Origin of the sequence: Roseospira visakhapatnamensis (assembly GCF_014197915.1) — a bacterium.
Classification (GTDB): Bacteria; Pseudomonadota; Alphaproteobacteria; order Rhodospirillales; family Rhodospirillaceae; genus Rhodospira; species Rhodospira visakhapatnamensis.
Map to the genome: position 1 here is coordinate 1 of NZ_JACIGK010000016.1, position 57671 is coordinate 57671.

46 protein-coding genes and 1 tRNA gene (1 of these 47 running past the window's edge) are annotated in these 57671 nt (G+C 68.6%); 31 read left to right on the forward strand and 16 right to left on the reverse strand.

Annotated elements, in window-relative coordinates:
• Positions 1–315 precede the first annotated feature (315 nt).
• From cas10 to GGD89_RS11460, 7 genes are all read left to right on the forward strand, one after another.
• The gene (cas10, locus tag GGD89_RS11430) at positions 316–2559 is read left to right on the forward strand and encodes a type III-B CRISPR-associated protein Cas10/Cmr2 (protein ID WP_184045334.1); all 2244 of its coding nucleotides are present in this window, start codon (positions 316–318) and stop codon (positions 2557–2559) included.
• A gap of 14 nt (positions 2560–2573) precedes the next feature.
• Positions 2574–3695, forward strand: a complete 1122-nt coding sequence (gene cmr3 / locus GGD89_RS11435; RefSeq protein WP_184045336.1) for a type III-B CRISPR module-associated protein Cmr3 — start codon at positions 2574–2576, stop codon at positions 3693–3695.
• On the forward strand, positions 3688–4605 hold the full coding sequence (cmr4, locus tag GGD89_RS11440) for a type III-B CRISPR module RAMP protein Cmr4 (RefSeq protein ID WP_184045338.1): 918 nt from the start codon (positions 3688–3690) through the stop codon (positions 4603–4605). Before cmr3 ends, cmr4 begins: the two co-directional genes overlap by 8 nt.
• Positions 4606–4817: 212 nt before the next feature.
• A complete protein-coding gene (cmr5, locus tag GGD89_RS11445; protein WP_184045340.1) occupies positions 4818–5258 on the forward strand; it encodes a type III-B CRISPR module-associated protein Cmr5 in 441 nt (146 codons plus the stop codon).
• Positions 5233–7281 (forward strand): type III-B CRISPR module RAMP protein Cmr6, encoded by a 2049-nt coding sequence (cmr6, locus tag GGD89_RS11450; RefSeq protein ID WP_184045342.1) that lies wholly within the window; start codon positions 5233–5235, stop codon positions 7279–7281. Before cmr5 ends, cmr6 begins: the two co-directional genes overlap by 26 nt.
• Before the next feature lie 42 nt (positions 7282–7323).
• The gene (locus GGD89_RS11455) at positions 7324–8937 is read left to right on the forward strand and encodes a CRISPR-associated DxTHG motif protein (protein ID WP_184045343.1); all 1614 of its coding nucleotides are present in this window, start codon (positions 7324–7326) and stop codon (positions 8935–8937) included.
• Positions 8938–9459: 522 nt separating this feature from the next.
• Complete coding sequence (locus GGD89_RS11460; RefSeq protein WP_184045344.1) at positions 9460–10686, forward strand: tyrosine-type recombinase/integrase; 1227 nt, start codon at positions 9460–9462, stop codon at positions 10684–10686.
• Positions 10687–11196: 510 nt separating this feature from the next.
• Here the strand turns inward: GGD89_RS11460 and GGD89_RS11465 are convergent.
• Positions 11197–12423 carry a hypothetical protein gene (locus tag GGD89_RS11465; protein ID WP_184045345.1) on the reverse strand — a complete coding sequence of 409 codons (1227 nt, stop codon included), beginning with the start codon at positions 12421–12423 and terminating at the stop codon, positions 11197–11199.
• Positions 12404–13444 (reverse strand): nucleoid-associated protein, encoded by a 1041-nt coding sequence (locus tag GGD89_RS11470; protein WP_184045346.1) that lies wholly within the window; start codon positions 13442–13444, stop codon positions 12404–12406. The genes GGD89_RS11465 and GGD89_RS11470 overlap by 20 nt, the downstream gene beginning before the upstream one ends.
• Before the next feature lie 488 nt (positions 13445–13932).
• Between GGD89_RS11470 and GGD89_RS11475 the strand changes: the two genes are divergently transcribed.
• The 5 genes from GGD89_RS11475 (at position 13933) to GGD89_RS11495 (ending at position 22326) form a co-directional block, all read left to right on the forward strand.
• On the forward strand, positions 13933–15042 hold the full coding sequence (locus tag GGD89_RS11475; protein ID WP_221238432.1) for an ATP-binding protein: 1110 nt from the start codon (positions 13933–13935) through the stop codon (positions 15040–15042).
• Positions 15043–15227: 185 nt separating this feature from the next.
• The gene (cas7g, locus tag GGD89_RS11480) at positions 15228–16763 is read left to right on the forward strand and encodes a type I-G CRISPR-associated RAMP protein Csb1/Cas7g (protein WP_184045348.1); all 1536 of its coding nucleotides are present in this window, start codon (positions 15228–15230) and stop codon (positions 16761–16763) included.
• Positions 16738–18264, forward strand: coding sequence for a type I-G CRISPR-associated protein Csb2 (gene csb2 / locus GGD89_RS11485; protein ID WP_184045350.1), 1527 nt, complete (start codon positions 16738–16740; stop codon positions 18262–18264). Before cas7g ends, csb2 begins: the two co-directional genes overlap by 26 nt.
• Before the next feature lie 4 nt (positions 18265–18268).
• Positions 18269–21331 carry a type I-G CRISPR-associated helicase/endonuclease Cas3g gene (gene cas3g / locus GGD89_RS11490; protein WP_184045352.1) on the forward strand — a complete coding sequence of 1021 codons (3063 nt, stop codon included), beginning with the start codon at positions 18269–18271 and terminating at the stop codon, positions 21329–21331.
• Complete coding sequence (locus GGD89_RS11495; RefSeq protein WP_184045354.1) at positions 21328–22326, forward strand: type I-G CRISPR-associated protein, Cas3-extension family; 999 nt, start codon at positions 21328–21330, stop codon at positions 22324–22326. The genes cas3g and GGD89_RS11495 overlap by 4 nt, the downstream gene beginning before the upstream one ends.
• Before the next feature lie 113 nt (positions 22327–22439).
• Here the strand turns inward: GGD89_RS11495 and GGD89_RS11500 are convergent.
• A tRNA-Gly gene (locus tag GGD89_RS11500) sits at positions 22440–22514 on the reverse strand.
• A 374-nt stretch (positions 22515–22888) separates the two neighbouring features.
• Here GGD89_RS11500 and trxA point away from each other — a divergent pair.
• The 5 genes from trxA to GGD89_RS11525 all read left to right on the forward strand — a co-directional run bounded on the left by trxA (position 22889) and on the right by GGD89_RS11525 (position 26172).
• Positions 22889–23809, forward strand: a complete 921-nt coding sequence (gene trxA, locus GGD89_RS11505; RefSeq protein ID WP_184045356.1) for a thioredoxin — start codon at positions 22889–22891, stop codon at positions 23807–23809.
• A 103-nt stretch (positions 23810–23912) separates the two neighbouring features.
• Positions 23913–24578: an LON peptidase substrate-binding domain-containing protein gene (locus GGD89_RS11510; protein WP_184045357.1), complete on the forward strand. Its 666-nt coding sequence runs from the start codon at positions 23913–23915 to the stop codon at positions 24576–24578.
• 61 nt (positions 24579–24639) lie between these two features.
• On the forward strand, positions 24640–24900 hold the full coding sequence (locus tag GGD89_RS11515; protein WP_184045359.1) for a Trm112 family protein: 261 nt from the start codon (positions 24640–24642) through the stop codon (positions 24898–24900).
• On the forward strand, positions 24897–25277 hold the full coding sequence (locus GGD89_RS11520) for a gamma-butyrobetaine hydroxylase family protein (RefSeq protein WP_184045361.1): 381 nt from the start codon (positions 24897–24899) through the stop codon (positions 25275–25277). The genes GGD89_RS11515 and GGD89_RS11520 overlap by 4 nt, the downstream gene beginning before the upstream one ends.
• Positions 25278–25386: 109 nt before the next feature.
• On the forward strand, positions 25387–26172 hold the full coding sequence (locus GGD89_RS11525; protein ID WP_184045363.1) for an SDR family NAD(P)-dependent oxidoreductase: 786 nt from the start codon (positions 25387–25389) through the stop codon (positions 26170–26172).
• A 61-nt stretch (positions 26173–26233) separates the two neighbouring features.
• Here the strand turns inward: GGD89_RS11525 and GGD89_RS11530 are convergent, their stop codons facing one another.
• Together GGD89_RS11530 and GGD89_RS11535 are read right to left on the reverse strand one after the other, a co-directional pair.
• Entirely contained in the window at positions 26234–27589 is a 1356-nt protein-coding gene (locus GGD89_RS11530) for a cysteine desulfurase-like protein (RefSeq protein ID WP_246423063.1), read from the reverse strand.
• Positions 27590–27649: 60 nt separating this feature from the next.
• The gene (locus tag GGD89_RS11535) at positions 27650–28369 is read right to left on the reverse strand and encodes a nuclease-related domain-containing protein (RefSeq protein WP_184045365.1); all 720 of its coding nucleotides are present in this window, start codon (positions 28367–28369) and stop codon (positions 27650–27652) included.
• 206 nt (positions 28370–28575) lie between these two features.
• On the opposite strand from GGD89_RS11535, the gene GGD89_RS11540 reads away from it, so the two are divergent.
• The gene (locus tag GGD89_RS11540) at positions 28576–29100 is read left to right on the forward strand and encodes a response regulator (protein ID WP_184045367.1); all 525 of its coding nucleotides are present in this window, start codon (positions 28576–28578) and stop codon (positions 29098–29100) included.
• Between the two features lie 52 nt (positions 29101–29152).
• Here GGD89_RS11540 and GGD89_RS11545 read toward each other — a convergent pair whose 3' ends face one another.
• From GGD89_RS11545 to GGD89_RS11570, 6 genes are all read right to left on the reverse strand, one after another.
• Positions 29153–30715, reverse strand: coding sequence for a peptidoglycan -binding protein (locus GGD89_RS11545; protein WP_184045369.1), 1563 nt, complete (start codon positions 30713–30715; stop codon positions 29153–29155).
• A gap of 60 nt (positions 30716–30775) precedes the next feature.
• Entirely contained in the window at positions 30776–31960 is a 1185-nt protein-coding gene (locus tag GGD89_RS11550) for a flagellar motor protein MotA (protein ID WP_184045371.1), read from the reverse strand.
• Positions 31961–32027: 67 nt separating this feature from the next.
• The gene (locus GGD89_RS11555) at positions 32028–33551 is read right to left on the reverse strand and encodes an OmpA family protein (protein ID WP_184045373.1); all 1524 of its coding nucleotides are present in this window, start codon (positions 33549–33551) and stop codon (positions 32028–32030) included.
• A 271-nt stretch (positions 33552–33822) separates the two neighbouring features.
• A complete protein-coding gene (locus GGD89_RS11560) occupies positions 33823–35244 on the reverse strand; it encodes an SLC13 family permease (protein ID WP_184045375.1) in 1422 nt (473 codons plus the stop codon).
• 272 nt (positions 35245–35516) lie between these two features.
• Positions 35517–37313: a vWA domain-containing protein gene (locus GGD89_RS11565; RefSeq protein ID WP_221238433.1), complete on the reverse strand. Its 1797-nt coding sequence runs from the start codon at positions 37311–37313 to the stop codon at positions 35517–35519.
• Between the two features lie 158 nt (positions 37314–37471).
• On the reverse strand, positions 37472–38092 hold the full coding sequence (locus GGD89_RS11570; RefSeq protein WP_184045377.1) for an SAM-dependent methyltransferase: 621 nt from the start codon (positions 38090–38092) through the stop codon (positions 37472–37474).
• 190 nt (positions 38093–38282) lie between these two features.
• On the opposite strand from GGD89_RS11570, the gene GGD89_RS11575 reads away from it, so the two are divergent.
• A complete protein-coding gene (locus GGD89_RS11575; protein WP_184045379.1) occupies positions 38283–39767 on the forward strand; it encodes an efflux RND transporter periplasmic adaptor subunit in 1485 nt (494 codons plus the stop codon).
• Entirely contained in the window at positions 39764–42967 is a 3204-nt protein-coding gene (locus GGD89_RS11580) for an efflux RND transporter permease subunit (RefSeq protein WP_184045381.1), read from the forward strand. Before GGD89_RS11575 ends, GGD89_RS11580 begins: the two co-directional genes overlap by 4 nt.
• Here the strand turns inward: GGD89_RS11580 and GGD89_RS11585 are convergent.
• The gene (locus GGD89_RS11585; RefSeq protein ID WP_184045383.1) at positions 42942–43649 is read right to left on the reverse strand and encodes a DUF938 domain-containing protein; all 708 of its coding nucleotides are present in this window, start codon (positions 43647–43649) and stop codon (positions 42942–42944) included. The genes GGD89_RS11580 and GGD89_RS11585 overlap by 26 nt on opposite strands.
• 185 nt (positions 43650–43834) lie before the next feature.
• Between GGD89_RS11585 and GGD89_RS11590 the strand changes: the two genes are divergently transcribed.
• The 8 genes from GGD89_RS11590 (at position 43835) to bfr (ending at position 50492) form a co-directional block, all read left to right on the forward strand.
• Entirely contained in the window at positions 43835–44290 is a 456-nt protein-coding gene (locus tag GGD89_RS11590; protein ID WP_184045385.1) for a tellurite resistance TerB family protein, read from the forward strand.
• Between the two features lie 145 nt (positions 44291–44435).
• Positions 44436–44774 (forward strand): ferredoxin FdxA, encoded by a 339-nt coding sequence (gene fdxA, locus GGD89_RS11595; protein WP_184045387.1) that lies wholly within the window; start codon positions 44436–44438, stop codon positions 44772–44774.
• Positions 44775–45570: 796 nt separating this feature from the next.
• A complete protein-coding gene (locus GGD89_RS11600; RefSeq protein WP_184045389.1) occupies positions 45571–46068 on the forward strand; it encodes a CarD family transcriptional regulator in 498 nt (165 codons plus the stop codon).
• A 157-nt stretch (positions 46069–46225) separates the two neighbouring features.
• Positions 46226–47869, forward strand: coding sequence for a lysine--tRNA ligase (locus tag GGD89_RS11605; RefSeq protein WP_184045391.1), 1644 nt, complete (start codon positions 46226–46228; stop codon positions 47867–47869).
• Positions 47870–47905: 36 nt separating this feature from the next.
• Complete coding sequence (locus tag GGD89_RS11610; protein WP_343058587.1) at positions 47906–48652, forward strand: class I SAM-dependent methyltransferase; 747 nt, start codon at positions 47906–47908, stop codon at positions 48650–48652.
• Positions 48649–49308 carry an O-methyltransferase gene (locus GGD89_RS11615; protein WP_184045394.1) on the forward strand — a complete coding sequence of 220 codons (660 nt, stop codon included), beginning with the start codon at positions 48649–48651 and terminating at the stop codon, positions 49306–49308. Before GGD89_RS11610 ends, GGD89_RS11615 begins: the two co-directional genes overlap by 4 nt.
• Positions 49309–49558: 250 nt before the next feature.
• Positions 49559–49756: a (2Fe-2S)-binding protein gene (locus GGD89_RS20635; RefSeq protein ID WP_184045396.1), complete on the forward strand. Its 198-nt coding sequence runs from the start codon at positions 49559–49561 to the stop codon at positions 49754–49756.
• Positions 49757–49997: 241 nt separating this feature from the next.
• Positions 49998–50492 carry a bacterioferritin gene (bfr, locus tag GGD89_RS11625; protein ID WP_184045398.1) on the forward strand — a complete coding sequence of 165 codons (495 nt, stop codon included), beginning with the start codon at positions 49998–50000 and terminating at the stop codon, positions 50490–50492.
• Between the two features lie 54 nt (positions 50493–50546).
• On the opposite strand, the gene GGD89_RS11630 is transcribed toward bfr, so the two are convergent.
• Positions 50547–52334 (reverse strand): HD domain-containing phosphohydrolase, encoded by a 1788-nt coding sequence (locus GGD89_RS11630; protein ID WP_184045400.1) that lies wholly within the window; start codon positions 52332–52334, stop codon positions 50547–50549.
• Positions 52335–52526: 192 nt separating this feature from the next.
• Between GGD89_RS11630 and GGD89_RS11635 the strand changes: the two genes are divergently transcribed.
• The 3 genes from GGD89_RS11635 (at position 52527) to GGD89_RS11645 (ending at position 54953) form a co-directional block, all read left to right on the forward strand.
• The gene (locus tag GGD89_RS11635) at positions 52527–54056 is read left to right on the forward strand and encodes a UbiD family decarboxylase (RefSeq protein WP_184045402.1); all 1530 of its coding nucleotides are present in this window, start codon (positions 52527–52529) and stop codon (positions 54054–54056) included.
• Positions 54057–54226: 170 nt separating this feature from the next.
• Positions 54227–54451, forward strand: a complete 225-nt coding sequence (locus GGD89_RS11640; protein WP_184045404.1) for a hypothetical protein — start codon at positions 54227–54229, stop codon at positions 54449–54451.
• A 205-nt stretch (positions 54452–54656) separates the two neighbouring features.
• A complete protein-coding gene (locus GGD89_RS11645) occupies positions 54657–54953 on the forward strand; it encodes a hypothetical protein (RefSeq protein WP_184045406.1) in 297 nt (98 codons plus the stop codon).
• 24 nt (positions 54954–54977) lie between these two features.
• Here GGD89_RS11645 and GGD89_RS11650 read toward each other — a convergent pair whose 3' ends face one another.
• The 3 genes from GGD89_RS11650 to flgH form a co-directional block, all read right to left on the reverse strand.
• Positions 54978–55847 carry a 4'-phosphopantetheinyl transferase family protein gene (locus GGD89_RS11650; RefSeq protein WP_184045408.1) on the reverse strand — a complete coding sequence of 290 codons (870 nt, stop codon included), beginning with the start codon at positions 55845–55847 and terminating at the stop codon, positions 54978–54980.
• Positions 55848–55907: 60 nt separating this feature from the next.
• On the reverse strand, positions 55908–57062 hold the full coding sequence (locus GGD89_RS11655) for a LysM peptidoglycan-binding domain-containing M23 family metallopeptidase (RefSeq protein ID WP_184045410.1): 1155 nt from the start codon (positions 57060–57062) through the stop codon (positions 55908–55910).
• 122 nt (positions 57063–57184) lie between these two features.
• On the reverse strand, positions 57185–57671 hold the 3' portion of the coding sequence (gene flgH / locus GGD89_RS11660) for a flagellar basal body L-ring protein FlgH (RefSeq protein WP_184045468.1). 254 nt of this gene lie beyond the right edge of the window; only the last 487 of its 741 coding nucleotides appear in the window; the start codon falls outside the window, past its right edge; it ends in the stop codon at positions 57185–57187.

Genomic DNA, 57671 nt, shown 5'->3' on the forward strand with positions numbered 1-57671 from the left:
GCTCCGGAAACGGCGGTTGTTCACTCTTCGTTCTACGCGATTCCGGACCACCTGTCACCACATGATGTGGTCCCGGACTCAAAGGGATAAGCCTCAAATGGAGGCCCTTCGAGGGGTTATTGGGGATGTCGCCAACCTCATTCTCGATGTCGTCACCATCCGAACCAGCCATGGCGTTCGGTCCTCCATGGAGGCCATGCACTTAATTTCGTCCATCCCAACGCGGAAACACGGCTGAAGAGCGATCAGATCTCTTGAACGGTCTCGCGAGAACGGCCACAGTTTTTGCTCTTATCGCCCCGCATGAGATATTCCATGACGTGCAATGACCTCGATTGGGACGCCCTTCGGCAGATTTGGCTAGACGACACCGGCGATGCCTGGCAGGCCGCCTTTGGCAGCGAAATAGGCCTGTCAGAAGCGATCCGGTCCCATCTGATGTCGCGAACCCAGCACGCCGCGACCCAATCGCCTTTGTCCGCTAAAGATTCCGTTTCCAAGCTGGTATCCGGGGCCGATGCCGGTCGCTCCCTGGGAAGAAAGGCAACCGACCGGGCCGCCTTTCTCCGTCTCTGGCGGGGCCTGCCGAGCCAAATGGCGACACCATCGCCGCATTCATCGGACCCAATTCGGCACCAAAGGGATATCAACACCGCACTGGCTGCGGCGGTACAGGCCGGTGACGGGACGGTTGGCCTTCTGACCCTGGCCGCCGGGCCCGTGCAGGGGTTTATTGCGGCGGCGCGCTCTCTTCGCGACCTGTGGACCGGTAGTGCCGTGTTGTCCTGGTTGACGTTCCAGGCGATGCAGCCGGTGATCGACGCTTTGGGACCGACCGCTTCGGTGTTCCCCAGCCTGCGCGGCAATCCGCTGATGGACGTGTGGTTGATTGAGACCGGCATGGTTCCTAATGGCCTGCTGTCACGCCCCTCGGCAGAGGCCCTGATGGCGCCGAGCCTGCCCAACCGGTGTCTCGCGGTCGTGCCGTGGGGCAAGAACGGCACCGATGCGGCAAACCTCGCGCGGGCCTGCGAGGAAGCGGCCAAGGCGGCCATGGACGCGGTAGCCTCCGCCGTCCGGCGCGAGATTGACACCGTCTATGGAACGCGGTTTCCGGGCTGGGATGGGCTCTGGCACGATCAGGTCTCCGAAATGCTGCATGTCCAGGCGATCGCCGTGCCTCTGGACGTGTCCGATGACACACTCAAGTGCCTGTGCGGCTCCAACCCAACCGACCGCTGGTCCGCCGTGACCGATTTGGCAGCGCGCGTCCTAGCGGCGCGGCGCTCGGTGCGACCGGTGCCGGTGCCGAAGACCACACCAGCGGCCGGCGCGGTGCCGAAGTGCACCCTTCTGGGCACATGGGAACAGGTCGGAGGCAAGGACTTCTGGAAGACGGCGCCGAACGGCCTGCGCCTGAAGGGGGTGCGCATCCGCAAGGGAGAGGCATTCTGCGCGCCATCCCTCGTCAAAAGGTTCGCGTTCCCGGCCTTCCTGGATCAGGCGTTGGGGTTGGAACGCGCCGATGCCCGCTTCCCGGACACCGCCACGGTTGCGGCGATGGCGTGGCTGGAAGACGCGGACCTGGACTGGCGACTGCGCGCGGACCGGGGCGACTGGTCGGGCCAGTGGCTGCATTGGAAAACCCCGAAACAGGGCAAGCATGAGGATGACGAGCCCTGTCCGCCTGACGTTTGGGAAGAAATTGGCGCTGCCAGGATCCGCGCGGCGGACCGGAACCTTGGGGTCGCCCCGGCCTATTACGCCATCCTGGCCGCCGACGGCGACCGCATGGGGGACCTGTTGCGCAAGGCCATGGGACCGGCCGAGCACGCCCGAGTATCGGAAGTGCTTGGCCATTTCGCGGTACATAGCGTTCGACCCATTGTCGAAGGTCAGGGCCGGGGGCGCGTCATTTATGCAGGCGGCGATGATGTCCTGGCCGTGCTGCCGGCCCGCCACGCGATGGCCTGCGCAAAAGCGCTAAGGGATACTTTCCATGAGCAAATAGGGGGAACTCTGTCGGTCGGCCTCGCGGTGGTGCATCACAAGGCGGACCTGCGCGAGGCCCTGGACGCTGCGCGTGCCGCTGAAAAGACGGCCAAGGCTTCCGGCCGAGACCGTCTAGCCCTGACCATCCAGCGGCGTTCCGGCGAGCATGCCACCAGCCTGCTATCGTGGCAGGATGCGGATTGGGTGCCCCGGCTGACGACGGCATTCACCGACAGTGCCTCGGATCGCTGGGCCTATCGATTGCGCCAACTCGCGGATCCTCTGGATGGTATGGGCGATCCTGACGCCATGACCGCCGAAATCCGCCGCCAGATCGGCCGCGCGGAGACAAAAGCGCACACGATCCTTGCCTCCGAACTGTCCGCAGCACCGGCCGATCCCGGCTCGTTGATCCGCGATCAGGCCAGAGCCGCCGTCGTGAACGTCTTCAAGACGTTTTGCGCCGGGCATGTCGATGGACAAGGCGTTCCGTTGTCGAAGACACCTCTCAAGGCCTTCGCCATGCTTTGTCAGGCGGCCAGTTTTCTGGCGCGGGCGCGGGATTGAGGGAGAGGCAAACGATGACCATCGATCAAAAGACGCTCACCCTCTTCCTGGATCCGCTGGACGGGCTGTTCTTCCGCGACGGCCGTCCGTTCGGCGCTGGCAACGCCGCCAACAGCGGCCTGCCGATGCCCCAGACCCTGGCCGGAGCGCTGCGCAGCCACCTCATGTCGCGCTTGGGGTGCGATTTTGCGGGTCTTGGCAAAGCCCTGCGTGGCGGCGCGGACCTGAAAACCGCTTTGAGCAATCAGAGCGCGGAGTTGGCGGCCATCGCCGATCTGCGCCTGTCCGGTCCCTGGCTGTTTCGGTCCGATTCCGGAGCGGAGCCGCACGGTGTCGTGTTTCCGGTTCCGGCGGTCTTGCATCGGGAGAAAACGGACCGGGGCGACGGACCGCTGCATCTCCTGCGGCCACTGAAAGACCCGCCGCCGGGCTGGGACCAGACCGCCGCCGCGCCGACCAAGAAAGCCCTTTGGATCAAGACCAACCACCCCACGGAGGCCGTCACCGGGTTCCTGTCGGGCGCGGGTATGGCCGATGTCCTTAACGGCCGGGTGCCGGACAAGGCATCTCTGGTGTCCGCCATGGATCTGTACGACACCGACCGCCGGGTCGGCCTGGTGATCGGCACCGACACAAACGCCGCCGAGGATGGTCAACTTCACACCGCCGGCTTTCTGTGTCTCGCACCAGGCGTGCGTTTTGTCGCCCAGGTAGCGGGACTGACGCCCGCTCTTCGCCGAGTCTTGGAAGACGCACCGGTTCTCGGTTGGGGTGGAGAACGTCGGCAGGCCCAGGTTTCGGTGGAGGACGCGCCCATCCCCGGCCGGCCGGCTCCGCCTGACCTGGCGGATGCCGATGGTGCATGCCTGATTCTGACCACTCCGGCCCCACTGGCCAACGGGTGGCACGGGGCGAACTGGACGCCGGTGGCGGCGGCAGTGCCCGCCCCGGTCGCTGTATCCGGCTGGGATCTGGCACGCAACCAACCCAAACCGACCCGTTTTGCCGCGGCGGCGGGCAGCGTGTTCTTTTTCGACGGCGAAGCCCCCGAGAGCTTGGCCAACGATGTGTGTGACGGCGAGGACCGGCGCCTTGGCTATGGGTGCGTCCTGAGGGGAGTATGGCGGCATGCCTGAGGTCATCGACAGTCTTTACATCCAGGCCCTGACCGGGCTGCACCCGGGATCGGGCACGGCCCTGGGGGTGGTGGACCTGCCGGTACAGCGCGAAAGGCACACCGGATGGCCGGTGATTCCGGCGTCTTCCCTGAAAGGGGTGATGCGCGCCGCCACCCGTCCAGCGAACGGCGCCGGCCGAGATACCTGGATCGTCGTGTTTGGACCGGAGAAGCTGGACGAGGCCGACGACAAACAGGCCTTTGCTGGTGCCCTGGCCCTGACCGATGCCCGCATCCTGGCCTTTCCGGTGCGCTCGCTTCGCGGCGTGTTCGCTTGGGTCACCTGCCCGGCGGTGCTGGAGCGGTTCCGGCGGGACATCGCGCTGATGACCCGACCAACGACTGTCCCGGCAACGGTGACCGTAACCGAGTCCCTGACGCCCGGAACGGTGCTGTGCGCCGAGAATAGCCCGCTGTTGATTGGCGAGACGGGCAAGATGATCCTGGAGGAGTTCGACTTCGAGCGGATGGGCGATCTGGGCGGGTGGGATGATGCCCTCGCGCAGGGGGTGGACCCCGAGGCGTGTGAACGGTTCAAGAAAAACCTCGCCATCCTCCACAACGACGACTTCGGCCACTTCGTGCAGCATGCCACCGAGGTTGTGGCGCGCGTGGGCCTGGATGCGAAGACCAAGACCGTCCGCGACGGGGCTCTGTTCTACGAAGAGGTTCTGCCGCCTGAAACCCTGTTCCACGCCCTGGTGATGGCCGATGCAAGCCGGCGAAAAGACCACCCCATGACGGCCGAGGAGGTTACTGGCTGGCTGCGCGGCACCGTGCGGGATGTGCGGGACGTGATCCAGATCGGCGCCGACGAGACCATTGGGCGCGGCTTCTGCCGCCTCACCTGGCAGGGGGAGGGCGCGTGATGGGGAGAAGGGGCCGAGGCGGGAAATCCCCCTATGCACACCATGGTAAGGCGGCGGTAACACCCGCGGCTCTAACCCCGGATCGGGCCGAAACCGTGCCCCCGATATCTTCGTCCGCGACTCCAGGGGCCGCCCCAGCAAGCGCCGCTAGCGCCGCCACCAGCCGCGCCAGCGATCTCGCCCAGCACCGCGCGAAACACGCCTGGGACACGGTGAAAGCCGCGAAAGCCCTGGACCATTCGACCGAACCCAACAGCGCCAGGCAGGCCGACGACACTCAGGCGGACAAAAAGAAATCCAGTCACGCCAAGGCCTTCGGCGGTCAGGCCAAGAAACTGCCGATGCGTATCCGGGCCGCCGGCCTGGGGCAGGCCCTGGCTTTTGTGCGGGCGAAGGCCAAGCCGGGAACCGAGCAGAAGGTTAACCCCGGCCTGATCCTGTTGCTGGAGCGGCTCGGCGGCTGGGTGCTGCCGCGCCTGGATCCGGCCACGGCGGCGCCCGTCTCCGACGACGCCCTGTTGCGGGCCATCCTGGACAACGACGCCACCTTCCTGCGCCGCGCCACGCTGGAGGCCATGGCCTGGCTGGAATGGGTGAACCGGTTCGCGGAAGCGGAGGATTTGGGCGATGACGACACCCCCGAGCACGGTTGACGCCCACACGGGACCGTACATTCCGAAAACAACCCGCGATTTGCTGGCCCCGGTGCGGGTCGAGCAACGCCATCCGGGCCTGCAACTGGACAAGTTCAGCGCCGGCGGTTCCCAGAAGGACCATCAGGGGCAGGCCGTTCAGGATGTCTGCAAGACGACCGGCGATCATGAAACGTTGGAGTGGGCCATTCAGAGACGGGCGCCGCTGTTGACGGACGCCACCACCGTCACGGCCCGGACCGAGGGGCCCTTCACCCTGCACCTCTCGCGGGCCTCCGCGCTGGAGAACGCCGGGATCTGCCTGCATCCGTTGTACGGTTTCGCCTACCTTCCCGGCAGCGGTTTGAAGGGCATGGCCCGCGCCTGGGCGGAGACGAATGGCGCCTCACAAAAAGAAATCCATGCCGTTTTTGGACGAGTACCGGAGGGCAAGGCGGACAGCAAAGGCGCGGCTGGCGCCGTGGTGTTCCACGATGCCTGGCCGACCGAATGGCCGACCCTGATCCCGGACATCGTTAACAACCATCATCGTGACTACTACGAGGACAAGGCTGGTAAGGTGCCTCCCGGTGACTGGATGGGCCCGGTCCTGGTGCAGTTCCTGGCCGTGGCGCCCGGCACGCCGTTCCTGTTCGCGGTGGGGCCGCGCTCCGAGGGGACCGATCCGGCCCTGGTCACCAAGGCGGTGGAGTGGCTGACGCACGCCCTCGCCCTGCGCGGGGCCGGCGCCAAGACCAACGCCGGCTACGGCACCTTCGTGCCGGTCGATGCCCCCCGCCCGACACCGGATCCGAACCTCTCCTTCACCGTGACCCTGGAACTGACCAGCCCGGCCTTCCTGGCCGGTGCCACCCAGGACGGTAAGGATTGCGACCTGCGCCCCGCCACCCTGCGCGGCCTCTTGCGCTGGTGGTGGCGCACGCTGCATGCGGGGCACATGACCGTTTCAGAACTCAAGCAACGCGAAGCCCTGATCTGGGGTGACACCACACGCGGCGGCGCCGTGCGGGTGACGGTGAGGCCGGAGGGACCGAAAACCTCCCCGTCTCCGTTCGACAAGGACCTCATTCGAAATCGGGAGCGCCTGTCATCGCCGGGCAAGGGACATATCCAGGGCTTGTTCTACGCCAGTTACGGCATGGATGAGACGGTGACGGATCGGGCCACGCGAGCCAAGACCCGACGCCAACGGTTCTGGCTGCCCGCCGGAACACGCTGGTCCGTCACCCTGATAAGCCGCGACACGGGGAAAGACGGCAATCCCGGCACGGCCCTTGATGAGGCGAAGGCCGCCCTGTGGCTTCTGAGCCGGTACGGAGGCGCGGGGTCCAAAGCCCGAAAGGGATTCGGCTCATTTGCCGACATCGAGGACGAAACCGCCAACCGGTTGGTCGAGGCTGCCAAGGTGCGCAAGCCCTCGGTCAAGGAACCGCCCACGCCGGCGCTCGAACAGATGATCGCCGGGGAATGGATCGTGCGCGGCTCGCCCTGGCAGGCCATCGACGCCGCTTGGCATGAGGTCGAACAGTTCGCAAGTGCGCGGAAACACAGCCGGGACAAGGTGGCGCTAGGGCTGCCCCGCCAGATTCACGGTCCCCTCGAAAAAGGCCCACTGAAGCATCAGAACCCGGCGACTTGGCAGCGCCCGGAACACCTGCGCGGCCCAAAGGGCGACCGCCACGCCGCGCCCTATCACCTGCACGTCGGGCGCCGCCTGGATGGAACACCGGTCCTGCGCTTCACCGCCTTCCCCGCCCCCAACCTGCCCGACTCCGACACCAGCCGCGCCATGCTGGAGGCGGTGAGGGACGCGCTGGACGCGGAGTTTGGCGGTGACGTTAGCTCCGGCCCGGCAGGCCGTCCCCGGCATGGCGGGGGTGGGGGCGGCCCACGCTACCCCCGCAAAGGTGAGGTGGACGGAGACCCGGTCCTGGTCCTGAGGGATAACGGGGATACCTATTGCGTGGAATTTCCCTGGGGAGACGTCGAGGACGTCGCCAAGGACGACGTGATGTTGATTTGAGACCGGTTGGTCCCGACGAATGTTTGAGTGGAGGGCCTTGCCGTGCATGAGACTGTGGCGCGCCTTATCAGTTTTGTGGGAACCGGCAACTACCAGCCCGTAACCTATCAGTGGCGCGATGATCCGACAGTGCGGGTCACAACGAACCTGATGACCGATGCCCTGGCCCAGTTGCTAATGCCTGCCGAGGTGGTTTGCCTGGCCACAAGACAGGCCGAGGACAAATGGCGCGCTGACCTGGACCAGAGGATCTCGACGGCAATCGGAATCATGCCCCGTTTCAGCATCATCCCGACCGGACAAACTGAACGGGAACTCTGGGACATATTTGATATCTGCCGAGAGGAACTGTCACCGGCCGCCCAGTCGGGGCCATTCTATCTGGATATCACTCATGGCTTCCGGCATCAGCCCCTGATTGCTGGTGCTGTCTCCGCCTTCCGAACGCTGACGCAGAAACCGCAAGATACCGGTCACAACCCTGTTCACCTCGTCTACGGCGCCTTCGAGGCCAAGGACGAGAACGGCGTCGCCCCAATCTTCGATGTCACCTCGTTTCTGGACATCGTGGACTGGGCGCAGGCCATCATGATGTTTCTGCGCACCGGGCGGGGCACCGATCTGGTCGATCTCACCAAGCAGGCCGACCAGGACATGCGGCCCGGCATGTCATCCGATGGCCTCACGCCGGCTCTTGCGGGTTTGGCCGATCCCTTGAACGCCTTCGCGACCGATCTGGCGACGATCCGGACCGGGTCCTTGCTGCTCGGGTCCGACGGCTCCGACAGTGCGGCCAAAAGGCTCCGGGACGCCATCGACCGCATCGAAACAGGCGGTGTCCGGCAGGCGGCCCTGGCCTCGATCCTGGGCCGTCTGCGGGCCATGGCGGACGAACTGTCCCTTCCCCCCGGAGTCTCTACCTTGGCAGGGCCGGACGCGCACGCGGTCACCGTCAATCTGGCCAGGCGTTACCTGGAGATGGACCGGTACATGGAAGCGGCGACCACTGCGACGGAGGGGCTTACGTCGCTGGCTGGAAAGCCGAACGCAGGCAAACCCGGTCCAGACTTCGGGAAAAGCGCTCGGGACAAGGCCCAGAAACGGGTCAACGCGTATCGCAAGGCTGCTGGCTTCGAAGACAGCGACATTCGCAACGACCTGAGTCATGGCGGGTTCCGAAAAGAACCGTCGGCCGGGCAAGAGATCGCGGATTCGGTCACTCGGTTTGTCGATGCCTTCAGCACCCTGACCGCTGACACACTGTCGGCGGCGGTATCCCCCAATCCCTCCTCCGCGGTCTTCCTCAACATTTCCAACCATCCGCTGACCAACTGGGATCCGGCGCAGACGCAGGCCGCGCAGGCTCTGGCGCCCAATCTCGCCGAATTGGGCTTCCCCGACGTGCCGCCCGACGCGGACGAGGATGACATTTGCACCTTGGTCGACGATCTGGACGCCCGGGTGCTACCCGAAACCACTCACGCCATGGTGCAAGGCGAGTTCACCTTGACCTTCGCGTTGGTCCGGCGCCTTCAGAAACGAAGAATCACCTGCCTCGCGGCCACCACCGAACGCGATGTGGAGACCGAAGCCGATGGCGGTCGGCGCTATCGGTTCACGTTCCGACGCTTCCGGGCCTATGGCAGCCTCGCTTGAGAAGTCGTCACGGCACACCCCAACCGCCGGAAACCACATGCGGCGCGTTCCCTGCTGTGTCCAGGCCGACGTGGCAGCCCACCAACACTCCCGCGCAAGCTCTAGGCACTCGGCGGGCCCAAACTGGACCCATGGCGCGCCGAAACATCCCCCCGCCTGCTTCCCCCATGCTTCCCCCATGCTTCCCCGGGTTTCGCACACGAAAAAGGGCGCCCGTTGGGCGCCCTTCAAAGCGTTGATTTCGCTTTAGAAAACGGGAGCGGGCGATGAGATTCGAACTCACGACCCCAACCTTGGCAAGGCGTTCAGAGCGATACGCTTAGAACCGATCTGATACGACGGGAACCCATATCGCATTGCTATTGGATAACTTTTTAAGCGGGGGTCTACGCCGACATTTCCCTGTACCCACCCGAATGCGCTCTCATCTGCTTACAGTCTGCTTACATTGACCCGGAAATGGCGTAGTGTAAGCAGACGCGCCAGCGGGGATGGCCCGCCGGCCGGGGTGAGAGGCGGACAATGGGTCGGCTGACCAAGCGGGCGGTGGACGCCCTGGAACCGCCGGAAAAGGGACAGGCCTTTCTGTGGGACGGCGAGTTGCGCGGCTTCGGCGTTCGGGTCATCGCGTCGGGCCTGAAGACCTTCGTCGTGCAATACCGCTCGGCGGAGGGGCGTAGCCGGCGCATGACGCTGGGCCGCTTCGGTCCGCTCACCGTTGACCAGGCGCGCGCTCGGGCGCGGGTGACGTTGGGCGCTGTGGCGGCTGGCGATGACCCGGCGGAAGACCGCCAGCGGCAGGGGCGTCCCGTGACGGTGGCCGAGGTCTGCGACTGGTATCTTGCCGAGGCCGAAGCGGGCCGCCTGCTCGGCCGAAGCCACCGGCCCATCAAGCCGTCCACCCTGGCAATGGACCGCAGCCGCATCGAGACGCACATCAAGCCGCTGCTCGGCAGGCGGGCCGTACGCACGCTGACGGTGGGCGACATCGAACGGATGCAGGCCGACATCGCCAGCGGTGCAACCGCGCGTCGGCGCGGGAGCGGACGCGGCGGCGCCACCACCGGCGGGACCGGGGTGGCCGCGCGATCCGTCACCACGTTTCGCGCCCTGCTGGGGCACGCCCGGCGGCACGGCGTCATCAAGAGCAACCCGGCGACGGGAGCGCGGCGGTTCCCGGACAAACACCGCGACCGCCGCCTGTCCCTGGTCGAGATCGGGCGGTTGGGAGTGGCGCTCCGGGACGGGCGGCCGGCCGGCCTTCATCCAACCGGTCTCGCGATGGTGCGCGTCCTGCTGCTGACCGGGTTCCGCATCGGCGAGGCGCGGAGCCTGCAATGGGACTGGATCGATCACGAGCAGGGCTGCGTTCGTTTCCCGGACACCAAGAGCGGGCCGCAGGTGCGGGTCATCGGGCGCCGCGCCCTGGATCTGCTGACACCCCTTCCCGTTCCAGGCGGGTCGCCCTTCGTGTTTCCGGCCGATCAGGGCGACGGTCCGTTCACCGCCGCGCCGGACACGCTTCGGCGGCTGTGTGCCATGACCGGCCTGACCGACGTCACGCCGCATACCCTGCGCCACACCTTCGCCAGCGTGGCCGGCGACCTGGGGTTCTCGGAACTCACCATCGCCGCGCTGCTAGGACACGCCGCGCGCGGGGTCACGCAGGGCTATGTGCACATCGACGCCGCGCAACGCCTCGCGGCCGACAGGGTGGCAGAGGACATCGCGAACAGGTTGGAGCCGTGAACCCCTCCGTCCGACCCTTGCCAGCAGGCCATCGGTCTCGGCCCGGTCAAGGACACGCCGCGCTTCGCGCGGGGACCTTCGGCCCTCCTTGACCGAGCCATCGCCCGATGGCGTTTCGGCTGGCAGGTCGGGACGGAGGGATGGTCGTGGGTCCGGTCGAACAGAGGGATAAACAAGATGGGATCATCTGGCATGGGGTCCGATGCCGGCCGGCGCTTGGTCGCTGGCAACCCCGTTCGTCATCGCAGATTTCACAATTCGAAAAGAAATTCTGGTTTGAATTCAGAAATATACTAGTGTAGGAGAGCGTAAATGAGCGTAGTTGGAAACAGGGTTCGGACGAAGGCAAGATAAAAGAGAGCCTCCGATGTCGTCTATCCTGTCGTCTGCACATCGTTTTTTGGGAGGTTGGCGGTTGGATGTGGAGGCTATCCGAATTACATCGTTGATTCTATTCAGTCTTCGTGGAGGCTCGTAAGAGGCGGCGTGCTTCCCTTGTGACGGCATTTCTTACCCGCTTAGCGCCCCCGCCAAACAGGTTCCCATGTCGATCGGTGTCAGGACTGCAAAGGCCCAGATGGCCAGTACCAAGCCCGCGACCGCGATCCCGGCAAGGATTCCCAGAACCCAGCGGTGCCAGCTCAGTCGGTCCTCGACCTTCTCGTAAAGGTCGGCGAACTGCCGCCGGATGTCCGCATGCTCCTTGTTCATCCGCTCGGTCTGCCGCGACACGTCGTTGGCGATGGTTTCGAGCGTGAGCCACTGATTCCGCAATGCCACGAACAACAACACGGCAAAGATGACGACACCCACGAGCACGGCGAGGTTGCCCAGGGCGACCGCACCGCATCCCGTGGCGGGCTTCATCTGCGTGGCGGCAATGACCGTGGCGACAGGAATGCCCAGCATCTGCCCCTGGATGTCGGTCACCGTTTTGTGGATGCGGGCCACGGTGTCCGCCGCCTCCTTCTCCATCTGGCTCCGGATCCGGTCATACGAGAACGCGGCAGCGAACAGCCGGTAACCGTCCCGCACCCGCGCCTCGAGGTCCTCAAGATGCGCCAGCAGGTGCCGAAACCGGGCCGGGGCCGGATGAGGCGCCATCATTTCCCGTGCCGACCGGGCTAGGATGGATAGCCGCTCGTCTCGGTGCAGATCGGACTGGAACAGCCCGAGCAGGGCTGTCAACGCATCGAGATCCAGCCCTTCGAGGTCACCTTGATGATAGTTCACCGGAACCCGAATCCGACCGCCGTCCAGGAACAGAAGACACTGGTCGTCCCGGTCCAGAAAAGCCGCCTCCGCCAGCACCCCGACCAACTCAAGAACCAGGCCGTACCGGGCGATCAGGGGCGGAGGATGGGCGTCGCTGGCCTCCGATCGGCCGGACACGATGAAATACCGGGGCGGTCGACATATCCGCGCCTTGCGGGTGCGTAGCAGGTCGTCCAGGTCCCGGGCCAGCACTCCGAGTGCGAGGCGCGGTGACTTCATCGCCACGGGCACTACGTCGCCCACCCGTACGTTCGCGATCTCGTGTTCAAGGTGAATGTTGCTGTCCCGGGCTGCCTGATCATCCGACTCGATCCGGGCCAGCGTCGCTAGGATCGCCCCGGTCTCGACCGTCAGGTCGCCGGTGATCTCCGCCGCAGGGTCTGCCCGTTCGGCGTCCGTCGAAACGTGAAACGCCGTTTTTCGGTAGATCGCCAGCAGGTCGTCAAAGGTCAGCCGCTCCATCGGTCTGGTCCCGGTCCGTCCCGACCTCGTCGCGCAACTGGTCGCGCAAGCCCTCGGGGATGTGGCGGATCGTCAGGGTGCCCGCCTCCGCATTGTAGTCGATCTCGCCTTCGTCGAGGGCACTCCGCTCGAACTCCAGAGACCACAGTTGGGTCTTGCCGCGATAGACGGTCAGCGATCGCAACGACCGCCGATCAGGCACGAACGCGCCGGTGATGTTCAGCTCCAGATCGGTTAGGTACTCCAGCAGCGCCGCCGGGTCCGTGGGATGCAGTTCGTTCGCGAAGGCGTCAAGCGTCATCTCCTCGTGCCGCATCGCATAGCGGTCGCCGATCGCCTTGGCGCGCTGGAGCAGATCCGCGCGATCCTCCTGGTTCATGCCCTGCGCAACCGCGAACCGCTTGACCACACCGACGACGTTGCGCGTGTCCTGCGCCGCCTGCACGGTGGTATCGCACCCCAGAAAGCGCTGGAAATACTCCGAGATGTCCCCTCGGCCCTTCAGGAAGTCGACATAGCGATTGCCGCCTGCTCGCCATTTGGTGATGTCCACCCGCCCGGCAAATCGGAAGCCGCCCAGGTCCAGGTAGTTGGTGCGGTTCAACCGGCCACCTGTCAGCCGCGCTCCCACCTTGTCGTTCACGATCGTGACGATCAGGGCCTCCGTCTCCACCTGGCGGAAATGGACGAAGATGACGTAGCCACCGGTCGCGGCCGTCCCCTTGGCGCGATCCACCAGCGTTGCCATCATTCGCGCGGTCAGGCCCCCGAAGTCTTCCGCCGCGCCGGCCATGTAATCTCGCAATTGGCGTTGCGTCGGGTACTGGTCCTCATCGACGGCAAACACGCCGTAGGCCTTGTTGGAGCGTTTCGCGTATTCAGAGGTGAGTTCGTCCACCAGCCAAGCGACGGTGTCCGTGATGTCGTGTTCCGCGTTTACCGGCGCCGCGACAAAGTGCCCGCCTTCCTCCTTCCGCAACGCATGAATAGCGCAGTGATGGATCCGCGTTTCGCTCGGCATTCCGCCCCGTTCTCCCCAACGTGTGACGACATCGCGCGCCTTCTGTGCCCGCCGAGCACGACTCCGGCATGACAACTGAAGCGCTTACTCTTACTGCTGCGGCCCTTTTGGGCGCAAGCCAGAACAACGACGTTAGCATCCTTGGGTGTATGCTGCGGGCTCCCCTCTGTCCCGAAGGAGCGCGTCCCTGGAGGGCCTTGCTCTCAACCCCCTGAAAGACCAAAGAAAACGGGGAGGCGTCTGGCGGAGCCTCCGCAGCGGACATGAGGGTCGCGTCCGGCCTCGGCCCCTGAGGGGCGACCCGACCCGCAAACCTCATGGTTCGACAGGACCCCCGCAAATCGAAAACCCTGCCTTCAATTTTCAAGAACCAAGGCCGACAGGTTATCATTGCAATCCGAAACTCAGCTTTTTAATATGCAAGGATGATAGCGCGCCGAGTCTTCCGGACCATTCACCAGGCCCTGACCCGCCAGGCCGCCGTTGCTTTGATCGGGCCGCGTCAGGTCGGCAAGACGACGCTGGCCCAGGACATTGCCGAAGGAACCGATGCCCTCTATCTCGATCTGGAATCGCGGGCGGACCGGGACAAACTCGCCGACCCGGCTTTGTTTCTCTCAGCCTACGAGGACCGGCTCGTCATCCTCGACGAGATCCACCGTGTCCCTGAGGTGTTCCAGGAACTGCGGGGCCTGATCGACACGGGCCGGCGGAAGGGCAAACGCACCGGACGGTTTCTCATCCTCGGATCGGCCTCCATGGACCTGCTGCGGCAATCCGGAGAGAGCCTCGCGGGTCGGATCGAATACGTCGCGTTGAACCCGTTCGATGTGCTGGAAGCCGCCCCCGATGGCGACGCCCTGCGCCGGCTGTGGGTGCGGGGCGGTTTCCCGGACAGCTTTCTTGCCACCAGCGACGCCGACAGCTTCGCGTTCCGGCAGAATTTCGTCCGAACGTACCTTGAACGCGACGTGCCGCAGTTCGGCCGCCGCGTCCCGGCCGAGACCCTGGAGCGGCTCTGGACCATGCTGGCCCACAATCAGGGAGGGTTGCTCAACGCTTCGCGACTGGCCTCTGGGCTGTCGATCACCGCGCCGACGGTGACCAGCTATATCGACCTCCTTGTGGACCTCCTTCTGGTCCGCCGTTTAACGCCCTTCCACGCCAACGTCGGCAAGCGCCTCACTAAATCGCCGAAGGTCTACGTCCGGGACAGCGGCCTGGTCCACGCCCTGCTGGGCCTTGAGGACTACAACGACCTCGCCGGGCATCCGGTTGTGGGGCCGAGCTGGGAGGGCTTCGTCATCGAAACTCTTTTGGCGGTTGCCCCGCCCCGAACCCGGGCCAGCTTCTACCGCACCGCCGCCGGCGCGGAAATCGACCTGTTGCTGGAGATGCCCGGCAAGGGTGGCCTGTGGGCCATCGAGATCAAGCACGGGCTGTCGGCCAAGCCCACCAAGGGCTTCCACAATGCGCGGGATGATCTGAACCCGGACTGCGCGTTCGTGGTGTCGGTCGGCGAAGAGCGATACCCCATCGCGCACGCTGTCGAGGCGATCGGGCTGAGGGCCATGGCGGACCTGATCGCGGCGCAATAACGGCATCCGGCGTTGGTCGACGCTGTCCGAACCCCGCGCGGCCCAACGACACGCCTCGCGCTCATGCCCAAGACATCGCCCGTCAAGAGGCCTGGACTGGACGGAGGATGCAAGCTCGCTATACCCTCATTCCAGGACGTAGCGCATCCAATCGTGCATCATTCGCGGCCTCGGAGTCCGGCATCATGACCCTTGAAGAGCTGAAAGCGGCCGTCCGGACAGCGGCCGCCCTCCGTCTTGTCCAGACCCTCCAGCCCATCGGCGGGGCGGGCGACAAGGTATTCCCGCCCACCTATGCTGGCGGCATCTACGCCACGGAGACGCGGCGGATCGACGGCGAGGCGATTCCCTGTGTCCTGTTGAACAGCGTCCAGAGCGAAGCCAACGGCCTGGAAGAAGCCCTTCAGGACGCCTTTCTGCCGGACTGGCGGGAATTGAAGGAGACCAGCGACGCGCCGGTGTGCGGTCTTCCGGTTATCGCGGTAAAAGTGAAAGGCTACGACTGGGTGACATCGCTCACCGCGCCCCACCGCATCCACGACGCCATCCTTCGCGACAGCATCGACGAGAACGAAACACCGTTTCGAGACACCGGCGTCGGACAGGCCATCGTCAAGGCGCGGGTCCATGACGCGACGGCCTTCTACAAGCACTGCCCGACCGCCTTGCTGTTCGGCACCTGGGATTCTACGGCGGGCGAAGGTCTCAACTCGGCCAAGATACCGCGCGCCGTTGTCTCCGAAATCATCGGCGTGAACGTGGTCGCCGGTGTCCGCACCGCCAGCCGTGTCGATCCGCTGCGCATCCAGCGTATGGGCTTGACGTTCTATCAAAAAGGGCAATCGGGATGGACGTTTGACGAAAGTGAAGCGGATCGGAAGTATAAGAAAGCGGGAAGCAAACAGGGTAAAACTGAGTGGACTTTGGATATTGATCAGGCTGAAAAGGACAAAAACGGAAAGCCGACGAAGTCCGAGGCCATCGTTGCGGGGGGAAAACCATCGGATATCAACCACGGCAACGTCACACCTGACATAGACCGCTTCAAAAAAGTCCGGAAGAACAAGCTTGATGTGTTGCCAGACATCCTGACGTCGAATCCGGTTCGGCTCAAATACGACGTTGAAGCTTGGGATGGGCACATGGAGAGTCGTTTGGATATCAACAGCCAGACGGCACGTATTCGCGAAAATGTGCCTCGACCCGGTGGCGTCACCATGGACCATGCCCGGCACACCTGGACCCTATCGCTGACCCAACTCCGGCGGCTCCGGTTCCCAGGGTTCCCGCCGCCGGAGGGTCAGAAAAAGGAGGACGTTCGCCCGCGACAGGACGAAGCCGCGCGCACCGTCCTCGCGGCGCTGGCCTTGTATGCACTGGCCCTGCGACAGGACGAGGGGTATTGGTTGCGGTCCCGCTGCGATCTGGTTCCTGAGAAAGGAAACGAAGCCAAACTGGAAATCGTCGGCGGCGCCGGCGGGGATATCCCCCTTGGAGCTGCCGCCAACGTGAAAGCCACCATGCTGGACCCGGCGCTGAAGGAGGCGGAAAGCCTGGGTGTCGAATGGACAAAGACCCTGCTTCGCCTGACCCCATCGCCTCAGTTGAGCCAATTAGTCAAGCTCAGCGACGCCCGGGTTTCCGGACAGGACGAGTCGGACACGGACGCACCCGAAGGCACGGACAACGGGGCGGATGGCGATGCTGGCGCTTCGGATTGAGTTTCTGACCGGCGTCTTCATGGCCACTGACCGTCACGACGCGACCCGGCGCCGGCCGGAATGGCCGCCGCATCCGGATCGGCTGTTTTCGGCGCTGGTGGCGGCGGCCGCCGCCTTGCCGGAGGCGTCTGAAGGCAACTTGCCCGATAGGGCGAAAGACGCTCTCCGATGGCTGGCCGGGCAGTCCTGGACCGACAAGGGAGAGGTGATCGCGCCCCAACTGCACGCCTCCCCGGCGCATCCCCGGGACGCGCCGGACGTGTACATGCCGACCAATCCGCATGAGGACGAGGTTCCGAAATCGCTGACGAAGAAAAACAGCCCAGGGACGGTATCAGAGGAAAGCCGAAAGAAGCTCCAGAAGGTACTGCCAGCGTACCGCACCAGAAAGGCCCTGCCGATCCCGGCGGTCGTTCCCGAAGACCCTGTGGTCACATTCCTCTGGCCGGAGGCCGATCCCCGTGAGCACCGCGACACGCTGGCCGCCATCTGCGCCTGCGTGACCTACCTTGGGCGGTCGCGCAGCCTGGTGCGTGTCACGCTGGACCCGGATCCGCCGCAGCCAACCCATGTGCCCGATCCCGATGGCGCGATCCAGCTTCGTGTTCCGGGTGCCAACCGCCTCAAGGAGCTGAAAGACACGTTTCGCGCAACGCGTCGTCCCGACCCGGCGCCCGTGCAGGGTTACCGATGCGTGGCGGACCCGGCGCCGGCTTCGGGACCAATCCCGTCGTCCTTCGACCGCATGTACATCTTCCGACCCGACCCGCAGGATCCCGCCCTCCCGGCCGTGGCGGCGCCCGCTGCCGCGCGTGCCCTTCGGGCCGGTCTGATGGAGGCCGTCGCGGCGGCGCAAACGGCCAACAATCTCCCTGTTCAGGTGCCGGGGATCGTCAAGGGGGCCAAGGGCGCCCCCATGTGCGCCTTCGTGGCGTTGCCCTTCGTCCACCCCAGGCAACGGCACGCCGACGGGTCCGTCAAGGGCCTGGCCGTCCTGGTCCCGGAGGCTGCCCGGCACGAATACCGAACGCAGGTGGCCCTGGGCCTGGAGTGCCTTGTGTCAACCGGGCTCCGCCTCCCGGGGGTTGGACTCTGGCGCCTGGAAGAAGTGACCGACGATACCCAGGCAATGCGGACCTTGCGGAGCGCGACCTGGCGCGGTCCCTCACGGCAATGGACGACGGCCGTTCCCATGCGGTTCGGCCATGTCCCCAAACCCGGCAACGGGGGTGAGGCGGGCGTCATCCTCGACAGCCTGGGGCGGGCGGGCGTCGCCCCCGACGACGTCCTGGAGATCACCGTGGCCCGGCATTCCCCCTTGCATGGCGCCCCGCCGAGTTGGGCCTTCAAGCCGCGCCGGAATGCCGCCGAAGAAGGACCGCCGACCCCGCGTCTGCGCCATGTCACCGTGCGGTTCGCCCGACCGGTGGACGGCCCCCTGGTGATCGGCGCCGGGCGTTTCCTCGGCCATGGCCTGATGCTCCCCCTGGTGGAGGACTGACGGCATGACGCAGCTACACGCCAGCGATTTCCCGGCGTTCTTCGAGGGCGTCCATGGCTTTCGCCCCTTCCTGTGGCAGAAGCGCTTCGCGCGGGAGGTTTTCAAGACCGGCTTGCCGGACGTCATCCGCGTGCCCACCGCCTGCGGCAAGACGAGCGTTCTGGACGTCGCCCTGTTTCGCCTGGCCCTGGACGCGGATCGGCCGCCGGCCAACCGGCAGGCCCCGCGCCGCCTGTGTTTCGTGATCGACCGGCGGCTGGTGGTGGACGAGGTCAGCGAACATGCCCGGGCCATCCAGGCGGCCTTGGAAAAGAACGCCAACCCCATCACGGCCGCCGTTGCCGCGCGCCTGAAGACCTTGTCGGCCGATGGCGAAACACCGTTGCGCATCGTGCGCCTGCGCGGCGGCGTTTATCGGGATGACGGGTGGGCGGCCGATCCCCTGACGCCCACCATCCTGATCTCGACCGTCGATCAGATCGGCTCCCGCCTGCTGTTCCGGGGCTATGGCGTCAGCCGGCGCAGCCGCCCGCTCCAGGCGGGGCTGCTGGCCTTCGATACCCACCTGATCCTTGACGAGGCCCACCTGTCGGACGCCTTCGCCGAAACTGTGGGGGCGATCCGGCGGTTCAAGGACTGGGCCGAGAAACCGCCGTTGCCAGCGTCGCGCGGCCTTGGCCTGACGCGCATGTCGGCGACGCTGGCTGACAGATCGGATCCCGCAGAGAAACTCTTTGAGCTAACCCAAGCGGAACGTGAAGATGAAAACCTGAAAAACCGTTTGAAGGCCGCAAAGCACGCAAAACTAGTGAAGATCGAAGGCGTCAAGAAGAGTCCGGATAGATTTCGGGACAGCCTTGTCAATCAAGCCAAGGCACTGGCGGGGTTCAAAAAGAAAAAGAACGAACCTTCCGAAGTTGGAATACCGCGCGTCATCGGCGTGGTGGTCAACCGCGTCGCCACCGCCCGACAGGTGTTCGAGGCATTGCGCTCCGCCAGCGCCGGGGAACCGGAACGCGACGCGATCCTGCTGACCGGACGCATTCGCCCGTCCGACCGCGACCGCCTGCTGAAAGACTGGCTGCCGTGGATCAAGGCCAACCGGGAGCAGGACCCGCAGCGCCCCCTCTTCGTGGTGGCGACGCAGACCGTGGAGGTCGGCGCCAACCTGGATTTCGATGCCCTGGTCACCGAGGCCGCCGCGCTGGATGCGCTTCGCCAGCGTTTCGGCCGTCTCGACCGTTTGGGGAAGCGGCACGCACAACACCTGCCGTCGCCGGCGGTCGTCGTCATCCGCAGCGACCAAACATCAGATACATACGATGACCCGATCTACGGCAAGGCCCTTTCAGCAACATGGAAGGATCTGCAATCTATTAGTGAGAGGAAGGTCGTTGACTTCGGTGTCAACGCCCTGGATCAGGCGATTACGAAACAAGAGATTGACATCAACGCCATGGTGGCGCCGGCCCGCGACGCGCCCGTTCTCTTTCCGGCGCATCTGAACGCCTGGGTGCAGACCGATCCCGTGCCGGAACCGGACCCCGACGTTGCCCCGTTCCTGCATGGCGTCGCCGATCGCCCCGCCGACGTTCAGGTGGTCTGGCGCGCCGATTTGACCGAAGCAAACGCGGATCACTGGGGGCGCATCGTCACGCTGATGCCGCCGCGCACACGCGAGGCGATGCCGGTGCCCTTGTCCGAGGTCCGGGCTTGGCTGCGCGGGAACCCGACCGGCGCCGTCGCCGACGTGGAGGGCGTGAGTCAGGCACCGTCTGAACGATCCGACCGGGAATCGCAGCGGGTGTTGCGCTGGCGGGGCAAGGACGACGCCCGGTTCGTCGGCGCCGAAGACCTGCGGCCCGGCGACACCATCGTCGTGCCGGCCACCTACGGCGGGGCCGACGCCTTCGGCTGGACCCCCGGTACACACAAGCCTGTCCCGGATATCGCCGAAGCGTGCCTGCTGGATGCCATCGTCACCACGCCCGCCCACGTCGTGCGCCGGCCCTGGCTGCGTTGGCGCCTGCATCCCGCCCTGCTTCCGAACACGGACGAGGTGACCAAGGCCGCCTTGACGGCGCGGCTTGAGCGCGCCTTGAACACCGTGCGGTCGGGGGCCGTTGATGCCACGGACCGACGGCGGCTGGCTCTTGAGCTTCTGGACGTGATAGCGGGCGCCCATTCGGGCGCCGAGCAGGCCGCCGTCATGGCTTTGCGGGAGGCGGGAACGTCGCTACGGGTGACCCCGTACACCGATGGCCGCGATCCCGATGGCCGCGGGCTGATGGTCAGCGCTCCGGCGACCCGAGACCTTGTCGAGGCTCTGAACAGCGCTGGCAGGTCGGAGACGGACGAGACCGAGGTCGAGGAACCGGAGGCGGACGGCCCCTCCGTCTTTCCCGGGGGCCAAAGCGTCACGCTGGACGACCATACGAAAGCTGTTAGCGGCCAGGCGCGGGCGTTCGCCGAGAAGGCCGGCCTCGACACTCCCTTCACCGAAGCCCTCGCCCTGGCCGGTCGCTGGCACGATGCCGGCAAGGCCGATCCCCGCTTTCAGGCCTGGCTGTACGACAGCGAGATCAATGCCTTCGCCGCCATGTCCAGGGGAGAGCTTCTGGCCAAGTCGGGTCAGGATTCCGCCGACTGGCAGTCGTCTGAACGGTTCGGCTACCCGAAAGGCGCCCGCCACGAGTTTGTGTCTGTGCGGTTGTTCGAGGACGCCGGTCTGGCGGGTGGCGAGGTCGGCGATCTCGCGCGCCTGCTGATCGGCACCCACCACGGCCACGGTCGCGCCTTTCCGCCGGTCGTGGACGACCCCAGCCCGATACGCGTGCGCGTGACGGTCGATGGCAAGACGGTGGAGGCTTGCTCGAGTCACGGGCTTCATCACCTGGACTCCGACTGGATCGACCTGTTCTGGCGCTTGGTGCGGCGCCACGGCTGGTGGGGCCTGGCCTATCTGGAGGCCCTGCTGGTCACCGCCGACCGCACCGTCTCCGCCCGGGAGCAGCGACCCACCGACCCCAACTCCGAGCCGGATGCCGAGGAGCCCGCCGACCCATGACCGACCAAGCCACGACGCTTGAACTGGAATTGACCGGTCTGAAGGGAGACCATCCCCTGGGCTTCCTGGCGGCCTGCGGTGCGCTACGGGTACTGGGACCGTACAGCGGGGTCCGTCTGGGATGGACGGAGAGTCACGGGACCTGGACGGCGGTCCTGCGCGACAGGGTCGCGACCCATACGACGGCCGCCTTCCAGGCGCGAGTCGTCGCTGCCATCGCGCAGGCGGCGGAGACTTTTCTGGATACCTTGACCCTGTTCAAGCTTCCGGACGCGGAGTGCCCACTGGACGCTTTCCGTGACTGTGGGCGCCTCGCACTGAAACGCAGGAGCACGGATCCCGACCGCGCGATGACAATGGTTGATCTGCTGCCGGGATTGGGAACGGACTGTCTGTCGACAAGAAAGGACACGAGAAAGTATAAGGGAAAAATCGTAAATTATAGAACGGATCTTGCGCTGACAAGCGGGAACCAAAATTTCGTCTCCGGGCTACAAAAAATCGCGGTTCGAGTTCGATTCTCACAAGATCAGAAAGCATGTGCCGAAAACCAAGCGCGTATCGCGAAAGCTTTGGTTAAGCCCTGGCGATACGAAGATAGCGAACATTCGCTGGGCTGGGACCCAACCACCCAACGGCTCCATGCCTTGCGTGGCAAGGACCCGTCCCCCGACAAAAAAAACCGGTCCGTCGCCGCCGCCATTTTTCTGGCGTCCCAGGCTCTGCCGCTTTTTCCGTGTTTCGCTGTCGGGGGTTGGCTTCACACGACCGGGTTTCATCATGACGACGAAGGCGATTGGTTTTCCTGGCCGATTTGGCGAGACCCGATCTCCCTCGACGCGCTCCGCACCCTCGTGGCCCACCCGTTCACCAGGAATCTGAAAGAACGCGGGGTCGCTGTCGTCTATCGATGCCACCGATCCCACACGGGCGGCGACAAAGGCGGCTACCACGTCTTCGGTCACCCCACCAAGCGCCCATGGCCTGAGACGTGAAACCGCGTCTTCGCCTGCTTACACAACGCTTACACAGCCCTTCTTACTGGCTCGTATAAGCAAAAACGGCCCCGCAGGGCCGTTCGTAAGCCTCTGAAATATATTCGAAAAACTGGAGCGGGCGATGAGATTCGAACTCACGACCCCAACCTTGGCAAGGTTGTGCTCTACCCCTGAGCTACGCCCGCATAAAACCTCTCGACGGGGGTTACGTCGCGTGTGACCGCGTCGCCGCCGATGGTGTACCCCGGATCCGCCCGCGTGACTGCGTGCCGTGCCGAGGTGCGCGACTATACTCAGCCTCGATCGCTTTGCAAGATGGAATTCGCGGGCTCCCCCAAAAAAACGGACCGGCCGGCCGGAGCCGTGGGCGGTCACCGGCACCGCGCCCCGCCCGCCCGGCTCCGGCGCGCGCCGGGCGCGGGTTCTCTCTTGCCTCACGCGCGCTCGCGGACCATGTATGGGCGCAGCACGGCTCCCGGCCCGGGCGGCACCCGACCGACCACACCGGCACGACCACACCGGCCGCAACAGCCCCTCGCAGGCAGAAACGGACAGCACGATGGCACTCATACTCGACGGCGAAAGCACCACGGTGGGCACCTCGGCCCCGGCCGCCGGGGGCGACCTGATCAAGGATGCCACCACCGAAACCTTCATGACCGATGTCATGGAGGCCTCCCGGCAGGTGCCGGTGGTGGTGGACTTCTGGGCGCCCTGGTGCGGCCCCTGCAAGACCCTGGGTCCGATGCTGGAAAAGCTGGTCCGGCAGATGGGCGGCAAGGTCCGCATGGTCAAGGTCAACGTGGACGAGAACCAGGCCCTGGCCCAGCAACTGCGCGTCCAGTCCATCCCCACGGTCTATGCCTTTCGCGACGGCCAGCCGATCGACGCCTTCCAGGGCGCCTTGCCGGAAAGCCAGATCAAGCAGTTCCTGTCGCATCTGGCCGGGGGCGCCGCCAACCCCATCGATGCCGCCCTGGAGCAGGCCCAGCAGATCCTGGACGACGGCGACGCCGAGGGCGCCCTGGCCCTCTACCAGCAGATCCTGCAGGCGGACCAGAGCAATGCTCCGGCCATCGCCGGCTATCTGCGGGCGCTGATCGCCGCCGGGCGCGGCGCCGACGCCGAACAGATCCTGGCCCAGTTGCCGGCCGACATCCTGGCCGACAAGGCCGTCGCCGCCGTCAAGACCAAGCTGGAGCTGGCGGCCCAGGGCGCCGGCCCTGTGGACGACCTGCGGGCCCGCGTGGCGTCGACGCCCGACGATCTTCAGGCCCGCTTCGACCTGGCCAATGCCCTGTTCGCCGCCGATGACGCCGAGGCGGCGGTGGAGCACCTCCTGGAGGTGTTCCGCCGCGACCGGGACTGGAATGACGACGCCGCCCGCCAGCGCCTGTTCAAGGTGTTCGAGGCACTGGGCCCGACCCACCCGGTCACCCAGTCCGGGCGCCGGCGGCTGTCGGCGCTGGTGTTTTCCTGATCGGGACGTCCGGCGACGGCAACGCCCCGCGCCCGACGGCGTCACAAGACCACGAACAGGCCCGCTCCGACATCAGAGCCCGGAACGAGAAAAGGCATCCCGCATGCTTCGCAGCTTCCAGCCCCGGTTCGAGGATCTGCCCGCCGTGGTGCCCGTGTTCCCCCTGACCGGGGTGCTCCTGCTGCCGGGGGGGAGGCTCCCCCTCAACGTGTTCGAACCTCGATACCTGAACATGATCGAGGACACCCTCGGTCAGGGCCGCATGCTGGCCATGGTGCAGCCGCGCGAGGACTCCGGGGAGGCCCTGGAGGCGGCGCCCGCCCTTTACTCGGTCGCCTGCCTGGGACGCATCGTCTCGTTCGAGGAGGCCCCGGAAGGGCGGCTGCTGATCACCCTGCTGGGCCTCTCCCGGTTTCGCGTGCGCGACGAGGAGCCCCTGGTGCGGGGCTACCGCAGGGTGGGGGCGGACTACAGCGCCTTCGAGAACGATCTGGCCGACCCGGGCGCGGTGACCATCGACCGCGACCGCCTGTTCTCGGTCCTGCAACCGTTCGCCACCCGCCGAGGCCTCAACTTCAACTGGGACCTGATGCGCGAGGTGGAAAGCCGCCCACTGGTCACCGCCCTGGCCATGATCTGCCCGTTCGAGCCCCGCGAGAAGCAGGCCATCCTGGAGGCCGTGACCTTGCAGGAACGCGCCGATCTGCTGCTGGCGCTGCTGGAAATGGGCGCCATCGAAAGCGGCGACAACGGCCGCCAGCGGCAGTAGGATCGCCGCGAGTCCCCGCCCGCCACGGCGGGTCCCCCTCCCTCTCCGCGAGAGCGCCGTGATGACCGACCCTGACGTGCACAGCCACTCCCCCGCCGAGCCTGGCGACGACGACAGCCAGCTTCTGGATCCCAAGCTCCTGGATCTCCTGGTCTGCCCGCTGGGCAAGGGCCCCCTGGAGTACGACCGTGAGAACCGCGAGTTGATCAGCCGGCAGGCCGGGCTGGCCTACCCCATCCGCGACGGCGTGCCGATCATGCTGATCGACGAGGCCCGACGCCTGGACGAGCTGGCCCCCGGCGGCGGCTCCCCGGCGGCATGAGCGCCCCCGCCAGCCCGGGCGCGCCCGACGCTCCGGTGGACATCGCCGTCAGCCGCGCCGACAAGACCCTGACCCTGACCTGGGCGGACGGCACCCGGCATGTGCTGCCGGCGGAGCTGTTGCGGGTGTGCAGCCCCTCGGCCGAGGTCCAGGGGCACCACCCGGACCAGCGCCAGGTGGTGGCGGGACGGCGCCACGTGGGCATCATGGACCTGGAGCCCGTGGGCCGCTATGCCATCCGGATCGTCTTCGACGACCTGCACGACACCGGCATCTATAGCTGGGACCTGCTGCGCGACCTGGGCCAGCGGCGCGACGCCCACTGGACCGCGTATCTCGACGACCTGACGCGCGCCGGCAAGAGCCGGGATCCGTAGAGGCGACCGGTCGATTGACAGGGCGCATGGGCGGGACGGGCCGCGCGCTGCTAGACCATGTGATCGCGACCCCGACGTATTCGCATTCGCAAACTCCGCAAGGCCCATCATGATCGATCCCGAGACGCAGACCGACGCCACCGCCGAACCCGCCGAAACCGGCGACGGCACGCCGCCCCAAGGCCGCCTGGCCGGGCGCATCGCCCTGGTGACCGGGGCCTCGCGCGGCATCGGCCGGGCCGTCGCCCGCCGTTTCGCCGCCGAGGGCGCCCATGTGGTGGCGGTGGCCCGTACCCTGGGCGCCCTGGAGGAGTTGGACGACGAGGTCCGCGCCGAGGGGGGCCGGCCGCTGATGCTGGTGGCCGAGGACCTGACGGACTATGAGAAGATCGACCAGATCGCCGTCGCGCTGGCCAGGCGCTTCGCGCGCCTGGACGTGCTGGTGGGCAACGCCGGCCTGCTGGGGCGCCTGGGGCCGGTGGGGCATATGGACCCGGAGATGTTCCAGCGGGTGCTGGACGTGAACCTGACGGTCAACTGGCGCCTGATCCGGGCCATGGATCCGCTGCTGCGCCAGTCCGAGGCGGGGCGCGCCATGTTCGTCACCTCCAGCGTCGGCCACGAGCCGCGCGCCTACTGGGGGGCCTACGCGATCTCCAAGGCCGGCCTGGAGATGATGGTCGGGGTCTATGCCGCCGAACTGCTCAAGACCAACGTCAAGGTGAACCTCATCAACCCGGGGCGCACCCGCACCGGCATGCGTCGCGAGGCCTATCCGGGCGAGGATCCCGAGACCCTGCCCCTGCCCGAGGCCCATGCCGACGCTTTCGTGCGGCTGGCCACCGCCGACTGCCCGGACCATGGCGCGCTGATCGAGCTTGCCACCCCGGCCTGACCGTCGTTCGGGGTGGCGCGGGGTCCTGAGACCGATGAGTCGGGATCAGGACCGGTGAACCTCAGGCCGGAAGGTGGGCGAGCAGGCGGTCCACGTCCTCCGCCGACGTGTAATGCACCAGGGAGGCCCGCACGACGCCGTCCTCCGGGTCCAGCCCCAGGGCCTGCATGCAACGCCAGGCATAGAAGTGGCCGTGCCGCACCGCCACGCGGTGGCCGCGCAGGTGCTCGGCCACGGCGCGCGAGGACAACCGCCTGTGGGTGAAGGCCACCGTGGGCGAACGGTGCGGCCCGACCGTCGGGGCGCCGATGATCCGCACCGCCGGATGGTCGCGCAACCCCGCCAGCAGGCGGCCGGTCAGGGCGCTCTGGTGGCGCTCGAACAGGGCGAAGAGGGCGGCGACGCGCGCCCGCGCCGACGGCGCGGCCCCGCCGTCATCCTCCTCGCCCTCGCCCCCGACATGGCGGGCATACAGGGCATCCAGATAGTCGGTGACGCCGGCCAGCGCGGCGGTCAGTTCGTGGTTGGGTCCACCCGGATTGACGGTCAGCGCCCCGTGTCCCGCCAGGAACATGTGGTTCTGGTTCTCCAGGCGCGCCATCAGGCTGGGCCGCACCGCCAGCACCCCGACATGCGGCCCGAACACCTTGTAGGCGCTGAAGGCATAGGCGTCGGCGTCCAGCGCCGATCCGTCCACCAGCGCATGGGGCGCATGCGACACCCCGTCCACCACCGCCAGCGCCCCGGCCTCGTGGGCCAGCCGCACAGCCGCCGCCGCGTCGCAGACGGCGCCGGTGATGTTGGACGCCTGGGGCAGGCACACCAGGCGCGTGTTCTCGGTCAGCAGGGCCGTGAGGCCGTCCAGGGACAGCGCGCCGGTCTCCGGATCGAAGCGCCATTCGCGCACCGTGGCGCCCCGCCGGGTCAGGCGCCGCCAGGGCGTGATGTTGGCCTCGTGGTCCAGGTTGGTGACCACCACCTCGTCGCCCGGCTCGATCAACGGCGCCAGGGCGTTGGCCAGGACATGAAGGTTGGTGGAGGTGTCGGCGCCGATCACCAGGGCCTCGGGCGCGACGTTGACCAGCGTGGCCATGGCCCGGACACCCTCGGCCATCATCTCGGTGGCCAGGGCCGAGGCGGGATACGGTGCCCCCGGCTGCACCTTGGCGGCGGTCAGGAAACGCGTCAGCCGGTCGATCACCGCCTGGGGAACGTAGGCCCCGCCGGCGTTCTCGAAAAATGCCCAGTTGGCACACGTTTCGGTGGTGAAGGCCGGAAAGCAGGCACGCACGGCATCAAGGTCAAGCGCGCCGGATATCGGGCCGGCCATGGAACCGGACGTGGGACCGGACGTGGGACCGGACGTGGAACCGGACGTGGAACCGGACGGCGCCGGCTTGGACAGGGACTCGGTCATGACGGCTCCGCGCGGATCGGACCAGGGGGCAACAAGCGGGGGGGGGCGAGCAGGCGACGGTCAGGACTGGGACAGCATGACCAGGGTCAGGAAGCCGCCGACCACCAGCGCCATCAAGCCACCCCGGCCGCGTTCGTCAGCCATCACCTGGCGCAGGGTCCGGCGCAGGAAGCCCCACACACCGCCGGGCGCGGCCAGGCTGGCGACGCGCAACGCCTCCCACGCCTCGGTGACCCGGGTGTTCGGCGGCGGGGCCGTGCGGGCGGCCGCGCGCAACTCGTCCATGAACTCGTCCAGGGGCGACACCCCGTCGGGCCGCCCTCGCGGAAACCGGGTGTTGCGCGGCACCACCACCTGTCCAGTCAGGGCGGGCGTCCTGGTCCCGTCCTCGCCCTTGTCAGGCAGGGCGCGGCGCACCGCCTCCATGGACTCGTCCAGGCGCTTCAGCGGGTTCCCGAAATGGTAGCGCTCCAGTCCCAGGTCCTGGCGCCAGGTGTTCCCGCGCGGGCCACCCACCAGGCGCCCGCCGCGCATCACCGCCTCCAGCACCACGAACCCGGTGGGCAGACGCACCACGTGATCCACCTGGCACAGCACCCCGCGCGCGCCCGGCAGAACCACGTCGTTCAGGGCCGGCAGGCCGGCGCGCCGCAGGGCCCGCGCCACCCGGCGTTGCGCCCCGCCGTGGCGCAGCCAGGGTCCCAGCGTCATGTACAGGCCGGACATCACCAGGGAGATGGCGACCACCCAGACCAAGAGCCACCAAAGAGGTCCCTTCATCGCGTGAAGCAACTCTGGATCCATGACGGCGCGCCACCCTCCCCTCGCCCATAACCGGCCCGACGCCGCCGGTCCCCCGGACCCGCGGCGTGATCTCCAGGACGGACCCGTGTAACTGGCCCCACCGCGCGGTGGGTAGCGCGACTTGACCGCCCGGTCCCATCCTGGCCATTCTTCCGCAGCCAACGGACACTCACGGAGGTCCGATGTCCCTGGATTTAAGCCAGTTCTGCATTCTGGTGGTGGACGATAACCCCCACATGCGCCGCATCGTCAAGGAAATCCTGCGGGCATTGGGTGTCGGAACCATCAAGGACGCCACCGACGGCGCCGATGCCCTGAAGATCATGCGGGTGATCACCCCCGACGTCATCATCGCCGACCTGGACATGAGCCCCCTGGACGGCCTGGAGTTCACCCGCATGGTGCGCACCGGCAAGGACAGCACGAACCGCTACGTGCCGATCATCATGCTGACCGCGCACAGTGAGTCCTTTCGCGTCGTCCAGGCCCGTGACGCCGGCGTCACCGAGTTCCTGGCCAAGCCCATTTCGGTCAAGCGCCTGAGCCTGCGCCTGGAGGCGGTCATCAAACGGCCCCGGGTGTACGTGCGGACGCGCACCTTCTTCGGGCCCGATCGGCGCCGCCGCACCGCCGATCCCCAGCGGCTGCCCCATGGGGAGCGCCGGCGCGGCGGTCCACCGCCGGACGACACCACCGGATCGTCGTGATCCGGAGGGTGTCTGGCGCTCGGCGCTCGGCTTTCGCCCCTCACCCCCCGACCTAGCGCTGGTCCAGCTTCAACTCGATGCGGCGGTTGCGGGCGTGGGCCTGCTCGGACGTCCCCTCGACCTCCGGCCGGTACTCGGCGAAGCCCGCCGCCGCCAGCCGGCTCGGCGGCACGCCCTGGCCGATCAGGAAGCGAACCACCGAAATGGCGCGGGCGGCCGACAGGTCCCAGTTGTCGGCGAAGTCGGCGGTGCGGATGGGACGCGGGTCGGTGTGGCCATCCACCCGCAGCACCCAGTCGATGTCGTCGGGGAACTCCCGCGCGACCTCCAGAAGGGTGCGGGCGAGGTTCTCCAGGCTGGCGCGGCCCTCGGGTCCCAGTTCGGCCTCGCCGACACCGAACAGCACCTCCGACTGGAACACGAAGCGGTCGCCCTCGACCCGCACGCCCTCGCGATCGCCCAGCACCTCCCGCAGGCGGCCGAAGAACTCCGACCGGTAGCGCTGCAACTCCTGCACCTTGCTGGCCAGGGCGGCGTTGAGGCGCTGGCTGAGGTTGGCGATCTGCACCTGCTGGGCCTCCGCCTCCGCCTCCTTGGCGTCCAGCAGGTCGGCCAGCCGGGCCAGTTCGGCCTGCACCGCCTGCAACCGCTGGCTCAGCAACGCCACCTGGGCGCGGGCCTGCTCGGAGACGCGCTGCTCCTCGGCCAGGCTGCCCTGGGTCTCCGCCATCTGGCTGTCCAGGTCGGCGATGCGCGCCTCCAGTTGATCGCGCAAGGCCTCAAGGGCGGCCAGATCCTGGCGCAGGCGCACCAGGTCGGCCAGCCGCGCCTCCAGGGTCTCGCGGTCGGTCCGGACCGTCTCGTTGGCGGCCTCCAGTTCGGCCCTCAGGGCCTCGCGCGCCTCGGTCAACCGGGCGATCCGCTGCTCCAGGCGCGCGAGGTCCGCCAGCCGCGCCTCCAGGGTCTCGCGGTCGGCCTCGATGGTGGTGTAGGCATCGGCCAGGTCCGACGACAGGCGCGCGTTCAGGGCCTCTAGGCGTGCCACCTCCTCGGCCAGGGCCTCGCGGCGCGCCGCCAGATCCTCCAGCGTCCGCGCCCGCGCGGCCGCGTCGGCCTCCAGGGCTTCGATGCGCCGGTCCCGGTCCTCCAGGTCGCGCGCCTGGGCCGCCGCGCGCGCCAGGGCGGCCCGCAGGCGCGCCGCCAGATCCTCGCCGCTGGCCTCCAGCGCGGCCACCTCCTGGCGCCGGCGCTCCAGCAGATCCCGGGCGTCGGCCAGTTCCCCCTCCAGGGTTTCCGAGGCCCGGGCGGCGCCCAGAAGGGATTCCCAGCGGGCATTGGCCGCCTGAAGATCGCCCGACAACTGCGCCACGTCGGCGCGCAACTCGGCATTGGCGCGGCGCTCGATGGACAGCAGGTCCTCGTACTCCGAGACCATGTCGCGCAGGCGGGCCAGCGCGGCGTCGCGGCCGCTCAGCGCCTGTCCCAGGAAGAACTGAGCCAGCACGAAGACCATCAGCACGAACATGACGATGATCAGCAGCGTGGCCAGGACATCGACAAACCCGGGCCAGATGTCCGGTGATCCGCCGCCACGCCGTCGACTGGTGGAAGCCATGAAGCGCGATCCCCGTCTGCGTGAGCGTAAGCGTGAGCGTGAGCGTCCGCGCGCCAGCCCCTATTGAGGCGGGCGCTGGTGCGGATCGGTCATGCCGGCGGCGACGGCGATGGTGCGGGCCAGCATCTTGATCTCGCTGCGCAGGTCCTTGATCATCTGCTCGCGTCCGCCGCTCATGTCGTTGGCGATGTAGGTCACGGCGCCGTCCAGATTGCGCAGATGCCCCAGCGTGGCATCGTCCATGGCGGCGCCGCCCTTGGCCTCGGTGGCGGCGATCAGGCGCTGCATCAGCGGCCGCAGGTCGGCGTGGCTCTCGGCCAGCTTCAGCAGCACCGCCTGCTCGGTGCGCATCTGGTCGGCCAGGGCGGCCAGGGTCTCGGTCATCTGCCGCAACTGGGCCTGGGTGGCGATGCGGCCTTCCTCGCCCCGGGCGATGGTGCGCTGAAGGTCGTCCAGGCTGTCGGCGGTCTGCTCCAGCAGCGCCTGGATATAGGCCGGGACCGAGCCGCCCTCCATGTCGCCCACGCCGCCCCCGGAGGACAGGCGGGTGAGGCCGGCCAGCCACTCCTCCAGGTCGTTCAGGAAGGTGTTCTGAGCCCGGCTGGATTGCAGGTCCAGGAAACCCAGGATCAACGAGCCCGCCAGCCCCAGCAGCGACGACGAGAACGCCGTGCCCATGCCCGACAGCGGCGCCTCCAGCCCGGTCTTCAGGTCGTCGAAGATGGCGCCGGGATCATCGCCGGTGATGGTCAGGTCGCGGATCACCTGGCTGATGGAGCCGACCGTCTCCAGCAAGCCCCAGAAGGTGCCCAGCAGGCCCAGGAAGATGGCCAGGCCGATGAAGTAGCGGGACAGGTCGCGGGCCTCGTCCAGACGCGAGGACAGGCCGTCCATCAGGGAGCGCATGGCCGGCACCGAGATCGAGAAGCGCCCCCGGCCAAGGGACTTCTCCTGATGCTCGGTCAGCATCTGCGCCATGGAGGACAGCAGCGGCGGCGGCGGCTCGGTGGCCAGGCCGATCTCGCCGGCCCGGAACCGCTCCACCCAGGCCACCTCCGGCTCCAGGCGCAGCACCTGACGGAAGTTCAGCCCGATCCCGAACAGCACCACGAAGACGATCAGGCCGTTCAGGGCCGGATTGGCCAGGAACGCCGAGGCCAGCGCCGGGAACAGCAGGCCGCAGACCGCCGCCACGGCGACCACGAACAGAAGCATGCGGATCAGAAATCGGCGCGGCCGACTCATGGACGCCCCTCCAAGTGGGTCTCGCCGATGGCGCGGGCGGGCAGCGACAGGGGCACGGACGCGGCTCCTAGCGTTCCACCGTGATCAGGTCCACCCGGTCGGCGGCCCCGTCTCCGGCCTGGTCGCCCCGGGCGCGCACGTCGATGCGGGCGTTCTCGACGCCCCGGTCGAGCAGGTAGGCCCGGACCTCCAGCGCCCGCGCCAGGGAGGTGCGGCGGGCCTCATTGGGATCGCCCCCGCCGTCGGCGTAGGCGAAGACCTTGACCTTGGTCCGCGCGTTGCCGGCCAGCGTGGCCGCCACGCGGTCAAGCTGAGTCCGGGCATCGTCGGGCAGGGTGTCGGAGTCCGCGTCGAACATCAGGCTGACGGTCCCCCCGGTCGTCACGGGACCATCGCCAGGGACCGGTCGGGCGGCGACCTGAGCCTCCGCCGGGGTCTCCGTGGGGGCCTCTGCGGAGGCGGACGCATCCGCCGCCTCGGGCGCGGAGGGGGCGGCGGGCACCGGCGGCGCGCCGGGCGGCTCCACGGGAGCAACGGCGCGCGGCACGGCCGGCGTCTCGGCGGGGCGGTCCGGCGCGGCGGCCGGAGTCTCCGCCGGCGCGGGCGCGGGCGCGCTCGGCGGCCGGGTCATGGGCGAGCCCGGCAGGGTCATGGGCGGCGGCAGCGGATCGATGCGGCCATCCATCCCGGCCATCAGCCGCGTGGTGCCCGCCGACAAGCGCGTGGATCCCGCCCCGGATCCGATCCCCGCGACGCGGGACGCCGGACGGGGCGGCGCGGCCGGCTTGGGCGTAGCGGCGACGATGGCCGGCGCGGGCACCACCACGGCGATCTCCGGTTCGGGATCGGGGGCCGGCTGCGGCGCGGGCGCGGGCACCGGGGCCGGCGCGGGATCGGGCGCCGACGCGGCCAAGGTCATCGGGGCCTCGGCCGGCTCTTCCGCCGGTTCGTTCTTGGGGGATTCGGCCGCCGGCGGCGGGTCTTCGGTCGCGGCGCGCGTGCTCAGCGGCGCCGGCGCCGACCCGGTCGGCACATCCGGTTCAGGGGGCGGACGGGCGACGGCGACATCGGCAACCTCGGCGGCCTCGGGCGCGGCGGTGGCGGGCGGCGGGGTCGGCGCGGCCGGTGGCGGGTCGGGCATGTCCGGGTCGCCCGGGGGCGGACCGGCGGGAGCGGCGACCGGCGCGACCGGCGTGGGCGTGGGCGTGGAGACGGGCGCGCGCGGCGCGGGCGTGGACGCCACACGCGGCGCGACCGCCGGAGCGGCCATGGGGGCCGGCGCCCGTCCCCCGACGATCACCGGCGGCGCCATGCCCGGCGGCAATGTCAGGCGCGAGCGCGGCATGCCCAAGGGGGGCAATTGCAACGGCATGCCCACGGTGGGCGGCGGCGCATAGCCGCCCGGCTGCGCCACACCGCCGCCCCAGGGCGCGCCCACCGCCTGCGGGCTGGAAAAGGCCGGGTTGATGAGCACGCTGGGCAGCTTGTCCTGGGCGCGCGCCGAACCGGCCGCCGCCCCCGCCACCACGGCCAGGGCGACGGTCAAGGTCAGCGCCGAACACGCCGGGAGGGGTCGTCGCGGGGCACGCATGGGTGGTTCGTGTCCTTTTCCGCTGGCCTCCGGATCAGAGGATCCGTGATCCGATGACCGTGGCCAGACAAGAGTGGCCAAACAACGGCGGCCCAAGAAAGCAGCAGGGCGGGCCGAGTCCCGGTCGATCCAGAGACGATCCGGCCGACCCGTTTGCCCTCAAGCACCGTATATCACCGATGGCGGCAGGGGCAAGACGGCACGAACCGGCCCGCCGACCCGGCCTCGCGCCGGGACACGGTCGCCGCCTGGATGGCGCCATCGGCCTCTGTCAGGGCACCAGTCCCAGGAACCGCCACCACACGTAGTCGATCGGCCACAGCATCACAATGGTCAAGCCCGCCGTGATCAGGCACATGCGCGCCATCTCCCGCGCCGGCAACCCCCCCAGTTGCATGGCCACGATCAGCGGCGGCGCCTGGTAGGGCAGCAGCACCGTGGAAAAGCCGATCACCTGGGTCATGGCCACCGCCTCCAGGGTCCAGCCGGTGGCGGCCGCCACCGGCGGCACCAGGGGGGTCATAACCGGCGGCACGCTGGGCTGGGTCGCCACCATGCCGACCAGGGTGGACAGGACCGACAGCACCCCGAAGGTCCGCGCCGACGCGTCCGGGGCCAGCGGCACCACCGCGAGCACGGCGTCCGAGAGCCAGGCGCCCAAGCCGCTGTGATCGACGATCACCCCCATGCCGACGATGCCGGCCACGTAGAACACGGGCTCGAATCCCATGGATTGGAGCGGGCGGGGCTTGAGCAGCCCGGTCCCGGGAAACAGGCACCAGACGGCGACCAGCAGCCCCACCCAGGCGGCCCCCAGGCCGTGCCACACGTCCGTGGCCCACAGCACCACGGCCACCAGCAGCACGGCCGCCAGGTGGCGCCCGGGACCGGTCAGCCGAGTGTCGTCGTCGTTTTTGTCGGCGGCGGCCGGCGCGCCCTGATCCCGCGCCGGGGTGTCCCGGTACAGCAGGATCAGCACCACCATCAGCAGCCCCACCTTGAGCGCGCCCAGCACCGGAAAGTGCAGCAGCAGATACGCGCCATAACTGGGCGCCGTGCCCAGCAGGGCCTCGACGGTGCCGACGAATACAGTATTGGGCACGTTGGCGGGCAACACCGTGAACGCCGGCAGGAAGGTTCCCAGCACCCCGGCCAGCAGGATCCCCAGCGCGCCCCGGCTGGTCTCGGGGTAGCCCAGGCGCTCGGCCAGGGCGCGCAGGATGGGCAGCATCAGCACCACGCGCCCCATGGCCGAGGGCATGACGACGGTCATCGCCAGACCGAACAACACCACGCCGATGATCACGCGGGGGAAGGCTCCGGCGACCAGCGGCGCGACCAGCCCGGCGAGGCGATCGCCCAGCCCGGTGTGGCGGATGGCCGCCCCGATGACGATCCCGGCGATGGTCAGCCAGACGGCGGACGACGCGAAGCCGGAGAGCGTGACGGCGGGCGGCGCCACCCCGGCGACGATGCACAGGGTCAGGAACACCAGGGCCGTCAGCCACTCGGGCAGGCCGCCGCTCGCCCACAGGCCGATGGCCAGGACCACCACCACGGCCGCCCGGGCCTCGGCCGTGCCGGCGACCCCGGAAAACAACAGCAGGCAGGCCAGGGCGATCGCCCCCAGGGCCAGGCCGTGGCGGGTCGGGCGGACGGACGAACGCCCTAGGATGGCCAGACGGGATCGCATGCAATCCTCTCGTGTGCGCGGCGGTCAATTGACAGGACTATCGCGCCGCGAGAGGAAGAGGACAAATGACGATGTCCTCATGTCGCCAGGTCTGGTCGCACACTCGACACATCGTCTGCACGGCCGGAGCCACGGCGCCGGATCGGCGATTGCCATGTGATGGATGTGACAGTGATTTCGATCCAGGTGGGCTTTCGATCCGGGCGGATGGTGGCGGCTCGTGTCCGTCCGCCGGGATCGAAGAGGCACGGACGGCCCCTCCCATGGAGGGATCAGCGCAGGGCCATGGCCTGGGTCACCAGATCCACGAAAGCCCGGCGGTGCCCATGGGGATCGTCGCCGATGGCGCCGGTGGCCAGGTCCAGCACGTCGCCCAACCCCAGGTCGCCCACCGAGGGGTCACCGCGCAGGATTTGGGCCAGCCCGGCCACGGCCACGGCGAAGCGGGTGTCGTCGTCCTGCCGGGCCAGGGGCGCGCGATCGGCTTCGGTGACCGGGCGCTCCATCAACCGCGAGGCGGTCTCGCCCGGCGCCTTCCAACGGATGCGCAGGTGGGCGATCTCCGCCTCCCGCCCGGCGGCTGGGGCCACCGAACCGGTGTCACCATAGCGCCGCGCCGGCAGTCGCAGGCCGGCCGAGCCGGGCGCGGCGATCTCGTAGATCGCGGTCACGGTGTGGCCATCGCCGATCTCTCCGGCGTCCACGGCGTCGTTGGCGAAATCCTCCTCGCGCAACAGCCGGGTCTCGTAGCCCACCAGCCGGTACTCCGCCACGCGGGCGGGGTTGAACTCCACCTGGACCTTGACGTCGTCGGCGATGGGCTGAAGCTGTGCGTCCAGCTTCTCCACCAGCACCCGGCGCCCCTCCGCCAGGGAGTCCAGATAGGCCGCCATGCCGTTGCCGGCCTGCGCCAGGCGCTGCATGGTGCGATCGTTGTAGTTGCCCCGGCCCACGCCCAGGATGCTCAGATAGACGCCGGTCTCGCGCTTGCGGGCCACAACGTCCTCCAGGCGGCCGTCATCGACCACGCCGAGGTTGAAGTCACCGTCGGTGGCCAGGATGACGCGGTTGATGCCGCCCCGGCGAAAGCTCCGCTCGGCCAGGTCATAGGCCGTGGCGATCCCCTTGGACCCGGCCGTGCCCCCGCCCGACGCCAGATGACCCAGGGCGGTGCAGATGGTTCGTTTGTCGTCGGCCGGGGTCGGCTCCAGCACCACCCGGTCGGCACCGGCGTAGATCACCAGCGAAACGACGTCGCGCCCCTCCAACTGATCCACCAACAGCGCCATGGAGCGCTTGACCAGCCCCAGCCGGTCCGGCCCGCGCATGGAGCCGGAGACGTCGGCCAGCAGGACGATGTTGGCGTCGGGTCGCCGGCTCCGGTCGGGCGACCAGCCGCGAACGCCCACCACCATCACCTCGCGGCCCGCTCCCCAGGGCGAGGGCATGACGTTGACCGAGGGCGCGAAAGGCTCCGCCGCCGTGCGCGGACGCGGATAGGCGTAGTCGAAATAGTTGACCATCTCCTCGACGCGCACGGCGTCGCTGGGCGGCCGCACCCCATCGCGCAGGAACCGGCGCACGACCCCCATGGAGGCCGTGTCCACGTCGGCGGAGAGGGTCGAGACGGGCTGATCGGCGACGCGGACGACCCCGTTCGGGGCCACGTCCGGGAAGCGATCCCGCTCCACGTCGGGCGGATAGAGCGTCGGCACGGAACCGCCGTTCGGGTCGGGGGCCGGGGGCGCGACCGACGGCGCCGGCATGGCCTCCATGACCGCCGGGGGGGGCGCCAGGGGTGGCGCCGCGCCGGTCAGGGCATCGCCGATGGCCCCCACGGCACCGCCCGGGCGCATGCCCTGGCCGGGGCTCCGACGCGGGCGATAGACGCCGTGGTCCTGGCCGATCTCCGCCTCGATGCGCTCGACGATGCTCAGGCAGGTGTCGCCGGCGGGCGCCGGCGGCTCGTCCGGCATGGCCCGCGCAGCACTCGGCATCACCGCGAGACCAGCCACGATGGCGATCGCCACCACCGGCCGCCCGGCCCGCTCCATGGATATCCGCCCCATCTCCGACGATCCCCCTCATGCCCTGGCGAAGCCACGCGGCCGACTGCGGCCGGCCGGCGCGGCGGGTGGTCAGGGGTCAGGACACCTGGGAAAGCCGCCGAATTGATGGCGCCTTCGTGGTCAACCCGGGGTCATCGCCGGGCGCGGACGATCCGTCCTTACGCCATGCGTTCCCCCACCAACCGGATGGTGTGCCCGACCCTGTCGTGGCCGGTGTCGAGGTCGACGCCGGGACCCAGGGCGACCTCACCGTCCTCCAGCAGATCGAAGGCCAGCAAGCCCTCGAAATCAGCCCTCAGGGTGGCCTGATCATAGAGCATGGAGGCGACCGACGGACCGCCGGTGCCGTGGCGACGCTGCTCGGGGTGGAAGGCCTCCAGGATCAGCACGCCGCCCGGCTTCAACGCCCGGGCCATGGCCCGATTGACGGCCGGCCGGGTCTCCGGCGGCAGATGCAGGAAAATGCTGACGACGGCGTCGCAGGCCGCCCGGGGCCAGTCCCACGTGACCAGGTCGGCGCGGGTGGCGCGCAGGCTCACGCCCCGGTCCCGGGCCAGCCGCGCCGCCTTCCGAAGCGCCACGGCCGAGCCGTCGACGGCGTGGACGGTCATCCCCTGTGCCGCCAGCCAGACGCCGTTGCGGCCCTCGCCGTCGGCCACGGCCAGAACCTCCATGCCGCGCGCCAGGCGGTGGCGCTGAGCAACCAGGAAGGCCGATGGCTCCAGGCCGAAAAGATAGCCGGGTGTGTCGTAGCGCTGGTCCCAGGCGGTTTGAGTCATGTCATCCCCTCGGTGATGGGTCACAGTGTACCCTTGTTCGGGCCCGGCGACCGACGCGGGCGGTCATACTTTGTCACCGATTGGATATAGTGGCGTCATCACTCGCGCCCATGGTCGCCGCGTGCGTCCCCATCGCGCCGGCCCGCGCCCTGTACCCCCTCTCCTCCCCGCTCCCCCGGAGACTCGCCTCATGCCTGGTTTCGTCGCCCGCCACTGGCGCAAGACCCTGATCGTGCCGCCCATCGCCCTCGGTGTGGCGCTGATGGTGGGGATGGCCAGCGGCAAGGCCCCGCCGCAGCGCATCGAGGCCGCCGAATCCGCCCGCCCGGCCCGCGTCATCAGCGTTCCCGCGGTGGACCTGCAACCTCGGGCCACGGGTTTCGGCCAGGTCTCGCCGGAGCACGTCTGGCAGGCCGTGGCCCAGGTGGCCGGCCGGGTGATCGAGGTCCACCCCAACCTCAAGCGCGGCGCCATCCTGCCCAAGGGGACGGTGGTGGCGCGCATCGACCCCACCGCCTACGAACTCACCCTGCGGGAGCGCGAGGCGGACTTGCGCGAGCTGGAGGTGCGCGAGGAGAACACCCGGGCCTCCATCGCCATCGAGGAGCGCGCCCTGGCCCTGGCCAGCGCCGAGGTGGACCGGCAGCGCCGCCTGCGCCGCAGCGGCACGGTCGCCCAGACCACCCTGGACCAGGCGGAAAAGACCCTGCTGGCCACCGAACAAAGCCTTCAGAACCTGCGCAACACCCTCAACCTAATCCCCGTCGAGCGAGCGCTGGCCCAGACCCGCCTGGACCAAGCGCGCCTGGACGTGGACTACACCACCATGACCGCCCCCTTCGCCATGCGGGTGTCGAAGGTCGACGTCACGCGGTCCGAATTCGCCACCGTCGGCGCGGTTCTGGCCGAGGCCGACAGCATCGCCGTCGCCGAGGTGGAGGCCCAGCTCACGTTTCAGGAACTGGCGCCGCTCATGCACGACGTCACACCGAGCACCATGCGCGAGGCCGTGAGCGAGGACCGCATCGGCGCCGCGCTGGACGTGGACGCGATGGTCCGCCTGCATGCCGGCGGCGCGGTCACACAGGTGGTGGAATGGCCCGCGCGGCTGGTGCGGGTCTCCGACACCATCGACCCGCAGACCCGCACGATCGGCGTCATCGTCGTCGTCGAGGGCAGCTACCGCACCGCCCGGCCGGGGGTACGTCCGCCGCTGGTGAAGAACATGTTCGTCGAGGTGGAACTGCGCGGCCGCCCGATCCCCAACGTGATCGTGGTGCCGCGCCTGGCTCTGCACGGGGGATACGCCTATGTGCTGGACGACGAGGATCGCCTGGTCAAGCGGCCCGTCCGGGTGCATGCCCTGCAAGACGACCTGGCGGTGATCGCCGAGGGCCTGGCGGAGGGCGACCGCCTGGTGATCTCCGACCTGATCCCCGCCGTCGCCGGCATGCGCATCGACCCGCGCCCGGACAAGGCCGAGCGCGACCGCCTCATCGCCGCCGCCGAGGGCCGGTCAGAGGACACCGCCCCGGACGCCACCCTCGGCATGCCCTCCGGCACGGCGTCCCGACCCGCCCTCCAGGTCGAGCCCGCGGCTGAACCCGACGCCGAGCCCGATGCCGAGCCCGATGCCGAGCCCGACGCCGCGCGCAGGCCGGAGGCCGGCCGATGATCGCCTTCTTCGCCCGTCATCCCACCGCCGCCAACCTGATGATGATCGGCATCCTGGTGCTGGGGCTGTCGGCCCTGCCCAGCCTGCAACGCGCGACCTTCCCCACGCTGGCCCTCGATCAGGTGCAGGTGTCGGTGGTCTATACGGGCGCCACCGCCGAGGAGGTGGAAGACGCCATCTGCCAGCGGCTGGAGGACGCCGTTTCCGGCATCAACGACCTGGAGGAAACCACCTGCGAGGCCACCGAGGGTCTGGGCGCCCTGACCGTGGAAATGCGCGAGGGCGCCGACATCGCCATCTTCGAGGCGGACATCAAGACCGAGGTGGACGCCATCGACAGCTTCCCCGACGACGCCGAGGACCCGGTGGTGCAGACCCTCGGGCGGACCGACTTCGTCGCCTCGGTGGCCATCACCGGGGACATGCCGGCCACGCACCTGAAGGGCTACGCCGAGGAGGTCAAGAACCGCATGAACGAGGCCGGCCTGGGACAGGTGGACATCACCGGCTTCTCCGACCGGCAGATCCGCATCGAGGTGGGCACCGAGACCCTGCGCCGCCACGGGCTCAGCCTCGCCGACATCGCCACCCTGATCCAGCGCCAGAGCCAGGACCGCCCGTCGGGCCGCATCGAGACCCGCACCGGCGAGGTGATCGTGCGCTTCGCCGACGAGCGACGCTCCGTCGCCGCCTTCCAGAACCTGGTGATCGTCGCCGGGTCCCAGGGGGGCGAACTCCGCCTGGGCGACATCGCCACCATCACCGACCGCTTCGAACTGGACGAGGAGAAGGTGCTGTTCAACGGCCAGCGCGCCGCCCTGCTGGACATCACCAAGACCCGCGCCGAGGACACGCTGACGGTCATGGACCGGCTGACGACCTTCCTGGAGGACGAGCGCGCGCGCGCCCCCGGCGGGATCAGCCTGACCGTGACCCGCGACAGCGCCAGCATCGTGCGCGACCGCCTGACCATGCTGCGGGACAACGGCATCCAGGGCCTGGGAATGGTCTTTCTGATGCTGTTCCTGTTCTTTTCGCTGCGCTTCAGCTTCTGGGTGGCCATGGGCCTACCGGTGTCGTTCATGGGCGGCCTGTTCCTGATGAGCGTCCTGGGCCTGACCATCAACATGATCACCATGGTCGGCCTGCTGATCGCCGTCGGCCTGCTGATGGACGACGCCATCGTCATTTCCGAGAACATCGCCCACCACCTGAAACGCGGCAAGGACGCGTACTCCGCCGCCGTCGACGGCGCCCGCGAGGTCATGCCCGGGGTTGTCTCGTCGTTCGTGACGACGGTCTGCATCTTCGGCGCCCTGGCCTTCCTGGGCGGAACCATGGGGCAGATCCTGCGGGCCATGCCCATGGTGCTGCTGCTGGTGCTGGTGGTCAGCCTGGTCGAGGCGTTCCTGATCCTGCCGCACCACCTGGCCCACTCGCTGGAGAAACACAGCGAGAAACCGCTCGCCGGCTGGCGGCGGCGGTTCGAATCCGGGTTTTCCTGGGTGCGCGAGCGCGGCATGGGCCGACTGGTGGACGCGGCCATCGCCTGGCGGTACCTGACGCTGGGCGTACTGCTGCTGCTGTTCCTGGGCAGCCTGTCGCTGATCGCCGGAGGCATGGTGAAGTTCCGCGCCTTCCCGCATGTGGACGGCAACATCGTCCAGGCCGAGATCCTGATGCCCCAGGGAACGCCCCTGGACCGCACCGAGGCCGTGGTCGCGCGCGTCGTCGAGGCCATGGACGAGATGGGGACCCGCCTGTCCGAGGACCTTCCGGAGGCGACGCACGCCGCCATGGCGACCCAGGGCGCGGCCCCGGTGGGCGGCGATCTGATCCGTAACACCATGACCCTGCACGCGGTCAACAGCAGCGCCAATGAAAGCGGCGCCCACGTGGCCACGGTCGGCATCGACCTCGTGGACTCCGACATGCGCCCGGGCCTGCCCTCGACGGTGATCTCGGCCGCCTGGCGAGACGCCGTGGGCGAGGTGCCCGATGCCTTGTCCCTCAAGTTCGGCGAACGCACCATCGGGCCCGGCGGCCAGGACATCGAGATCCGCCTGAGAGGCCATGATCTGGAGGCCCTCAAGGCCGCGTCCCTGGACCTGCGCGAGTGGCTGGAGGGCTACGCCGGCGTGCACGACGTCATGGACGACATGCGTCCGGGCAAGCCCGAGGCCCGCTTGCGTCTGCGCGATGGCGCCAGCGCCCTTGGGATCCGCGCCGACACCGTAGCCCAGCAGATCGCCGCGGCGTTCCAGGGCGTCACCGTGGACGAAATCCAGGTGGGCGACGAGGCCTACGAAATCGACGTGCGCTTCACCGAGGCCGACCGGGACTCCCTGGCCGACCTGGACGGCTTCATGGTCACCACCGAGGCCGGCGAGACCATCCCCCTGCCCAACGTGGCAGTCATCGACAACGCGCGCGGCTGGGCGCGGATCAACCGGGTGGACGGCTGGCGCACCATCACCGTGATCGGCGACGTGGACGACGCCGTCGCCAACGCCTCGCAGATCGTCGCCGACACGCGCGCGACCTTCCTGCCCCGGTTGCTGGAGCGTCATCCCGACGTCCATCCCGACGTCGAGGGCCAGGCGGCGGAAGTGGCCGAGACCATGGGCACCATGCGCCGCAACATGCTGGTCGGCCTGGTGGGCGTGTTCCTGCTGCTGTCCTTCCAGTTCCGCAGCTACGTCGAGCCCATCACCGTCATGGTGGCCATCCCCATGGCGCTGATCGGCGCCATCCTGGGCCACCTGGCCCAGGGCCTGGAGATGTCCATGCCGTCGATGATCGGCCTGGCCTCGCTGGCCGGCGTGGTGGTCAACGATTCCATCCTGCTGGTGATGTTCATCAAGCAGCACCGGCTGAACGGCGGATCCGCGACCGAGGCCGCCGCCCAGGCCGCGCGCGAGCGCTTCCGGCCCATCCTGCTGACGTCATTGACCACCATCATGGGGCTGACCCCGTTGCTGGCCGAGACCAGCTTGCAGGCGCAGGTCATGATCCCGCTGGCCACCAGCCTCGCCTTCGGCCTGACCTCGGCGACGGTGCTGGCCCTGGTGCTGGTGCCGGTGGTCTATGTGATCCTCGACGACCTGGGCCTGACCCGCCGGGTGCGGCCCGAGGATGTGGGCGCGGCGGGGAATCGGGGGGCGGCGGCGGCGGTCACACCCCGGCCTTCCGAAGGATGACCGACAGGTTGTTGGCGGGCATGGCGACGGTCTCGACCAGGATCAGGCCGTGACGGGCGGCCTCGTCCACCACGGCCTCCAGGTCGCGCACCCCCCAGGCGGGATCCTGGCGGCGCAGGCTGGCATCGAAGGCGGCGTTGCTGTCGGCGGTGTGGCGGCCGCCGACGCGGTACGGACCGTAGAGGTACAGAACACCGTCGACGGGCAGCGCCGCGCCGGCCTCGGCCATCAGCGCCCCGGTCACCGCCCACGGGGCGATATGGACAAGATTGATGGCGGCCATGGCCGCCACGCCCTCCACGGCGTTGGCCGGCCAGGGCCGGTCGGAGACGTCCAGCAGGACCGGCGCTTCCACCCGCGCCGGCGCCGCCTCGGCGAGCAGGGTGGCGGCGGCCCGGGCGCTGGGTTCGTCCCCGTCGCTCGGACGCCAGGTCCAGCCCGCAGGCAGCGCCGGCCCGAGGGCGGCCGCGTGCTCGCCGGAGCCGCTGGCCAGTTCCAGCAGCACACCGCCGCCCTCGGGCAGCACCCGCGTCAACACGGCGCGAATCGGATCCCGGTTGCGGGCCGTCGCCGGATAGTGGCGGCGGGCCTCCGGCGGACCGGGCTGGATGCGGGGGGCATGGCGCGTCCCGGGCCGCGTGATCGGGGCGACGGTGGCGGGGCTGGACTCGGATGGGGGCATGGTCGGATGTGTGCTCCTGTGGGATCGCGCGCGGTGGGTTCGAGGCGCCCGGTGACCCTTGGAAATGGGGCGTCCCCGGAGCGGTTTCGAGGGCTTGCGAGTCATCCGCGCCAGTGCTTAAGTGCTGGCGTGCCTTGCGCCCGATTCTTCCCCCTTTTTTTGCGCGCCCCGCAGGTAGGCTCTCCATGCTGGACTCCTTGAAGAAGATCTTGTTCGGCGACGAACAGAAGCCCGACGTGTCCCCGGAACACGAGGTGCAGTTCGCCGTCGCGGTCCTGCTGGCGGAAGCCGCCACCATGGATGGCGCCATCGACGACGCCGAGACCAAGCGCATCCGTGAGTTGCTGGTAACCCACTTCGGCCTGTCCCTGGCCGAGGCCGCTCAACTGATGGGCGAGGCCGACGCCGCCCTGGCCAACCGCGTGGAACTCTACGGTCCGTCTCGCGTGCTGAAAGACGCCCTGGACTATCCGCAGCGTATCGAATTGATCGAGATGTTGTGGGATGTTGTCTATGCTGACGGCGTCGTCCATGACTACGAGGCGAACCTGATGCGCCGCCTGGGCGGCCTGCTCTTCGTCGATGACCAGGACAGCGGTACGGCCCGCAAGCGCGTGCTGGAGCGGCGAGGGCTGGCCTGACCGGGACAGCGACGATGACAACGATCGAACATTGAGACGATCAACGATTTAGACGATTGACCGTTGAGATAAAGCAAACGGCGGCGCGATGGACCGGTCGGCGGTTCCGCGCGTCACTGGACCGACACGATGGAGCTTCGTTCCCATGACCTACGTCGTCACCGAAAACTGCATTAAGTGCAAGTTCCAGGACTGCGTCGAGGTGTGCCCCGTGGACTGCTTCTACGAGGGTGAGAATTTTCTCGTCATCAATCCTGACGAGTGTATCGATTGCGGTGTCTGCGAGCCGGAATGCCCGGCCGAGGCCATCTTTCCGGACTCCGACGACCGCGCCACCGGTTGGCTGGAGATCAATCGGGACTTCTCCGAACAATGGCCGAACATCACCCGCAAGGGCGATCCCCTCGCCGATGCCGACGACTGGAAGGACAAGCCCGGAAAGAAGGACCTGCTGAGCGACAAGCCGGGCGTCGGCACCACCTGAGCGCCCGCGGCGACGGGGCGGTCTCCCCATCGGTCGCCTCTTTCGGTCGCTCCCCCTCCCTCGCAAGGCTCTGCGTCGGGCATCCCGCCCAAGGATCTCCGTCGGGAAAAGGGGCGCCGACGTGCCCCGGTCTCGCGGCCGGCGGCGCCGCGGTGACCCGGCGGGACCCCAGACACGGAACGCTCCGCGGTGCCCCGAAGACGGGACGCCGTGTCCTGGCTTGGGCATACCGCGCCTGCGAGATTCACCTGTGAAATTGTGAACGTTTGTGGTAACACTGTGGGCATCCGTCAGTCCCTTGAGGAGGATCGGGTGGTCTTGTTCGTGCCGGGTGGGGAACCGTCCCGAACGGCATGGCGGCCACGGTTGACAGGGGTATGGGTGCCGGAGTGTGGGGGTCGGGCGTGTCGGACCGGGAACGTCGGTATGGAGGACGTTCGGTCGCGGACACCAAGCCTCGGCGCCCTGGTCCGCGAACCTTGGCTGGTTTGACCTCAGCCGGTGGTGCGCGGGAAGACGGCTTCACGAGACCAGACGCAGACGAGGCGCTCAGGGCCGTGGTGACGGGGTCTTGCGCTCTCCAAAGGTCTTCGGTTCCGCGAACGGAGGCCGGGGAGAGTGTGTCCCTGGGCCGGACGGTCGGTGCCGACGGGACCGTTCGTTCAAGCCTCCGTCCGGCGACCGTGTCCGACAGCCCCGTCCTGCGCGAGCCATGCCCGTCGACCACACTGTCGGCCCGGGTGGGCCGCGTCGGGCACTCCCAGCAGGGGCCTGGACCAACAAGACGAGTGAGACGATGACCAAAAAGGCGGCATTTTCCGTTGGCGATCACGTGGTGTATCCGACCCATGGCGTGGGCCTCATCGGGGGGATCGAGACCCAGACCATCAGCGGCATGGAGTTGGATCTGTACGTCATCGCGTTCGAGCGCAGTCGCATGACCCTGCGCGTGCCCGTGGCCAAGGCCACCCGCTCCGGCCTGCGCAAGCTGTCCAGCAAGCAGGAAATGCAGACCGCGTTGAGCACCCTGAAGGGCCGCGCGCGCGTCAAGCGCACGATGTGGAGTCGCCGCGCCCAGGAGTACGAGCAGAAGATCAACTCCGGCGACCCGGTGTCCATCGCCGAGGTGGTGCGCGACCTGTTCCGCAGCGCCTCCCAGCCGGAGCAGTCCTACTCGGAGCGTCAGATCTACGAGCAGGCCCTGGAGCGTCTGGCCTGCGAACTGGCGGCCATCGAGTCCATCGAGCCCGACGCCGCCTCCCAGAAGGTCGAGAAACTGTTGTCGGCGGCCTGACCCGGGTCGCCCCGCCGTCCGGGCTCGGCCCGCCGCATGCCGCCGCGCCGTTCTCAGACGGCGCGGCTTGTTTTTTGCGCCACGGCCGCCCGGTGTCTCGCCATCCCCCTCGCGTCTCCGATTCGATCCGCATAGCCCTGTTCAGGAACGCCGCGTCATGCCTGCCTCGTCCCGTTCTCACGCTCCCGGCGACGCCGATGCCCTGCGCGCCGCCGCATTCGAAAGCACCGCCTGGCCCTTTCAGGAGGCGCGCCGCCTGCTGACCGACCGCCTCAAGGGCGCGGCCCCGGCCAAGGGCTATGTCCTGTTCGAGACCGGCTACGGCCCGTCCGGCCTGCCGCACATCGGCACCTTCGGCGAGGTGGTGCGCACCACCATGGTGCGGCGCGCCTTCCAGTGCCTGGCGCCGCACATCCCGACACGGCTGTTCGCCTTCTCCGACGACATGGACGGCCTGCGCAAGGTCCCCGACAACATCCCCAACAAGGACATGGTGGCCGAGCATTTGGGCAAGCCGCTCACGCGCATCCCCGACCCGTTCGGCACCCACGAGAGCTTCGGCCATCACAACAACGCCCGGCTGCGGGCGTTCCTGGACTCGTTCGGCTTCGACTACACCTTCCAGTCGGCCACCGAGTGCTACACCTCGGGCGCGTTCGACGAGGCCCTGTTGTCGGTCCTGCGCCATTACGACGCGGTCAAGGACGTGGTGCTGCCGACGCTGGGCGCGGAGCGCCGGGCCACCTACGCGCCGTTCCTGCCGGTGTGCCCGAGGACCGGCCGTGTCCTGCAAGCCCCGGTGCTGGAGACCGCCCCGGACGCCGGCACCCTCGTCTACCAGGCCGAGGACGGGACCAAGGTGGAGACTCCGGTCACTGGCGGCGCCTGCAAGCTGCAATGGAAGGCCGACTGGGGCACGCGCTGGCATGCGCTGGGCGTGGACTACGAGATGTCCGGCAAGGACCTGATCGACAGCGTGCGCCTGTCCAGCCGCATCTGCACCATCCTGGGCAGCACGCCGCCGGTCAGCCTGACCTACGAGCTGTTCCTGGACGACAAGGGACAGAAGATTTCCAAGTCCAAGGGCAACGGCCTCGCCGTCGAGGACTGGCTGAAGTACGCCAACGCGGAAAGCCTGTCCCTGTTCATGTACCAGAAGCCCAAGGCGGCCAAGAAGCTGTACTTCGACGTCATCCCCCGGAACGTGGACGACTATCTGTCGCACCTGGAGGCGTTCGAGAGGCAGGATGCCAAGGGGCGCCTGTCCAACCCGGTCTGGCATATTCACGACGGCCGGCCGCCCCGGGAAGAGGCGCATCTGTCGTTCGGGATCCTGCTGAACCTGGCCGGCGTCTGCCACGCCGAGGATTCGGCCGTCCTGTGGCACTACATCAGCCGCTACGCCCCCGGCGCCACACCGGAAACGGCCCCGATCCTGGACCGGCTGGTCGGCCATGCCCTGGCCTACTACCGTGATTTCGTGTTGCCGGCGAAGCGCTACCGGCCGGCCACGGCGGCCGAGGCGCGGGCGCTGGAGGATCTGCGCGCGGCGCTGGCCGAGGCTCCCCCCGAAGCCGATGCCGAGGGCCTGCAAACCCTCGTCTACGAGGTGGGCAAGCGCCATGGCGACACGGTCGGCGACCTGAAGGGTTGGTTCAAGGCGCTCTACCAGATCCTGCTGGGCCAGGACCAGGGGCCGCGCATGGGCTCGTTCATCGCCCTCTATGGTCGCGCCGAAACCCTGGTCCTGCTCGACCGCGCCATCGCCGGGGAGGATCTGAGCGCAAGCGATGGCCCCTGACCCGCGTCCCCAGCCCCCCGCGCGGTCCCGGGACCGGTGATCGCGCCGCCGCCCCATGACGCGGCGGCCCACGCCGCCTTCATCCGCGGCCAGACCGCCGTGGCCACGGCCCCCCTGGTGCCCGAACTGCGTCTTCACCTGGCGACCGAGGTCACGCCGCTGTGGCAGGCGACCGAGGCGCTGATGCGCGACACCGGCCTGGAGCCGCCGTTCTGGGCCTTCGCCTGGCCCGGCAGCCAGGCCCTGGCGCGCCTGGTGCTGGACCGCCCGGACCTGGTGCGCGGCCGCCGGGTGCTCGACTTCGCCGCCGGATGCGGACTGGCGGGGCTGGCCGCCGCCCGCGCCGGAGCGGCATCGGTCCTCTGCGCCGACGTGGACCCGCTGGCGGTCGCCGCCATCCGCCTGAACGCGGCCCTCAACGGCCTCTCCCCGCGCGTCGCGGTGACCGTGGCGGATCTCCTGGCGGCCGACGGCGTGCCCGCCGAACCCCATGCCCATCTGGGGGACGGGGCCGTGATCCTGGCCGGAGACGTGTGCTACGAGCGCGCGATGGCGGATCGGGTCACCTGCCTCCTGGTCGCCCAGGCCGACGCCGGCGCTCATGTGTTGCTGGCCGATCCTGGCCGTGCTTATCTTCCAGACTCACGACTGAAGGTTGAGGTCCGGCTGAGGGTTCCTACATCTTTGGAGCTGGAGGACCGCGATGTTCGCGAAACCACGGTCTACCGGCTGCGTGCCGGCAGCGATGCGACCTCATCCCAGACGAAGGAGACCCCCTCATGACCGCCGTGCCGCCCCTGCCATCCATCCTCACCGACTACATCCGTGACCGGGGCATCGAGGAGCCCGCGCCGCTCGCCGACCTGCGCCGGGCGACCGAGGCCATGGAAAACGCCAGTTGGGCCAGCAGCGCCGAGCAGGCCGCCCTGCTGGCCTTCCTGGCGCGCCTGGTGGGCGCCCGCAACACCCTGGATATCGGCACATTCACGGGCTACAGCGCCCTGGCGGTGGCCTACGCCCTGCCGCCCGACGGCGAGGTGCACGCCTTCGACACGTCCCCGGACCTCGCGGACTTCGCCCGGCGCCACTGGGACGCCGCCGGCCTGGGCGAGCGCATCCACCTTCATGTCGGCCCCGCCGCCGACAGCCTGGATGCCCTGCTGGCCCAGGACCGCGCCGGGACGTTCGACATGGCCTTCATCGACGCCGACAAGCCGGCCTACCCCGGCTACTTCGAACAGGCGTTGCGGCTGGTGCGGCCGGGCGGGCTGATCGCCCTGGACAACATGCTGTGGCGGGGCAAGGTGACCGATCCCGAGACCACCGACGACAAGGCCGTCGCCCTGCGCGCGCTGACCGACCGGATCCACGCCGACAGCCGGGTCGATGCCTGCCTGGTGCCGATCCGCGACGGCTTGCTGCTCACGCGGGTGCGCTGACCGGCCGCCGGCTCGCGTGCGGGGCTCGGACCTCGGCTCGGCACGCTTCGCTCGCGCGGGGTGATACCAGCGGCGGATGAGTGTGACTCATCCGCCAAGCGATCCCGGCCCACTCCCCCACCCCACCACCCCAAGCATACTGTCGTGGGTAGCCGGGTGGGCCGGCCATCATGAGAATGGTTTGCATTATCGCCCTTCGATGCCTATGATGGGAGGCAGGATCGGAATCATTGGCCTTGAAGGGTGTCCCATGTACGTGTGCAACTGCAAAGGTCTGCGGGAAAATCAGGTCCGGACCTCTATCCAGGCGGGCGCCCACAAGGTGGCCCAAGTCTTTCATGCCTGCGGAGAGAGCCCGCAATGCGCCCGCTGCGTCCATCGGATCGTCACCCTGATCCGCGCGGAAGCGCCGCGCACCCGCCGGGACGACGTGTCCCGTCACGCCTGATCCCGTGACGGGTGGCGCGCCCGCTTCTCCCGGGCAGATTTTGTCGGCGGTCGGTGAGGCGGACCGTTGACGCCCGGCTCCGGTCGAAGCCCTGGCCTTTTTCCCTGACCAGCCCTACCATCGGCCCCCGACGCGGCTTACATGCCGGATCGGACGCGGGTCCGCGCGCGTGCGTCATCGACCTCCCCAGACACGCGAACAGACACTGACTCACACCGACCACCGCCTCGGAGAGACAGGCATGAAGGGTGACAAATCCGTTCTGGACCTGCTGAACACGGTCCTGACCAACGAACTGACGGCCGTCAACCAGTACTTCCTGCATGCCCGCATGCTGAAGAACTGGGGGTTCCTGCGGCTGGCCGACACCGTCCATCACGAGTCCATCGAGGAGATGCAACACGCCGATCTGGTCATCGAGCGTATCCTGCTGCTGGAAGGGCTGCCCAACCTCCAGGATCTGCACACACTCAGCATCGGCGAGACCGTGCCCGAGTGCCTGAAGGCCGACCTGGCGCTGGAACACGGCGCCCACGAAACCCTGGTGACCGGCGTCGCCCTGTGCGAGGCCAAGCAGGACTTCGTCAGTCGGGACCTGCTGCGCGGCATCCTGAGCGATACCGAGGAGCATATCGACTGGCTGGAAACCCAGGTGCACCTGATCGAGCAGGTGGGCGTCGGCGGCTACCTGCAAGAACACATGTTCGGCGGCGAGGGTGACAACGGCGCCGCGTAGGCCGTCCGATCGCGCCGTCTGTCGCGGTCTTTGGCGGATCGCCGGTCCGGGTGCTCAGGGGGCGTGACCCCGCCGCCGGGCCCGGGCCTCGCGGGCGATCCGCAGATACGCGTCCACGTCCACCCCATCGACCTGCTCCGGCTGAAGGAACATCTCCGCATAGGCCGTGTGCACGCCGCCCGAGAGGAACAGCTCGAACAGGTCCGGGTCGATGTGGTCGTCCTGTACCATGAGGGACAGGATGCGCACGCTTTCGTTCAGGGTCTTCGGCTTCTTGTAGGGCCGGTCGGAGGCGGTCAGGGCCTCGAACACGTCGGCGATGGCCATCATGCGCGCCAGCGGCGACATGTCCTCGCCGCGCAGGCCCCGGGGATAACCGGTGCCGTCCATCTTTTCGTGGTGATTGCCGGCGATTTCCGGCACCCGCGCCAGGTGCCGGGGAAAGGGCATCTGGTCCAGCATCCGTTGGGTCACGACGATGTGGTCGTTGATCTTCTGGCGTTCCTCCTCGGCGATGGTGCCGCGACTGATGCACAGGTTGTAGATCTCGCCGAAGTCATAGCCGTCCACCCGATGATCCGGCCGGTTGGACAACAGGGGCTCCACCGCCGGCGGCGGCGGCGGCGGGCATTCGGCCTGGCGGTGGCGCTCCTGCCAGGACAGGCCGGCGGTGCGGTCGAAGTGGCGCACCCACGGACGGTCACCGATGCACCGCACCCGCGCCATGTGCTCCGGCGACATGAACTCGCCACCGATGTTGCAGGTGGCGACGAAGGTGAAGTCATCATCCAGCCGGGCGATCTCGGCGTCGCGGGTGGCGCGGGCCTCGGCCTCGTCGGCGCCCTCGGCCACCGTCCGCCAGTAGGCGATCTCGGCGTCCCGGCGCAGCACCTCGAAGCGGACGCGCACCTCGTGGATGCGGTTGTGGATGATCTCCAGCTTGGTGGCCTTGTCCATCACGTACTCGGGTGTGGTCACCTTGCCGCAGTCGTGCAGATAAGCGGCCACATGCAGTTCGTACCACTCGGCCTCGTCCAGCCCGAACTCGGCATAGGGACCGTCGGTGGCCGAGCAGGCGGCCTCCGCCATCAGCTTGGCGATGGCCGGCACCCGCTCGCAATGGCCGCTGGTGTAGGGGGACTTGGCGTCGATGGCCCCGGCCATGATCTTGATGAGCGCGTCCAGCAGGTCGCGTTGCGCGCGCATCAGGGTCTGGTTGTCCAGCGCGATGGCCGCCTGCGCCGCCAGCGCCTCCACCAGGCTTTCGATCTCGCGGGAGAACGGCACCACGGTGCCGTGCTCGTCCATGGCGTTGATGAGTTGCAGGACGCCGATCACCTCGTCGGTGTGATTGCGCAGCGGAATGGTGAGAAAGGATTGCGACCGGTACCCCGTGCCGGCGTCGAACCGGCGGGTCCCGGAGAAGTCGAACGCCTCGGACTCGTAGGCGTCGGGGATGTTGATGGTGTGCCCCGACAAGGCCGCCGCCGTGCAGACGTTATGGTAGTTGGGCCGGCCGTCCGGCGTTTCCATCCGCAGCAGCGGGAAGGTCACGGGATCGGCGGCGGAGCCCCCCATGGCCAGGTTCAGGCTGTCGTTGCGCAGGATGGCGAAGCGCAAGGCGGTGCCCGCCTCGTCACGCAGGTACAGCGTTCCCCCGTCGGCCCGGCCCAGCGCCTTGGCCTCCAGGAGGATCCGTTCCACCAGGACATCGTGGTCGCGCTCCGCCGCCATGGCCAGACCGGCCTGGATGAGGCGGCTCAAGTGTTCCTCGCGCTCCTGCTCGCGGCTCAGCACGGCGGCAGCGTCGCGGGCGACCGTTCGGGACTCGGACGACGGCATGACGGGCCTCAAGACGGTGCTGTGCCAAGGTCCCGGGATCGACCCCCAAACCGCCGATCCGGGGCAGCAGTTATGTCTTAGGATAGCAGTCTATCGAACGAGGTGGTAAGGAAAAGCCCCGCGTGGCGTGGATGCGGACGATCCCAGGTTGCGCCTCCCGCCGCCGCGCTCCAGCCCTCCGGGAGAGCCGCGATGCCCTTCGAGTCCCTGCGCGATTTCATGGACCACCTGGAGAAGGCCGGCCGGCTGCGGCGGGTGGGGGTGCCGGTCTCGCCGATCCTGGAGATGACCGAGATCCAGACCCGCCTACTGGCCGAGGGCGGTCCGGCGGTGCTGTTCGAGCAGGTGGTGGGCGACGGCGGGCGGCGCTACGACATGCCCATGCTGGTCAACCTGTTCGGCACCGTGGAGCGGGTCGCCTGGGGCATGGACCGCACGCCCGACCAATTGCGCCAGGTGGGCGAGACCCTGGCCTTCCTGAAGCAGCCGGAGCCGCCCGGGGGCTGGCGCCAGGCCATGGAGTTGATGCCGCTCCTGAAGACCGTGCTGGCCATGAAGCCGCGCACGCTGGGCGCGGGCAAGGCGCCCTGCCAGGACGTGGTGCTGACCGGCGGCGACATCGACCTCGGGCGGCTGCCGGTGCAGACCTGCTGGCCCGGAGAGCCGGCGCCGCTGATCACCTGGCCGCTGGTGGTCACCCAGGGACCGCAGGCGGACCGCAAGGGCGGCCGGCGCGAGGACGGCTTCAACCTGGGCATCTACCGCATGCAGGTGACCGGGCGCGACACCACCCTGATGCGCTGGCTGAAGCATCGCGGCGGCGCCCAGCACTATCGCCGCTGGGCCGCCGAGAAGAAGCAGCCCCTGCCCGCCGCCGTCGTCCTGGGCGCCGACCCCGGGACCATCCTGGCGGCGGTGACGCCGGTCCCGGACACCCTGTCGGAATACCAGTTCGCCGGCCTGCTGCGGGGCAGGAAGGTGGACCTGGTGGATTGCAAGACCGTGCCCCTGAAGGTGCCGGCCACCGCCGAGATCGTGCTGGAGGGCCATGTGCTGCTGGACGAGTTCGGCGACGAGGGTCCCTATGGCGACCACACCGGCTATTACAACAGCGTCGAGCCGTTCCCGGTGTTCCGCCTGTCGGCCATCACCATGCGCCGCAAGCCCATCTACCTGTCCACCTTCACCGGCCGGCCGCCGGACGAGCCCAGCGTGCTCGGCGAGGCCCTGAACGAGGTGTTCATCCCGCTGCTCACCCAGCAGTTCCCGGAGATCGTCGACTTCTGGCTGCCGCCGGAGGGCTGCTCCTACCGCATCGCCGTGGTCAGCATGCGCAAGGCGTACCCGGGCCACGCCAAGCGGGTGATGATGGGCGTGTGGTCGTTCCTGCGCCAGTTCATGTACACCAAGTTCGTGATCGTGGTGGACGACGACGTGAACGCCCGCGACTGGAAGGACGTGATGTGGGCCCTGTCCACGCGCATGGACCCGGGCCGCGACATCACGGTGGTCGAGGGCACGCCCATCGACTACCTGGACTTCGCCAGCCCGGAAAGCGGCCTGGGCGGCAAGATCGGCCTGGACGCCACCAACAAATGGCCGCCCGAGACCCATCGCGAGTGGGGCCAGAAGCTGCGCATGGCCGATGACATCATCGACCAGGTCAACCGGCGCTGGGGCGATTACGGCCTGCCGGGCAGCGGCACACCGATCTGGCGGTAGAATGACGCCAAGGGTCCGCCGGGCGACGCGCTCGCCCGCAACACCCGGACCGGGACCGGGAACGGCGTGGGGCGGAACGGCGGGGGACTCGCATTTGAGAAATCGGGGGTAGCGGTCGAGCGTGACATGGAGTCTGTAGGGGGACGTCCTTGCCTCAGGCGGGAGGCCCCATGTCCTGGTTCCTTGAAGCGTTGGGCGACGTCCCCGAGCCACTCTTGGACGATCTCGGGGCCGCCGGCGCGGGCGTCATCGCGATCGACGGCAAGACCCGAACGACCCGTCACTTTCACGTCTCCTCGCGGGAGCTACGGCCCGACGTCTCCATCCGCCGCAAACGCAAGCGATGCGGATGGACCAACGACTTCGCCAGAACCATCATCGGCCCAATGCGATAGCCTTGGTTGCCGCACCTGTTGCCCTTGTCTTCGTGGCGAGATAAAGTACCGCGCCTGCTAGGTATTGGTGTCGCGTGGGGCCTTTTGACCGATGTCTTCGCGGGACACGGGACCAATGGCCCCCAACCACATACGCCGACCACAAACGCCGACCACACAGTCCAGTGCGGCTCAATCCGCAGTTCAGATCCAGGAGAGCGCTCTCATGTCCGATCTCGCGTTGGGACAAGTCGTTGAACTGATCGCCAAGGTCACGAATGACGTTCGCCGCATGGGTGAGCTGAGCACGGAGCAGTCGGAGCAGCTTTTGCGCGTGATCGACGATCTGGCCGCCGGCCTGATGGCGATTCAGGCGGTCACGGCGGTGCAGTTGAAGACCAACCCCGTGGATCCGGATGCGGTCCACGCCTGGCTGACGGACCACATGGATCCCGATGGCGAGGGCACGGACAAGGCCCGCGCCGTGGCCAATATCCTGATGGAGTCGGCGCCGGCCTCGTGATGTCGCGACGCTGACGGCCGTCGGTCAGGACGGCCAGCCGATGAAGCTGCGGTGCGCGGGCGGCACGATGGCCCGGGGGCACGCGGGCGCGGCCGGCAGGGGCGTGTGCGCCGCCCAGGACAGGCGATGGTCGGGCGTGGCGTCCTCGCTGCCCAGGCGCCAGGCCTCGGGAGCGCCGATCATCGCCGCCGGCCCCGCGATGCGCGCCGGATCGCCCAGGCAGGCGATGTCCCCCAGGTGGTTGGCGATGCCCAGGCCCAGCGCCTTGAGCACCGCCTCCTTGCGGGTCCACAGGGTCATGAACAGGGTCTGGCGCGCCGGTCCGCGCGGCAACGCCGCCAGCGCCCGCGCCTCGTCCGGATGGAAGAAGCGTTCGGCCAGGCGCAGCGCCGGCACGGTGCGCACGGTCCATTCGGCGTCCACCCCCAGTTCGGCCCCCGGTGGCCAGTCGCCCACGCTGACCAGGCAGGCGGCCAGTCCGCGCGTGTGGCTGAGGCTGAACCGGGGCCGCGTCGCCTCGGTCAGGGGAAAGGGCGGGCGCGTCATGTCCACATGTGGGCGGCCGCCGGGCTCGGTGCGGAAGTGCCAGTCGAGCGGCTCCCCGCCGTGATACCGCGCCAGCATCAGCCGCAGCAGCGCGCGCGTGGCCGCGCTGGACCAGGCATGCGCCGGATCCCGGAAGCTGCTCACCCGGAACCACTCGTTGGGCGACAGATGCGCCCGCAATGTCTCCAGGGCGGGTCCTCCTCCGTGCTCCGGACGCAGGGTCCACAGGGCCGCCGTCAGCGGCGCCGGGGTCGACTCCGGCTCCGGCCCGGGCCCCGCCCCGGCACCGGACAGGTCACGCGGGGGGCGGTCGAGGATGGGCGTGTCGGACCAGGCATCGGGGGACATGAACGATCGGGCCTTCCGGCGTGAGGGGGACAGGAACGAGACGGCGGGCGGGGCGCGGGGTCACACCCGCCCCGGCGGCCCCAGGTGATCCATCGGATCGACGGGGCGGGCATCGCGGCGGACTTCGAAGTGGAGTTGCGGGCGATCGACCGACCCGGTGCGGCCGGCCCGGGCGATCACCTGGCCGCGCCGGACGGTGTCGCCGCGCCGAACCTCCAGGCGCGAGGCATGCGCGTAGGCGGTCATCCAGCCGTCGGCGTGCTTGATCAGGATCAGGGTGCCGAACCCCTGGATTTCGTTGCCGGCGTAGGCGACGACCCCGGTGTCGGCGGCGCGGACCGGCGTTCCCTCGGGCACGGCGATGTTGATGCCGTCGTTGTGCAGCCCCTGGTCGGAGCCACCGAAGCGGCCGATCACCTCGCCCTGCACCGGCCATTGGAAGCGGTCGCCGGCGCGCGGGGGCGGCGGCGGCACGGGCACCGGGGCGGGCGCCGGACTCACGCCGGCCACCGGCGCGGATGCCGGGCGGGAGGCCGTCTGTCCGGATGGCCGTCGCGGGGGAACCGGCGTTCCGTCCGACGCGATGGCCGGGCTGGCGGCGGGACGCGCGGCGGGCGGTGTTTCCCCGTCGGGTACCCAGGCCGGGATGGGCGCGGCGAGGGGGGCGGGCGCGACCGGCGCGACGAGCGGCGCCAGGGCGACGGCGCCGTCGTTCCGGGGGGCGGGGCGCGGAGGCAGCAACGGCGCGACCCCACCAGTGGCGGCAGGTGGCGCCGGATCCACCGGGATCACCAGCCGCTGCCCGGCCTGGATCCCGTAGGGCGGCGCCAGACCGTTGGCATTGGCGATGGCCGCCACGGAGGGACCGTAGGTCCGCGACAGCCCATAGAGCGTGTCGCCGAACGTCACCGTATGCACCCGCTGCGCCGGCAGGAACAGCCGCTGGCCGGGCTGGACCGCATAGGGGGGGCGCAGATCGTTGGCGACGATGATCGCCCGCATGGGCACACCTTGCCGGCGGGCGATGGCGTAGACACTGTCGCCCGGCGCCACGGTGATCAGGCGCGGCCCGGTGGGGTCGCCCGCCGACCGGGAGGGATGGGGAAACGGCTCGTCGCGCCAGCCGCGATCGCAGGCGGTCGCCACCAGCCCGATCACGAGGGCCAGGAGCAAGGAGGCGGCGCGGCGGCGCGCTGACGTCGCGGTGGACAGCATGAGGCCCACTATACAGGCGCGCGAGGGGCGCGACCAGACGGCCGCGCCCCTCTCTCCCCGACCCAATGGCGATGACGGCGCGTCATCGTCCGGGCTGTCCGCGCGGTGGTCCGGACACGGGCTCAGAACGGGAACAGGATGTCGTAGATCTGCTGGCCGTAGCGCGGTTCGGTCAGGTCGGAGACGGTGCCCCGCCCGCCGTAGGAAATCCGCGCCTCGGCGATCTTGTCCCATTCGATGGTGTTGTCCGAGCGGACGTCCTGGGGCCGGATCACGCCGGTGACCGTCAGTTCCCGCAGTTCGCCATTGACCCGCACCTCCTGGCGCCCGGCGATCACCAGGTTGCCGTTCGGCAGCACCTGCAAGACCACGGCGGCCAGGCGAATGTTGATGGTCTCGGCCCGGGCGATGGCGCCGGTGCCCGTGTGGTCGCTGCTGGAGCCGAAGTTGACCAGGTTCGAGGGGTCGATCTCGTTGGGGAAGATTTCGCTGAACCCGGACTCCAGGCCGAAGAAGTTGGTGACGCCGGCCCCCTCGGTGCCCTCGCGGTCCCGGCTCAACGTGCTGTTCAGGCTGGCGCTCTCGCCCTCGATCGCCACCACCACCGTG

Excerpts from the sequence above, each read along its gene's own strand:
- GGD89_RS11640 (WP_184045404.1), top strand. The coding sequence starts at position 54,227 with ATGTCCTGGTTCCTTGAAGCGTTGGGCGACGTCCCCGAGCCACTCTTG.
- GGD89_RS11545 (WP_184045369.1), bottom strand. The coding sequence starts at position 30,715 with ATGGCTTCCACCAGTCGACGGCGTGGCGGCGGATCACCGGACATCTGG.
- GGD89_RS11470 (WP_184045346.1), bottom strand. The coding sequence starts at position 13,444 with ATGCCGAGCGAAACGCGGATCCATCACTGCGCTATTCATGCGTTGCGG.
- cas7g (WP_184045348.1), top strand. The coding sequence starts at position 15,228 with ATGACCCTTGAAGAGCTGAAAGCGGCCGTCCGGACAGCGGCCGCCCTC.
- GGD89_RS11655 (WP_184045410.1), bottom strand. The coding sequence starts at position 57,062 with ATGCTGTCCACCGCGACGTCAGCGCGCCGCCGCGCCGCCTCCTTGCTC.
- GGD89_RS11550 (WP_184045371.1), bottom strand. The coding sequence starts at position 31,960 with ATGAGTCGGCCGCGCCGATTTCTGATCCGCATGCTTCTGTTCGTGGTC.
- GGD89_RS11495 (WP_184045354.1), top strand. The coding sequence starts at position 21,328 with ATGACCGACCAAGCCACGACGCTTGAACTGGAATTGACCGGTCTGAAG.
- cmr4 (WP_184045338.1), top strand. The coding sequence starts at position 3,688 with ATGCCTGAGGTCATCGACAGTCTTTACATCCAGGCCCTGACCGGGCTG.
- GGD89_RS11575 (WP_184045379.1), top strand. The coding sequence starts at position 38,283 with ATGCCTGGTTTCGTCGCCCGCCACTGGCGCAAGACCCTGATCGTGCCG.
- bfr (WP_184045398.1), top strand. The coding sequence starts at position 49,998 with ATGAAGGGTGACAAATCCGTTCTGGACCTGCTGAACACGGTCCTGACC.
- GGD89_RS11650 (WP_184045408.1), bottom strand. The coding sequence starts at position 55,847 with ATGTCCCCCGATGCCTGGTCCGACACGCCCATCCTCGACCGCCCCCCG.
- trxA (WP_184045356.1), top strand. The coding sequence starts at position 22,889 with ATGGCACTCATACTCGACGGCGAAAGCACCACGGTGGGCACCTCGGCC.
- GGD89_RS11560 (WP_184045375.1), bottom strand. The coding sequence starts at position 35,244 with ATGCGATCCCGTCTGGCCATCCTAGGGCGTTCGTCCGTCCGCCCGACC.
- GGD89_RS11600 (WP_184045389.1), top strand. The coding sequence starts at position 45,571 with ATGACCAAAAAGGCGGCATTTTCCGTTGGCGATCACGTGGTGTATCCG.
- GGD89_RS11605 (WP_184045391.1), top strand. The coding sequence starts at position 46,226 with ATGCCTGCCTCGTCCCGTTCTCACGCTCCCGGCGACGCCGATGCCCTG.
- cas3g (WP_184045352.1), top strand. The coding sequence starts at position 18,269 with ATGACGCAGCTACACGCCAGCGATTTCCCGGCGTTCTTCGAGGGCGTC.
- GGD89_RS11645 (WP_184045406.1), top strand. The coding sequence starts at position 54,657 with ATGTCCGATCTCGCGTTGGGACAAGTCGTTGAACTGATCGCCAAGGTC.
- GGD89_RS11515 (WP_184045359.1), top strand. The coding sequence starts at position 24,640 with ATGACCGACCCTGACGTGCACAGCCACTCCCCCGCCGAGCCTGGCGAC.
- GGD89_RS11570 (WP_184045377.1), bottom strand. The coding sequence starts at position 38,092 with ATGACTCAAACCGCCTGGGACCAGCGCTACGACACACCCGGCTATCTT.
- GGD89_RS11635 (WP_184045402.1), top strand. The coding sequence starts at position 52,527 with ATGCCCTTCGAGTCCCTGCGCGATTTCATGGACCACCTGGAGAAGGCC.
- GGD89_RS20635 (WP_184045396.1), top strand. The coding sequence starts at position 49,559 with ATGTACGTGTGCAACTGCAAAGGTCTGCGGGAAAATCAGGTCCGGACC.
- GGD89_RS11510 (WP_184045357.1), top strand. The coding sequence starts at position 23,913 with ATGCTTCGCAGCTTCCAGCCCCGGTTCGAGGATCTGCCCGCCGTGGTG.
- fdxA (WP_184045387.1), top strand. The coding sequence starts at position 44,436 with ATGACCTACGTCGTCACCGAAAACTGCATTAAGTGCAAGTTCCAGGAC.
- GGD89_RS11590 (WP_184045385.1), top strand. The coding sequence starts at position 43,835 with ATGCTGGACTCCTTGAAGAAGATCTTGTTCGGCGACGAACAGAAGCCC.
- GGD89_RS11565 (WP_221238433.1), bottom strand. The coding sequence starts at position 37,313 with ATGGGGCGGATATCCATGGAGCGGGCCGGGCGGCCGGTGGTGGCGATC.
- GGD89_RS11580 (WP_184045381.1), top strand. The coding sequence starts at position 39,764 with ATGATCGCCTTCTTCGCCCGTCATCCCACCGCCGCCAACCTGATGATG.
- csb2 (WP_184045350.1), top strand. The coding sequence starts at position 16,738 with ATGGCGATGCTGGCGCTTCGGATTGAGTTTCTGACCGGCGTCTTCATG.
- GGD89_RS11460 (WP_184045344.1), top strand. The coding sequence starts at position 9,460 with ATGGGTCGGCTGACCAAGCGGGCGGTGGACGCCCTGGAACCGCCGGAA.
- GGD89_RS11520 (WP_184045361.1), top strand. The coding sequence starts at position 24,897 with ATGAGCGCCCCCGCCAGCCCGGGCGCGCCCGACGCTCCGGTGGACATC.
- cmr3 (WP_184045336.1), top strand. The coding sequence starts at position 2,574 with ATGACCATCGATCAAAAGACGCTCACCCTCTTCCTGGATCCGCTGGAC.
- GGD89_RS11630 (WP_184045400.1), bottom strand. The coding sequence starts at position 52,334 with ATGCCGTCGTCCGAGTCCCGAACGGTCGCCCGCGACGCTGCCGCCGTG.
- cas10 (WP_184045334.1), top strand. The coding sequence starts at position 316 with ATGACGTGCAATGACCTCGATTGGGACGCCCTTCGGCAGATTTGGCTA.
- GGD89_RS11540 (WP_184045367.1), top strand. The coding sequence starts at position 28,576 with ATGTCCCTGGATTTAAGCCAGTTCTGCATTCTGGTGGTGGACGATAAC.
- GGD89_RS11535 (WP_184045365.1), bottom strand. The coding sequence starts at position 28,369 with ATGAAGGGACCTCTTTGGTGGCTCTTGGTCTGGGTGGTCGCCATCTCC.
- GGD89_RS11555 (WP_184045373.1), bottom strand. The coding sequence starts at position 33,551 with ATGCGTGCCCCGCGACGACCCCTCCCGGCGTGTTCGGCGCTGACCTTG.
- cmr6 (WP_184045342.1), top strand. The coding sequence starts at position 5,233 with ATGACGACACCCCCGAGCACGGTTGACGCCCACACGGGACCGTACATT.
- GGD89_RS11585 (WP_184045383.1), bottom strand. The coding sequence starts at position 43,649 with ATGCCCCCATCCGAGTCCAGCCCCGCCACCGTCGCCCCGATCACGCGG.
- GGD89_RS11465 (WP_184045345.1), bottom strand. The coding sequence starts at position 12,423 with ATGGAGCGGCTGACCTTTGACGACCTGCTGGCGATCTACCGAAAAACG.
- GGD89_RS11615 (WP_184045394.1), top strand. The coding sequence starts at position 48,649 with ATGACCGCCGTGCCGCCCCTGCCATCCATCCTCACCGACTACATCCGT.
- GGD89_RS11530 (WP_246423063.1), bottom strand. The coding sequence starts at position 27,589 with ATGACCGAGTCCCTGTCCAAGCCGGCGCCGTCCGGTTCCACGTCCGGT.
- GGD89_RS11525 (WP_184045363.1), top strand. The coding sequence starts at position 25,387 with ATGATCGATCCCGAGACGCAGACCGACGCCACCGCCGAACCCGCCGAA.